Annotated in this window: 47 protein-coding genes (1 of these 47 cut by a window edge); 25 read left to right on the top strand and 22 right to left on the bottom strand. The window is 70.8% G+C overall.

Annotation, left to right across the window (positions count from 1 at the left end; genetic code table 11):
- Positions 1–1,282, top strand: a 1,282-nt coding sequence (locus tag AC5YDA_RS06415; protein WP_496192738.1) for an IS1634 family transposase, incomplete at its 5' end; no start/stop codon positions are given.
- Between the two features lie 277 nt (positions 1,283–1,559).
- On the opposite strand, the gene AC5YDA_RS06410 is transcribed toward AC5YDA_RS06415, so the two are convergent.
- Positions 1,560–2,822: an alpha/beta fold hydrolase gene (locus tag AC5YDA_RS06410; protein WP_496190224.1), complete on the bottom strand. Its 1,263-nt coding sequence runs from the start codon at positions 2,820–2,822 to the stop codon at positions 1,560–1,562.
- 12 nt (positions 2,823–2,834) lie between these two features.
- A complete protein-coding gene (locus AC5YDA_RS06405; protein WP_496190223.1) occupies positions 2,835–3,413 on the bottom strand; it encodes an adenylate kinase in 579 nt (192 codons plus the stop codon).
- A gap of 192 nt (positions 3,414–3,605) precedes the next feature.
- Between AC5YDA_RS06405 and AC5YDA_RS06400 the strand changes: the two genes are divergently transcribed.
- Both AC5YDA_RS06400 and AC5YDA_RS06395 read left to right on the top strand, forming a co-directional pair.
- Entirely contained in the window at positions 3,606–4,064 is a 459-nt protein-coding gene (locus AC5YDA_RS06400; RefSeq protein ID WP_496190222.1) for an SRPBCC family protein, read from the top strand.
- Position 4,065: 1 nt separating this feature from the next.
- On the top strand, positions 4,066–4,977 hold the full coding sequence (locus tag AC5YDA_RS06395) for an NAD(P)-dependent oxidoreductase (RefSeq protein WP_496190221.1): 912 nt from the start codon (positions 4,066–4,068) through the stop codon (positions 4,975–4,977).
- A gap of 189 nt (positions 4,978–5,166) precedes the next feature.
- On the opposite strand, the gene AC5YDA_RS06390 is transcribed toward AC5YDA_RS06395, so the two are convergent.
- Genes AC5YDA_RS06390 through AC5YDA_RS06380 form a run of 3 tightly spaced genes read right to left on the bottom strand, consistent with a single transcriptional unit; the run spans position 5,167 to position 7,485 of the window.
- Positions 5,167–6,195: an NAD(P)H-dependent flavin oxidoreductase gene (locus AC5YDA_RS06390; RefSeq protein ID WP_496190220.1), complete on the bottom strand. Its 1,029-nt coding sequence runs from the start codon at positions 6,193–6,195 to the stop codon at positions 5,167–5,169.
- Position 6,196: 1 nt separating this feature from the next.
- A complete protein-coding gene (gene ald / locus AC5YDA_RS06385) occupies positions 6,197–7,294 on the bottom strand; it encodes an alanine dehydrogenase (protein ID WP_496190219.1) in 1,098 nt (365 codons plus the stop codon).
- Positions 7,295–7,299: 5 nt separating this feature from the next.
- A complete protein-coding gene (locus tag AC5YDA_RS06380) occupies positions 7,300–7,485 on the bottom strand; it encodes a DUF5302 domain-containing protein (RefSeq protein WP_496190218.1) in 186 nt (61 codons plus the stop codon).
- 150 nt (positions 7,486–7,635) lie between these two features.
- On the opposite strand from AC5YDA_RS06380, the gene AC5YDA_RS06375 reads away from it, so the two are divergent.
- From AC5YDA_RS06375 to AC5YDA_RS06360, 4 genes are all read left to right on the top strand, one after another.
- Positions 7,636–8,100, top strand: coding sequence for an NUDIX hydrolase (locus AC5YDA_RS06375; RefSeq protein ID WP_496190217.1), 465 nt, complete (start codon positions 7,636–7,638; stop codon positions 8,098–8,100).
- 127 nt (positions 8,101–8,227) lie between these two features.
- Positions 8,228–10,000 carry a DEAD/DEAH box helicase gene (locus AC5YDA_RS06370; protein WP_496190216.1) on the top strand — a complete coding sequence of 591 codons (1,773 nt, stop codon included), beginning with the start codon at positions 8,228–8,230 and terminating at the stop codon, positions 9,998–10,000.
- Positions 10,001–10,130: 130 nt separating this feature from the next.
- Positions 10,131–10,553, top strand: a complete 423-nt coding sequence (locus AC5YDA_RS06365; protein WP_496190215.1) for an SRPBCC domain-containing protein — start codon at positions 10,131–10,133, stop codon at positions 10,551–10,553.
- 96 nt (positions 10,554–10,649) lie between these two features.
- Positions 10,650–11,255, top strand: coding sequence for a hypothetical protein (locus AC5YDA_RS06360; protein WP_496190214.1), 606 nt, complete (start codon positions 10,650–10,652; stop codon positions 11,253–11,255).
- Between the two features lie 42 nt (positions 11,256–11,297).
- Here the strand turns inward: AC5YDA_RS06360 and AC5YDA_RS06355 are convergent, their stop codons facing one another.
- A complete protein-coding gene (locus AC5YDA_RS06355; protein ID WP_496190225.1) occupies positions 11,298–12,581 on the bottom strand; it encodes an MFS transporter in 1,284 nt (427 codons plus the stop codon).
- 5 nt (positions 12,582–12,586) lie between these two features.
- The gene (locus AC5YDA_RS06350; protein ID WP_496190213.1) at positions 12,587–13,015 is read right to left on the bottom strand and encodes a MarR family winged helix-turn-helix transcriptional regulator; all 429 of its coding nucleotides are present in this window, start codon (positions 13,013–13,015) and stop codon (positions 12,587–12,589) included.
- A gap of 105 nt (positions 13,016–13,120) precedes the next feature.
- On the opposite strand from AC5YDA_RS06350, the gene AC5YDA_RS06345 reads away from it, so the two are divergent.
- From AC5YDA_RS06345 to AC5YDA_RS06335, 3 genes are all read left to right on the top strand, one after another.
- On the top strand, positions 13,121–14,530 hold the full coding sequence (locus AC5YDA_RS06345; protein ID WP_496190212.1) for a TIGR01777 family oxidoreductase: 1,410 nt from the start codon (positions 13,121–13,123) through the stop codon (positions 14,528–14,530).
- 8 nt (positions 14,531–14,538) lie between these two features.
- Positions 14,539–15,324 (top strand): IclR family transcriptional regulator, encoded by a 786-nt coding sequence (locus AC5YDA_RS06340; protein ID WP_496190211.1) that lies wholly within the window; start codon positions 14,539–14,541, stop codon positions 15,322–15,324.
- 118 nt (positions 15,325–15,442) lie between these two features.
- Positions 15,443–16,399, top strand: a complete 957-nt coding sequence (locus AC5YDA_RS06335) for a type IV toxin-antitoxin system AbiEi family antitoxin domain-containing protein (RefSeq protein ID WP_496190210.1) — start codon at positions 15,443–15,445, stop codon at positions 16,397–16,399.
- A 24-nt stretch (positions 16,400–16,423) separates the two neighbouring features.
- Here the strand turns inward: AC5YDA_RS06335 and hutH are convergent, their stop codons facing one another.
- Entirely contained in the window at positions 16,424–17,965 is a 1,542-nt protein-coding gene (hutH, locus tag AC5YDA_RS06330; protein WP_496190209.1) for a histidine ammonia-lyase, read from the bottom strand.
- Between the two features lie 120 nt (positions 17,966–18,085).
- Here hutH and hutU point away from each other — a divergent pair, with 120 nt between their 5' ends.
- Genes hutU through hutG form a run of 3 tightly spaced genes read left to right on the top strand, consistent with a single transcriptional unit; the run spans position 18,086 to position 21,829 of the window.
- Positions 18,086–19,744 carry a urocanate hydratase gene (hutU, locus tag AC5YDA_RS06325; RefSeq protein WP_496190208.1) on the top strand — a complete coding sequence of 553 codons (1,659 nt, stop codon included), beginning with the start codon at positions 18,086–18,088 and terminating at the stop codon, positions 19,742–19,744.
- A 17-nt stretch (positions 19,745–19,761) separates the two neighbouring features.
- Complete coding sequence (gene hutI, locus AC5YDA_RS06320) at positions 19,762–20,913, top strand: imidazolonepropionase (protein WP_496190207.1); 1,152 nt, start codon at positions 19,762–19,764, stop codon at positions 20,911–20,913.
- The gene (gene hutG, locus AC5YDA_RS06315) at positions 20,906–21,829 is read left to right on the top strand and encodes a formimidoylglutamase (protein WP_496190206.1); all 924 of its coding nucleotides are present in this window, start codon (positions 20,906–20,908) and stop codon (positions 21,827–21,829) included. Before hutI ends, hutG begins: the two co-directional genes overlap by 8 nt.
- Positions 21,830–21,842: 13 nt before the next feature.
- On the opposite strand, the gene ctlX is transcribed toward hutG, so the two are convergent.
- Entirely contained in the window at positions 21,843–22,766 is a 924-nt protein-coding gene (gene ctlX, locus AC5YDA_RS06310) for a citrulline utilization hydrolase CtlX (RefSeq protein ID WP_496190205.1), read from the bottom strand.
- A 210-nt stretch (positions 22,767–22,976) separates the two neighbouring features.
- Between ctlX and AC5YDA_RS06305 the strand changes: the two genes are divergently transcribed.
- The gene (locus AC5YDA_RS06305; protein WP_496190204.1) at positions 22,977–23,432 is read left to right on the top strand and encodes a cupin domain-containing protein; all 456 of its coding nucleotides are present in this window, start codon (positions 22,977–22,979) and stop codon (positions 23,430–23,432) included.
- Positions 23,429–23,785 carry a hypothetical protein gene (locus tag AC5YDA_RS06300; protein WP_496190203.1) on the top strand — a complete coding sequence of 119 codons (357 nt, stop codon included), beginning with the start codon at positions 23,429–23,431 and terminating at the stop codon, positions 23,783–23,785. The genes AC5YDA_RS06305 and AC5YDA_RS06300 overlap by 4 nt, the downstream gene beginning before the upstream one ends.
- Before the next feature lie 6 nt (positions 23,786–23,791).
- Here the strand turns inward: AC5YDA_RS06300 and AC5YDA_RS06295 are convergent, their stop codons facing one another.
- The 3 genes from AC5YDA_RS06295 to pcaD are packed head-to-tail and all read right to left on the bottom strand — an operon-like array spanning position 23,792 to position 25,681.
- Complete coding sequence (locus AC5YDA_RS06295) at positions 23,792–24,577, bottom strand: IclR family transcriptional regulator domain-containing protein (protein ID WP_496190202.1); 786 nt, start codon at positions 24,575–24,577, stop codon at positions 23,792–23,794.
- Positions 24,574–24,852 (bottom strand): muconolactone Delta-isomerase, encoded by a 279-nt coding sequence (gene catC, locus AC5YDA_RS06290; RefSeq protein WP_496190201.1) that lies wholly within the window; start codon positions 24,850–24,852, stop codon positions 24,574–24,576. The genes AC5YDA_RS06295 and catC overlap by 4 nt, the downstream gene beginning before the upstream one ends.
- Positions 24,853–24,901: 49 nt before the next feature.
- Positions 24,902–25,681: a 3-oxoadipate enol-lactonase gene (pcaD, locus tag AC5YDA_RS06285; RefSeq protein WP_496190200.1), complete on the bottom strand. Its 780-nt coding sequence runs from the start codon at positions 25,679–25,681 to the stop codon at positions 24,902–24,904.
- Positions 25,682–25,817: 136 nt separating this feature from the next.
- Between pcaD and AC5YDA_RS06280 the strand changes: the two genes are divergently transcribed.
- Complete coding sequence (locus tag AC5YDA_RS06280; RefSeq protein WP_496190199.1) at positions 25,818–26,474, top strand: cation efflux transmembrane domain-containing protein; 657 nt, start codon at positions 25,818–25,820, stop codon at positions 26,472–26,474.
- 161 nt (positions 26,475–26,635) lie between these two features.
- Here AC5YDA_RS06280 and AC5YDA_RS06275 read toward each other — a convergent pair whose 3' ends face one another.
- Positions 26,636–27,403 carry a pyrroline-5-carboxylate reductase family protein gene (locus tag AC5YDA_RS06275; RefSeq protein WP_496190198.1) on the bottom strand — a complete coding sequence of 256 codons (768 nt, stop codon included), beginning with the start codon at positions 27,401–27,403 and terminating at the stop codon, positions 26,636–26,638.
- Between the two features lie 197 nt (positions 27,404–27,600).
- On the opposite strand from AC5YDA_RS06275, the gene AC5YDA_RS06270 reads away from it, so the two are divergent.
- The 4 genes from AC5YDA_RS06270 to AC5YDA_RS06255 all read left to right on the top strand — a co-directional run bounded on the left by AC5YDA_RS06270 (position 27,601) and on the right by AC5YDA_RS06255 (position 32,975).
- A complete protein-coding gene (locus AC5YDA_RS06270; protein ID WP_496192905.1) occupies positions 27,601–29,541 on the top strand; it encodes a beta-glucoside-specific PTS transporter subunit IIABC in 1,941 nt (646 codons plus the stop codon).
- 23 nt (positions 29,542–29,564) lie between these two features.
- Positions 29,565–30,974 (top strand): glycoside hydrolase family 1 protein, encoded by a 1,410-nt coding sequence (locus AC5YDA_RS06265; RefSeq protein WP_496190196.1) that lies wholly within the window; start codon positions 29,565–29,567, stop codon positions 30,972–30,974.
- Positions 30,975–31,043: 69 nt separating this feature from the next.
- On the top strand, positions 31,044–31,901 hold the full coding sequence (locus tag AC5YDA_RS06260) for a PRD domain-containing protein (RefSeq protein ID WP_496190195.1): 858 nt from the start codon (positions 31,044–31,046) through the stop codon (positions 31,899–31,901).
- 66 nt (positions 31,902–31,967) lie between these two features.
- Entirely contained in the window at positions 31,968–32,975 is a 1,008-nt protein-coding gene (locus AC5YDA_RS06255) for an aldo/keto reductase (protein WP_496190194.1), read from the top strand.
- A 24-nt stretch (positions 32,976–32,999) separates the two neighbouring features.
- Here the strand turns inward: AC5YDA_RS06255 and AC5YDA_RS06250 are convergent, their stop codons facing one another.
- Positions 33,000–33,509, bottom strand: a complete 510-nt coding sequence (locus AC5YDA_RS06250) for a GNAT family N-acetyltransferase (RefSeq protein WP_496190193.1) — start codon at positions 33,507–33,509, stop codon at positions 33,000–33,002.
- Positions 33,510–33,607: 98 nt separating this feature from the next.
- On the opposite strand from AC5YDA_RS06250, the gene AC5YDA_RS06245 reads away from it, so the two are divergent.
- Positions 33,608–34,138: a hypothetical protein gene (locus tag AC5YDA_RS06245; protein ID WP_496190192.1), complete on the top strand. Its 531-nt coding sequence runs from the start codon at positions 33,608–33,610 to the stop codon at positions 34,136–34,138.
- A gap of 36 nt (positions 34,139–34,174) precedes the next feature.
- Here the strand turns inward: AC5YDA_RS06245 and AC5YDA_RS06240 are convergent, their stop codons facing one another.
- The 3 genes from AC5YDA_RS06240 to AC5YDA_RS06230 form a co-directional block, all read right to left on the bottom strand.
- Positions 34,175–35,353, bottom strand: coding sequence for an aminotransferase-like domain-containing protein (locus AC5YDA_RS06240; protein WP_496190191.1), 1,179 nt, complete (start codon positions 35,351–35,353; stop codon positions 34,175–34,177).
- 80 nt (positions 35,354–35,433) lie between these two features.
- The gene (locus AC5YDA_RS06235) at positions 35,434–36,225 is read right to left on the bottom strand and encodes a sugar phosphate isomerase/epimerase family protein (protein WP_496190190.1); all 792 of its coding nucleotides are present in this window, start codon (positions 36,223–36,225) and stop codon (positions 35,434–35,436) included.
- A 24-nt stretch (positions 36,226–36,249) separates the two neighbouring features.
- Positions 36,250–36,510 (bottom strand): hypothetical protein, encoded by a 261-nt coding sequence (locus AC5YDA_RS06230; RefSeq protein ID WP_496190189.1) that lies wholly within the window; start codon positions 36,508–36,510, stop codon positions 36,250–36,252.
- Between the two features lie 46 nt (positions 36,511–36,556).
- Between AC5YDA_RS06230 and AC5YDA_RS06225 the strand changes: the two genes are divergently transcribed.
- Entirely contained in the window at positions 36,557–36,991 is a 435-nt protein-coding gene (locus AC5YDA_RS06225) for a winged helix DNA-binding protein (RefSeq protein ID WP_496190188.1), read from the top strand.
- On the opposite strand, the gene AC5YDA_RS06220 is transcribed toward AC5YDA_RS06225, so the two are convergent.
- Entirely contained in the window at positions 36,974–38,752 is a 1,779-nt protein-coding gene (locus tag AC5YDA_RS06220) for a DUF1737 domain-containing protein (RefSeq protein ID WP_496190187.1), read from the bottom strand. The two genes, AC5YDA_RS06225 and AC5YDA_RS06220, sit on opposite strands and share 18 nt — an antisense overlap.
- A gap of 68 nt (positions 38,753–38,820) precedes the next feature.
- Here AC5YDA_RS06220 and AC5YDA_RS06215 point away from each other — a divergent pair, with 68 nt between their 5' ends.
- Positions 38,821–39,288: an aminoacyl-tRNA deacylase gene (locus AC5YDA_RS06215; RefSeq protein WP_496190186.1), complete on the top strand. Its 468-nt coding sequence runs from the start codon at positions 38,821–38,823 to the stop codon at positions 39,286–39,288.
- Between the two features lie 79 nt (positions 39,289–39,367).
- Here the strand turns inward: AC5YDA_RS06215 and AC5YDA_RS06210 are convergent, their stop codons facing one another.
- The 3 genes from AC5YDA_RS06210 to AC5YDA_RS06200 form a co-directional block, all read right to left on the bottom strand.
- A complete protein-coding gene (locus AC5YDA_RS06210) occupies positions 39,368–40,549 on the bottom strand; it encodes an MFS transporter (RefSeq protein WP_496190185.1) in 1,182 nt (393 codons plus the stop codon).
- Positions 40,550–40,644: 95 nt separating this feature from the next.
- Positions 40,645–42,324 (bottom strand): glutamine--tRNA ligase/YqeY domain fusion protein, encoded by a 1,680-nt coding sequence (locus AC5YDA_RS06205; protein WP_496190184.1) that lies wholly within the window; start codon positions 42,322–42,324, stop codon positions 40,645–40,647.
- A gap of 66 nt (positions 42,325–42,390) precedes the next feature.
- Positions 42,391–43,113 (bottom strand): cytochrome b5 domain-containing protein, encoded by a 723-nt coding sequence (locus AC5YDA_RS06200; protein ID WP_496190183.1) that lies wholly within the window; start codon positions 43,111–43,113, stop codon positions 42,391–42,393.
- A 131-nt stretch (positions 43,114–43,244) separates the two neighbouring features.
- On the opposite strand from AC5YDA_RS06200, the gene AC5YDA_RS06195 reads away from it, so the two are divergent.
- Both AC5YDA_RS06195 and AC5YDA_RS06190 read left to right on the top strand, forming a co-directional pair.
- A complete protein-coding gene (locus AC5YDA_RS06195; RefSeq protein WP_496190182.1) occupies positions 43,245–43,619 on the top strand; it encodes a CidA/LrgA family protein in 375 nt (124 codons plus the stop codon).
- Positions 43,616–44,320: an LrgB family protein gene (locus tag AC5YDA_RS06190; protein WP_496190181.1), complete on the top strand. Its 705-nt coding sequence runs from the start codon at positions 43,616–43,618 to the stop codon at positions 44,318–44,320. Before AC5YDA_RS06195 ends, AC5YDA_RS06190 begins: the two co-directional genes overlap by 4 nt.
- Positions 44,321–44,397: 77 nt before the next feature.
- On the opposite strand, the gene AC5YDA_RS06185 is transcribed toward AC5YDA_RS06190, so the two are convergent.
- Positions 44,398–44,648, bottom strand: partial view of an ankyrin repeat domain-containing protein gene (locus AC5YDA_RS06185; RefSeq protein ID WP_496190180.1) — the 3' portion only. It continues 130 nt past the right edge of the window; the window shows 251 of its 381 coding nt (coding positions 131–381); the start codon falls outside the window, past its right edge; it ends in the stop codon at positions 44,398–44,400.

The following is a 44,648-nucleotide window of genomic DNA, read 5'->3' as shown; positions in this document are numbered from 1 at the left end:
GTGGGAACGGCTCGGGTTCGACACCATCGACGATGAGGCGTTCTTCCAACTCGTGCTCGCCCGCTTGGTGGAACCCACCTCGAAGCTGGACAGCGTCCGGGTGATCGAGGAGCTCGGGCTGGTTGCCGCGCACCGCAACACGTTCACCAAGGCGCTGCGACGATGCGCTGACAAGGACTACCGCGACCAGATCGCGCAGGCGTGCTTCCAACACGTGTGGGCCGAGCGGGGTGGTGACGTGTCGCTGCTGTTGTACGACGTGACGACGTTGTACTTCGAGACCGACACCGAGGACGACCTCCGCAAGGTCGGATTCAGCAAGGAACGTCGGGTCGACCCCCAGATTGTGGTCGGCCTGCTCGTGGACCGGTCGGGCCACCCGTTGGAGATCGCCTGCTTCGAAGGGAACAAGCCCGAGACCCACACGCTCATCCCGGTCATCAAAGCCTTCCAACAGCGCCACCAGGTGGCGGACATGGTGGTGGTCGCTGATGCGGGCATGTTGTCGGCGAGCAACCTGAAGACGATCGACGAGGCTGGCCTGCGGTTCATCGTCGGCTCCAGGATGACCAAGGCTCCCCATGATCTGGCCAAGCACTTCCGCTGGCACGGCACCGCGTTCACCGATGGCCAGGTCATCGACACGATCACGATGCGGTCCACCGCCCCCGACCCCGACCGGGTGAAGACGCGCGCCGAACCCGTGTGGGATCCCGTGGCGCATCCCACGGCGTGGCGGGCCGTGTGGCAGTACTCAGCCAAGCGGGCAGCCCGGGACACCCGCACCCTGACCCTGCAACGCGACCGTGCCCAAGCGGTCGTCGACGGTGACAAGCCGGCCAAGAAGGTCCGGTTCGTGAAAACCACCGGCCAGCAGGCGAGCCTCGATGAGTCGTCCCTCGCCCGCGCCCAAGCGCTGGTCGGCTTGAAGGGCTACGTCACCAACATCACCAGCAGCGTCATGCCCGCCACCGAAATCATTGCCAGCTACCACGACCTGTGGCACGTCGAGCAGTCGTTCCGGATGTCCAAGAGCGACCTGGCCGCGCGTCCCATCTACCACTACTTGAAGGATTCGATCGAGGCCCACCTCACCATCGTGTTCACCGCACTCGCGATCGCCCGCGACCTGCAAGCCCGCAGCGGCTGGTCGCTGAAGAAGATCGTCCGCGGACTACGCCCGTTGCAGCAGGTCACCATCCAACTCGGAGGTCAACAACTCCAAGCCGAACCCCGAATCCCCGACGACATCGCCCAAGTGCTCGCCCGTTTGGGTCACTAAACGTGTGCAAGTCAGGGCTGACGCTGAGGGCCAGCTAGCAGTTGGGACTGCACCGGAGACCGAGGGCCTCGGAGCCAGCGACCACCTCCTTTCGCGGAGGCGGGCATCCCGGTCGGCGGCCCCTACACGGGCGCGAGCGAGGACAAGCAGCTGACCCCTCTCGCCACCCCAGTCTGTGGCCGCGTGGAAGCGGTCGACTTGGCCACCCTCGAACTGATGGCGGACGTCGCGCTCACCCTCGCGATGGCTCCAGAGGCGCTCCGGTAGAGCCGACCGACTACAACCAACGGCGTCCGGCCAACAGCCCCAGCAAATGATCCAGGACAGCCGGATCCATGCGCAGGCCGTTGTGCTCGTACTCGCTGGTCACCCAGGTCCGGCAGTCCGGGAGCATGGTCGCGGTCTCGAGTGAGTACACCAGCGGCACGAAGACGTCGTGGGCGTACACGGCCGCGGCGACGGGGACGTCGGCCTGGGCCAACTTCTCCGGGAAGTACAACTGCGGCCACTCATGCTCAGCGAGGAGGTCGGCGACCGCGGCGTACGGGCTGAGCTCGGAGCTCTGCTCGAACAGCGTCCGGTGCAGGTGCTCGCCACCGAGCAGCGTCGGGTCCTCGCGGACGTGGTCCGGCATCGTCCGGTCGGCCGACCACCGCGTGGCGACGCCGTCGGCGTAGCTCGATTCGTGCAGGACCGCATAGATCGGGTTGCGGCCGCGGAAGGGGAGCGCCGCGGCGAGGTCGTGGGCGAACGCCGGCGAAGCGTGGTCCAGCTCCAGCAGGTAGTGGATCTGCTCGAACCCGCCCTGCATGCCCAGGCGGCTCCCGATGGTGCGGAACCAGTCCGGGCCGACCCGGTCGCCGTTGGGCAGGTGAATCTCCCCGTCCGAAGCCCGGCCCACCAGCTCGCGCACCCGGTCGCGGTCGGCCGGGAATTGCCGGTAGTACTCCTCGGACTTGCCCACCATCAGCTTCCACGTCGCCGCATAGACGTCGTCGATGGGGTGCTGCACGGCGCTCAGGCCGCCCGTGATGACGGCGCCGGCGAGGCTCTCGGGGTGGGCAGACAGGTAGTGCAGCGCGGTGAACCCGCCGAACGACTGCCCGAGCACCGTCCACCGCTCGGCCCCCAGCGCCTCACGAACCAGCTCGCAGTCGTTGACGATCTCATCGGCCCGGAAGTGCGTCAGGTACTCGGCCGCCGCCGCCGGCTGATCCAACCCGCCCGGGCCCAGGGCGTCCGGCCCGACGGGGGTCGACCGTCCGGTGCCGCGCTGGTCGAGCATGACGACCTGGTGGTCCTCCAGCGCACGGGGCAGCCAGGCGGGGTTCGTGGGGAGGGACAACGTCGGACGCGGCGCCTCGTTGCCGGGGCCGCCCTGCAGGAAGACCAGGTACGGCTTCCCCTCACCGCCCTCGGCGGTGACCACACGGGCGAAAACCTCGATGGTCCCGCGGCTGGGGTCGTCGTGGACGAGCGGTGCCTCGAGGGTGAGGTTCGTGCACGTGAGTCCGGGAAGGTGGTCGACCGTGGTCCGCATTGACGCAGGCTACTACCGCGCGGCGAGGCGTTCGTCGAGGGACGTGTTGATCCGGTCGCGGACCTCCTCGACGCTGCCGACGGCGTCCACCTCGACCAGCAACCCCCGCTCACGGTAGATGGCGATCACCCGTTCGGTCTCAGCGTGGTACACGGCGATGCGGTGGCGGATCGAGTTGGCGTTGTCGTCGTCCCGGCCTTCGAGTTCGGCTCGCTTCAGCATCCGGGCGACCAGGACGTCAGGATCGGCGGTGAGCGCCACGACCCCGTTCAACGTGGTGCCCGTCTCGGCCAGCGCGATGTCGAGGGCCTCCACCTGGGGAATCGTGCGCGGGTATCCATCGAGCAGCCACCCGCGCCAGCAGTCAGGGTCGGAGATCCGCTGGAACACCAGCGACGTGGTGATCACGTCCGGGATCAAGCCGCCGCGCCCGATGATCTCGACCACCCGCTCACCGAGCGGCGTGTGGCGCTTGATGTTGTCCCGGAAGATGTCACCGCTGGAGATCGCCGGGATGGAGTAGCGCGCGGCGAGGGAGGACGCCTGCGTCCCCTTGCCCGCGCCCGGCGGTCCCATGATCAACAGCCTCATGGCAGAAGTCCCCTCGTCACTGGAACAGTCTGGCACCGGCAACCTGCGCGGGGAGGGCATTCGCCACGAAGGTGTCCCCTGCGCCTTCGGCCCTGCCCCGGTGGGGGAGGAGCCCTCCCGTTCTGGACGCGGTTTGCCAGCGCTGCCGCATTCGTGACCACAATGGACTTGGTCACAGGGGGGAGTCGTCACATGGGTGTCCACAGCCGAAGCATCACCGCAGCGGTTGATCCGAAGGAGGTCTGGCGCCGCTGGACCGACGTCGAGAACTGGCCTGCCGGTGATCCCCGCGTCATCAAGGCCAGGCTCAACGGGCCGCTCACCAAGGGCGCGATCGGGTGGATCCAGCCCAAGTACGGGCTCAAGACCCCGTTCAAGCTCGTCGAGGTCGACCGCCAGAAGATGCGCTTCACCCTCGAGACCAAGCTGCCGCTCGCCGTCCTGGATCTCGCGCACAGCCTCGATCGCCCCGAGCACCGCGAAAACGAGCACGAGCCCCTCGCCGTCCTCGACCCGGACGCCTGGGTCCTCACCCACACCCTCACCATCACCGGCCCCCTCGCCCGTCTCTGGGACCGCATCCTCGGACGTTCCTTCGCCAAGGGCCTCCCCACGGTGCTGGACACCATCGTCCGGGCCGCAGCTGTCTGACATGACCCGCGTCGTCGTGACCGGCCGCGACATCGACCGGGGGCTCGGCGACCGCCTGCGCGCGGCGGGCCTCGACGTGCGTGAGGTCACGCGGGCCACGGACGCCGACCTCGCCTGGGCCGACTGCCTCACCGGGTTCCGCTGGCCCGAGGGTGCCACGCAGCGCGTCGGCTGGATCCACGTCACCGGGCTCGGCCTCGACGGGATGTCGGACGCACCGCGTCCGGACCTGATGACCCGCACGGTCGGCACCATGCCCCTCCAGATGGGCCGCTACGTCGCCGCGGCGGTGGCGTCCTTCGCCGAGCGGCACGACGAACTCGCCCGCGCCCAAGGGGCGGGGGATTGGCTGGACCTCGGCGTCCGGGAGTGGCCCACCTCCGCCCTCGTCCTCGGGACCGGTCTGGCCGCGCAGGGGGTGGCCCGGTCCCTGCGGGGGCTGGGCCTGTCGGTGGTGGGCGTGAACCGCTCCGGACGCCCTGCGCCCGACTTCGACCGGTGCGTGGCGTGGGGTGACCTCGACGACGCGGCCGCGTCGAACCCCGGCGTGGTGGTGAACCTGCTCCCCCTGACGGACGCCACCCGTGACTCGGTGGGATCGTCGTTGTTCGAGCACCTGGCCGGCGCACTGTTCGTCAATCCCGGACGCGGTGCGACCGTGGACGAGGTTGCGTTGCAAGCGGCTCTGGCTTTGGGGAACGTCCGTGCGGCGTGGTTGGACGTCCACCGTGTCGAACCACTCCCGCGCGACCACTGGGCTTGGGCCCACCCGCGCGTCCGCGTGACGCCCCATCTGGCCGCCATCACCCGGGCCGAGGACGCCGCGGCGGACCTGCTCGCCGCCTTGGCCGCCCTCGAGCGAGGCGAGACCCCGCCGACGGCGGTGGATCCGAGCGAGTATCGCTTGACGTAGCGCCGTTTGGACCACATCACGGCGATGTTCCCCCGCAGGTGAATCGCTCTGGCAAGGGATGATTCCAAGAGGCCTTGGCCAGAAGAGTGTCGGATGTGGTCACAATGGCGCTACGTCGACCAGACCTGGCGCCGACTTCTTGCCGCACTCGGCAGGCCCACCACCAGCGGTGGTCGGGGAAGTCCGCCCTCAGGAGCCGGACAACCGCCGCACCACGTCCACGGCCGGCTCAGCGCGTGCCTGACGCCAACCGGTGCCCGCCCAGAGGTGGGCCCGTTGGGTGTCACCGGCCGCCAGGGCAGCAGCACGCAGCGGCGCCGTCACCTGGTGGACCGCCGGGTAGAAGGCCGGCGCTTCCGGGAACTCGGCCGTCCAACGGTTGGCCAGACTGCGCGCGGGGCGTCCGGTGAAGGAGCGGGTGACGACGGTCTCGGTGAACGCCGGGTCGTCATAGGCCGCCCGAACGGCGGCCGACGTCCCGGCCTCCGGGGTCAGCATGAACGCGGTCCCGCACTGGACCGCCGACGCCCCGGACAGGAAGGCGTCGTCGACGTCCGAGGCCTCCATGATCCCGCCGGCGGCGACGATCGGCACCTCCAGGACCCACCGCACCGCGGCGACCAGGGCCACCGTGCCGTGGTCGTTCGGCATGTCGATGCTCTGGGACGTGGCCCGGTGGCCGCCGGCGTCCCTGCTCTGGACCACCAGGGCGTCCGTGCCCCGTGAGGCCGCGACCACGGCCTCCGAGACCGAGGTGACGGACGCCCACACGGCCGTCCCCACCCTGCGCAGGCGCTCGACCACCTTGGCCGACGGGATCCCGAACGTGAACGACACCACGGCCACGGGATGGGCCTCGAGGTACTCCAGCTTCGCGTCCCACGCGTCGTCATCGGGTTGGGGGAGCGGCAACTCCACGCCGAACTCGGCGGCCCACGACGACAACGACTCCCGGAACGCCTCCACCCGGGAGATCTCCGTGCGGCTGACGTCGTCCTCGCGCAACTCGGGCACGAACAGGTTCACGCCGAAGGCTCCCGGTGTGAGGGCCCGGGTCTGCTCGACCTGCACGGCCAGTTCGTCCGCGGACACGCCGCCGGCGGCCAGGAAGCCGAGGCCGCCGGCGTCCGTCACCGCCGCAGCCAGCGCGGGGGTCGAAGGGCCGCCCGCCATGGGGGCCGCCACGACCGGGCTGGTCAGGTCGGTGAGCCGGAACATGTCAGCCGCCCACTGCTGGGAGGTCCGGGAACGCCGCGATGACGCCGGGGTGTGCGAGGCGCCCGCCGATGACGTTCAACCCCTGGGCCAGGGCGGGATCCGCCGCCGCGGCGGCCTCCCATCCGTGCTTCGCGATGGCCCGTGCGTACGGCAGGGTCGCGTTGGTCAGGGCGAACGTGGAGGTGTTCGGCACCGCGCCGGGCATGTTCGCCACGCAGTAGAAGACCGAGTTGTGGACGCGGAACGTGGGGTCGTCGTGCGTGGTCGGGCGGGAGTCCTCGAAGCAGCCGCCCTGGTCGATGGCGACGTCGACGAGCACCGACCCCGGCTTCATCTCGGCGACCATGTCGTTGGTGACCAGCTTCGGTGCCCGCGCACCCGGGATCAACACGGTCCCGATGACCAGGTCGGCGGTCCGCACGTGCTCCCGGATCGCCAGTGTCGAGCTGGCCAACTGCTGGACCTGGTTGTCGAAGCGCCAGAAGATCTCGCGCAGCTTGCCGAGGTCGGTGTCGAAGATCGTCACGTGGGCCCCCATGCCGAGGGCGATGTTCGCCGCATTCTGGCCGGCCACGCCGCCGCCCAGCACCACGACCTTCGCCGAGGCGACCCCACCCACGCCGCCCATCAGGACGCCGCGGCCGCCTTGGGCCTTCATCAACGCGTGCGCGCCGACCTGGGGCGCCAGACAGCCGGCGACCTCGGACATCGGGTAGAGCAGCGGCAACTGCCCGTTCGGCAGCCGCACGGTCTCGTAGGCGACGGCGGTCGTGCCGGCCTTGAGGAGGGCCTCGGTGAGGGGACGGTCAGGGGCCAGGTGCAGGTAGGTGAACAGCACCATGTCGCTGCGGAGGTACCCGAACTCGGGTTCGATCGGCTCCTTGACCTTGAGGACCAGCTCGCCCGACCACGCCGTGGCCGTGTCGACGATCTGCGCCCCGACGGCGGCGTAGTCCTCGTCGGAGATCGACGAGCCGACGCTCGCGCCGGACTCGACCAGCACGTCGTGTCCCGCGGCGACCAGGTCGTGGACGCCCACGGGCGTGATCGCGACCCGGTACTCCTGGACCTTCGTCTCCTTGGGGATCGAGACGCGCATGTTCGTCAGCCCCCGGCCTTCCTCCGGAAGGTTCGCTTGCCTCCCTGTTGTCCGTGTGGTCCTCCCGCAGCCTTCGGTCCGCCCTGCGTGCCCGCGGCACTCCCGTGGGAGGCGTTCCTCTTGGCCTCGAGGGCGGCCCGCATCTGCTCCTTCGGGTCCACGACCTTGTCGGCATCCATGGGTTCACTCATGCGCCTACCTTTCCACCCCGGTGGTTTCGGCGTCCATCGATCTGGAGTTTCTTCGGCACGAAGGGACGCACGCGGCGTCCGACACGCTGCCCCAGCGGGGCCGGACCGAGGGTCGTGGACCTTCCTTGTCCGGGGCGGCACCATGGGGCCATGCCCCTGTACAGCGCCGGACTGCTGCCATACACCCGAGTGGATGGCACGTTGAAGGTGTTCATCGTGCACATGGGCGGCCCGTTCTGGGGTCATCGCGACTCCGGTGGATGGTCCTTGGCGAAGGGAATGTACATCCCCGGGGAGGAGAGTCCGCAGGACGCGGCCCGCCGGGAGTTCCTCGAGGAGGTGGGTGTCGAAGCACCCGTCGGGGAGCTCATCGACCTGGGGGAGGTCCGCCTGAGTTCGGGCAAGCGGGTCCGTGGGTTCGGCGTCGAGGCGTCCCCCGACCTGCAGTTCGTGGAGAGCAACTTCTTCGAGGTCGAATGGCCACGCAAGTCGGGGCGGTTCCAGCTGTACCCCGAGGTCGACCGCGCCGACTGGTTCACCGTCCCGGAAGCCCGCACGCGGCTGACCATCGGCCAGGTCCCGCTGCTGGAGGAACTGCAGAACCTGGTCGGGTGATCGCCCCCCGACACGCCCGACACCCTGGCCGGGCTGTTTGACCACTCAACGGTGCCGGGGGCTAAGGTCGAGGCCCTATGCGCTTCCCCGCCCCCCTGCCCCGCCGCGCCCCGGGTGAGGTGCAGGCATGAGCCAATCCGCGTTCGACCGGCTGGGCCCGGCGTTCCCGCAGCGCGCGCCGTGGGGGACGGCGACGAAGCTGCGCGCCTGGCAGCAGGAGGCGCTCGACCTCTACCTCGAACGCTCGCCCAAGGACTTCCTCGCCGTCGCGACCCCGGGCGCCGGCAAGACGACCTTCGCGCTCCGCATCGCCGTGGAACTGCTGCACGCCCGGGTCGTGCGCCGCGTGATCGTGGTCGCCCCGACGGAGCACCTCAAGGTGCAGTGGGCGGACGCCGCGGCCAAGGTCGGCATCCAACTCGACCCGGGGACGGGTGGGCGCAAGCGCGGGCGGTCCCGGCAGTACGACGGCGTCGCGGTGACGTACGCCGGCGTCGCGGCCGCCATGCTGCACCACCAGACCATGACCGCGAACATGGACACCCTCGTGATCCTGGACGAGGTGCACCACGCGGGTGACGCGCTGGCGTGGGGCGAGTCGGTGCGCGAGGCGTTCCAGTACGCGACGCGGCGGCTCGCGCTGACCGGTACGCCCTTCCGGTCGGACGACAACCCCATCCCGTTCGTCTCCTACGTGCCGGCGGGGGCCGGTGAGGAGGCCGGCGCGATGGTCTCGAAGGCCGACTACACGTACGGCTACGCCGAGGCCCTGCGCGACCACGTCGTCCGCCCGGTCGTGTTCATGAACTACGGCGGGCCCATGCGCTGGCGGACGAAGTCCGGCGACGAGATGGCCGTCAACCTCGGCGAGGTCACGACGAAGGACATCACCTCCCAGGCGTGGCGCACGGCGCTCGACCCGAAGGGCGAGTGGATCCAGGCCGTCCTCCGCGCCGCGGACAAGCGCCTCACCGAGGTGCGCCGCCACGTCCCGGATGCCGGTGGCCTCGTCATCGCCACGAACCAGACCAACGCCCGCGCCTACGCGCGCGTGCTCGAGTCGGTCACCGGTACCAAGCCGACGGTGGTGCTGTCGGACGATGCCGGCGCCTCCTCCCGCATCGAGGAGTTCGCGAACTCGGGGGACCGCTGGATGGTGGCCGTCCGCATGGTGTCCGAGGGCGTGGACGTCCCGCGCCTCGCCGTCGGCGTCTACGCGACCGCCACCCAGACGCCCCTGTTCTTCGCCCAGGCCGTCGGCCGCTTCGTGCGGACCCGGCGTCGCGGCGAGGTCGCGACGGTGTTCCTGCCGACGGTGCCGATCATCCTCGCCCACGCGTCCTCGCTGGAGCGCCAGCGCGACCACGTGCTGGGCCGGAAGAAGGCGTCCGAGGAGGTCGACGTCTGGGCCGAGGCCGAGGCGATCCTCGAGCGGGCCAACCGCGCGGAGTCGGCGTCCGACGACCTCCTGGGCTCGTTCGAGGCGATCGACTCGGCGGCGACCTTCGACCACGTGCTGTTCGAGTCGCAGCAGTTCGGCATGCACGCCGTCCCGACGTCGGACGACGAGGCCGAGTACCTGGGCCTGCCCGGCCTGCTCGAGCCCGAGCAGATCACCCACCTGCTGCGCGAGCGGCAGCAGCGGCAGGTCAACCGCCACGCCCGCCAGGAGCGCCGCGAGAAGGTCGGGCCCGAGGTGTCGCTGCACCGGGCCCTGGCGACCCGCCGCAAGGAGCTCAACATGCTCGTGTCGCAGTACGCGCGGGTGAAGGGGGTCCCGCACTCCCACGTCCACGCGGAGTTGCGCCGCCAGTGCGGCGGCCCGCCCCTGGCGGCGGCGACGTCGGACCAGGTCGAGGCGCGCATCACGATGATCCGGGCTTGGCGCGGGCGCCTGTGATGCATTTCCGGGTGGAAGAACCCCAAGAATTCTTGGGGTTCTTCCACCCGGAAATGCATCACAGGCCTCGACAGGGGCCTGAGTTCGGAGTCCCCCTGTCGGGCGCGGTGAATCCGAGCCATGATGAGGTATGGACATTCACGACGACGTGCACGAGTTCGACGTGCCCTGCGCGGCTCAGCCCGCGTTCGAGGCCTTCACGCTGCGGACCGCCGAGTGGTGGTCCCCCGAGGCGGTCGGGAGCCCCGACGTCTTCAGCCATGTCTTCTTCGAGCCGGTCGCCGGCGGCCGGGTCCAGGAGGTCGCGTCCGACGGAACCCAGACCTATCGCGGCGAGATCAAGGAGTGGCAGCCGGGCAAGCGCCTGGTGTTCACCTTCAGCAAGGCCGAGGACGCCGCCAACCCCTCGACGGTCTCCGTCGACTTCATCCACACCGGTGACGACGCCGCGACGGTGCGCATCCACCACCTCACCGGCGACGAGGACCGCTTCAACAACTGGGACGGCTTCATCAGACCGTACGCCGAACTGCTGGGCGTCTACACGCACTGAGCGACTCCTGGCCCCCGGGGACAATCCCTCGGGGGCGCCGGGCCGTATCCCGAGTGTCGGGCCAGCCGGGCCCGGTCACTCACCAGGAGGCCCATCATGCGGAGAACCACCACCGTCACGCTCACGTCCTTGGCTGCGCTCGTCGCCGCGGCCGCACCCTCGATGGCGATGGACGCCGTGCCGTCCGCGCAGGTCGAGAGCCACTCCCACGCCCTGGGGCCGGTGCAGGCCGCGGCGGTGCCGGGCAGCCGGGCTCGAGGTTCAGCACGCGTGATGGCGCTGCCCAGCGGCAAGCTCCAGGTCACCGTCGTCGCGGACGGCCTGACCCCCGGCGTCCACCACATGATGCACCTGCACACCTTCCCCACGGCCCCCGACCAGGGCTGCCCCGGCCCGGTGGCCGATGCCGACGGGGACGGGCTGGTGAGCGTCACCGAGGGTGTCCCGTGGTACGGCCCCGTCATGGTCTCGCTGACGACGTCCGGAGCCACGACCGGCACTGTCGACATGATGGCCTTCCCCTTGGCGGACGCCACGGGGCACCTCGAGTACCAGCGCACATTCGCGGCGTCCGAGGCGAACCTCGAACTGGCGAGGCGGGTCCAGGTCGTCGTCCACGGCTTGGACCTCGACGCGAGCGGCACGCTCGCGGGGGGCATGGAGACGACGATCCCGGTCCTGTGCGGGGGTGTCGCCGACTGAGTCCGGTGCGTTGACGGGTGTGCGGCGCGGGCGCGCGGCGCCTCAGACCTCTTCGGGGTCCAACTGGGCCGGGTCGGGGTAGCCGCGCAGCTCGCGCCACGACGGCAGGCGCCATCCGTTGTTGCGCAGCGCGTACAGCATGCCGATCACGAAGGCGACCCCCGTGGCGATGGCCCCGATGAGGAGCGTCCAGCGGGCGCCCCAGGCGTCGCCGATCCAGCCGATGATGGGGCTGCCCAGCGGCGTGCCCCCCAGGAAGATCGTCATGTAGAGAGCCATCACGCGCCCGCGGACGGCCGGCTCCGTCGTGAGCTGGACCGACGCGTTCGCCGTGGTCATCACGGTGAGCGCCGTCAGGCCCACGGGGACCAGCATGATCGCGAACGTGAGGTAGGTCGGGGCGAGCGCCAGCAAGGTGGTCGACACGGCGAACCCGCCGAGCGCGCCGAGCATGATGCTCAGCCGCGGTCGCGGACGCCGAGCGGCCATGAGGGCCGCGGTCAGCGACCCGATCGCCATGATCGAGCCCAGGACGCCGTACGCGTCCGCCCCCACGCGATAGACCTCGGTGGCCATCAGCGCGTTGGTGATCTGGAAGTTCATGCCGAAGGTCCCGAGCATGAACACGATGAACAGGACCAGCTGGATGTCGGGGCGTCCGGCCACGTACCGCAGCCCCTCGCGGATCGCACCGCGTCCGCGTCGCAGGGGGGCGGGCATGAGCTCGTCGGGGTTCATCGCGCGCAGCGCGACGATGACGGGCAGGAAGCTGAGCGCGTTGACCAGCAGGGCCGGACCGACGCCCCACAGGGCGATCAGGATGCCGGCGACTGCGGGTCCCACGAGGCGCGCCGCGTTGAAGGACGAGCTGTTGAGACCGACGGCGTTCGGGAGCAGTTCGGGCCCGACCATCTCTGAGGCGAACGCCTGCCGTGTCGGGTTGTCGACCGCCGAGATCGCGCCGAGCATGAGCGCGAGTGCGTAGACCTGCCACAGCTCGACCGTGTCGGTGAGGACGAGCGCGGCGAGCAGGCCGCCGTTGATGGAGAGGAGCACCTGCGTCCAGATGAGGATCGTCCGCTTGGGGAACCGGTCGGCGACGGCGCCGCCCCACGGGCCGAGCACCGCCATGGGCAGGAACTGGAGCGCGGCGAGGTAGCCGACGGCGGTCGCCGAGTTGTTCGTGAGGATCGTCAGCACGAGCCACGTCTGGGCGACGCGGCCCATCCACGTCCCGGTGTTGGAGAGCAGGCCGCCCCAGAAGAAGAGGTTGTAGTTGCGGACGCCGAGGCTCGCGAACAACGGGGTCCGCGCGGGGGCGGTCATGGTGCTCACGCCTGGATCACTTTCTGCAGGATGTCGGTCGCCGCGCGGAGAGTCTTCAGCTCGGCGGGGGAGAGGTTCTGGAGCCGGCGGACCATCCAGTCGTCCCGCGAGGCCCTGGTGCGCTCGACCATCGCCGCGCCCTCGGGGGTGAGGGCCAACAGGTGGCGCCGGCCGTCGTCGGGGTCGGTGGTGCGTGCGACGAGGCCCGCCTCGACGAGGCCGTTGACCGTGCGGGTCATGCTCGGGGCGCTGACCTCTTCGATGCGGGCCAACTCGCCGGGGGTGCGGGCCACGCCCACCGCCAGCTTCGCCAGCACGCTGAACTGGTGCGGCGGGATCTCGTGGCAGTTGTCGTACCGGACCCGGCGGCTCACGTGCTGGCAGGCGATGCGCACATCGCTGGCGAGGCTGAGGAGGGGGTCACGTTCGGGCACTTTGCTTAGTCTAGCTCATTAGCTGCGCTAAACGAATTCCGGTGGCGAGGGCGAGGGTTCCCTTGCCGGGGGCCGCTGCCCCGCGGCGGGGCCTAGGCTGGTCGCATGCCCGTATTCGAGCGTGTCAGTCGGTATCCGCACCCGCGCGCGACGGTGTTCGCGTGGCACACCCGTCCGGGGGCGTTCGCGCGGCTGTCGCCCCCCGGGATGGCCACCGCCGTCAGCCCGCACACCCACGGGATCGAGGCCGGCTCCGAGGTCGAACTGATCATCAGCCATCCGCTGGTCGCGGGCCTGCTCCCCGACGTCCCGCACCGGCACGGCAAGGGCCCCCTCGGCCTCCGCTGGAAGGTTCGCCACGTCGAGCTCGTCCCCGGCGAGCGGTTCGTCGACGAACAGGTCTCCGGACCGTTCAAGCGCTGGTACCACGAGCACGAGTTCGCCGACGGGCCCGGTGGGTCGACGATCATCACCGACCGCGTCACCTGGGACCTGCCCGTCACCATCCCCGGCGGCATCGACCAGGCCCTGGTCGAGATGCAGCTGGACGGGCTGTTCGCGTTCCGCGAGCGCCAACTCCGCGACGACCTCGACCTGCACACGCGCTTGGCGGCCTCGCCTCGCCGCATCGTCGTGGCCGGGGCGTCCGGCCTGATCGGGAGCCAGTTGGTCGCCGCCCTCACCTCGGGCGGGCACAGCGTCGTCCGGCTCGTCCGCCGCCCCGCCACGCGCCCGGACGAGGTGCGCTGGGATCCGGGGCATCATCGCCCGGACCCGTGCACCCTCGCGGGTGCGGACGCCGTCGTCAACCTCGCCGGGCACTCCATCGGGGGGCGGTTCTCCCGGCGCAACAAGGCGCAGATCCTGGCCTCGCGCCTCGACGCCACGACGACCCTCGCCGAGGCGGCCCGGGCCGTGGGGCTGCCGACGCTGGTCCAGGCGTCGGCGATCGGCTACTACGGAGCCCGGCGCCCGGGGGAGCTGTTGACCGAACGCTCCGAACCGGGAGAGGACTTCCTCGCCGGCGTCGTCCGCGCCTGGGAGGCCGCCGCGCGGCCGGTCGTGGACGCCGGCGTCCGGGTCGCGCAGTTGCGGACCGGCATCGTCCTGAGTGAGGGCGGGGGGGCGCTGGCCCCTCAGGTCCCCCTGTACTCGATCGGGTTGGGCGGACGCCTCGCCGCCCCGGACGCGTGGATGAGCTGGATCAGTCTCGACGACACCGTCCGCGCCTACGTCCACGCGCTGTTCACCGACACGGTCGAGGGGCCGATCAACCTGGTGGCTCCGCGTCCGGTCACGAACCGGGAGTTCGCGACCACGCTGGGCCGCGTGCTGCACCGGCCCAGTGTGGTGCCGACGCCTGCGATCGGACCCACGTTGCTGCTCGGCAGGGAGGGTCACGACCAGCTCATCGACACCGACCAGCGGGTGACATCGCAGAAGCTCTCCGAGTCCGGGTTCTGGTTCGCGCAGGGCACGTTGTCGGATGCGCTGCGCCACGTCCTGATGCGCTGACCGACGCCATGGCGCGTGCCTCGAGCACCTCGCCCGCCGTGGGGCGGGCGCTGGACATCCTGACGCATCTCGGTCGCCAGACGGGCCCGGTGGGTGCTGCCGCGATCGCCCGCGACCTCGGTCTGCCGCGGTCGTCGACCTACCACATCCTGACGGTGCTGGCCGGGCGCGGGTTCGCGCTGCACGTGCCGGAATCGCGCGGCTGGGCGCTGGGGGGTGCCGCGTATGGCCTGACCAGCGCGTACTCGGTGCACGAGGGGCTCGAACGGTTGTCCCGGCCGGTGGTGAAGGCGCTGGCGGACGAGCAGGGCGTGACCGTCCACCTGGGGATCCTGCGGGGACCGCTCACCCTCTATCTTCTGAAGGAGGCGCCGGCGTCGGCGTCCGGGGACGAGCCGAGCTTGGTGACCGCGGTCGGCGTCCTGCTGCCGGCACATCTCACGGCGAACGGACGTGCGATCCTCGCGCAGCTGCCGGAGGCGACCGTGCGGGCGCTGTACACGCGGCCCGGTGACTTCGTGTCGCGGACGGGGCGCGGTCCGCGTGGGCTCTCGGACCTGCTGGGGGAGCTCGCGCCCGAGCGTGAGCGGGGCTGGTCGGAGGAGGTCGAGCTCGTCACGCCGGGGTTCCGGTCGGTGGGTGCGGCGATCCTGGACGTCCACGGCATGCCCATCGCGTCGTTGAGCTGCACGTGGCGTGCGCGGGTCCCGGTGCGGGAGGTCCACCCCATCGTTGCGGCGGTCCGTGCCGCGGCCGCCGAGGTGTCGCGGCGGTTGGGTGGGCCCGCGGGGTAACGATTCAAGACAGGGTGAACTTGTCCCCCGACTGGGGGCAAGGGGTTCACTTTGTCTGTGCGGAGCGCAGCCGAGCCGGCTCGAATCCGGGGTGGCGGATGCCGCCTACTGTCCTCGCGTGCACGCGACGCAATCTCCAGGGGAGGCAGTCCAGCGGTTGCTCGAGGCCCAAGCGGGGACCATCTCCCGTCAGCAGGCGCTGGGCTGCGGGGTGAGCCCCAAGGCGATCGAGCGCTTCCTGCGCGACGAGCGATGGTCGCGCAGTGGGCGCGGGATCTTCATCCGGGGAGTGGCGGAGCCCACCTTCGCCCAGAACGTGTGGACCGGAATCCTGCTGGCGGGAGAGCCATCGGCCGTGGGTGGGCGGGCGGCGCTCCACCTGCTCGGGGTGGGGGAGCTTCCGGAGACGATCACCATCGTGGTGCCCTCATCGGTACAGCGCCGGTTGCCCCTGGCGTTCGAGGTGTTGCGCGACGGAGAGGGCCGGCTGGGGCAGGTCAAGGGGGATCCGCCGGCCATCCGGGCCGTGGATGCCCTCCTCGACGCGACGCGTGGTGGCACCTTGGCCGATTTCGTCGCGACCTGCACGGAGCTGGTCCGCCTGAAGCGCACGACGACGAAGGAGGTCGAGACGGCCCTGCGGCTCCGTGGTCGGCATCCGCGCCGAGCGGAACTCCTCGAGGTGTTGGCCGACCTGCAAGGCATCGAGAGCAACCTGGAGTACGTGTTCCGCGCGGACGTCCTCCGCGCGCACGGGCTGCCCGAGGGGAAGCGTCAGGCGTGGACGAAGAAGGGGCGGCGGATCGACGTCGAGTACAAGGAGTACGGGGTCCTGATCGAGCTCGACGGGCGTCGCGGCCACCTGGTGGGGCGGTTCCGTGACTACGCCCGCGACAACGAACACACGGCCCAGCTTCAGCTGACCTTTCGCTACGGCAGCGAGGACGTGCGGGACTCGGCCTGCCTGGTCGCCCAGCAGCTGGGCTCGGCCCTCATGGGGCGCGGCTGGGCAGGCCGCCCGGCGCGGTGCCTGCAGTGCCCGCCGGAACGTGGAGTGAACTTGTTCCCCGACTGAGGGGAACGAGTTCACGCTGATCCACTACCCGCCCAGCGGGCCGCCGACCGACTCCGCCGCGCTCACAAGCGCGCCCGACTTGACCAGCCGGACCGCCGCCTCGATCTCCGGCGCCAGGTGGCGATCGGGGCCCGGGCCGTCGACGACCTCGCGGATCGCCGCCACCACCGCGGCCGTCGCGGGGGCGGACCCGATGCCCCGGAGGTCCAGCGCCCGCGCAGCGGTCAGGGCCTCGCCGGCCAGCACCCGCGCCAGGCCGTCGAGCGACCGACGCAGCTTGCGGGCTGCGTGCCAGCCGAGGGAGACGTGGTCCTCCTGCATCGCCGAACTCGGGATCGAGTCCACCGACGCCGGTGCGGCCAGGCGCTTCAGTTCGGCCACCACCCCGGCCTGCATGTACTGCAGGATCATGTGGCCCGAGTCCACGCCCGGGTCGTGCGCCAGGAACGGCGGCAGCCCGTGGTTGCGGTTCACGTCGAGGAACCGGTCGGTCCGCCGCTCCGACATCGACGCGACGTCCGCCACGGCGATGGCCAGGAAGTCCAGCACGTACGCCACCGGGGCCCCGTGGAAGTTCCCGTTGCTCTCCACGCGCCCGTCGGGAGTCACGACCGGGTTGTCGATCACCGACGCCAACTCGCGCCCGGCCACCAGTCGCGCGTGGGCGAGCGTGTCCCGGGCCGCGCCGGTCACCTGCGGCGCGCACCGCACGGAGTAGGCGTCCTGGACGATCGGGCAGTCCGGGTCGTCGCGGTGCCGCGCGACGATCGGCGAGGACTCCAACAGGGCCCGCATGTTCGCCGCGGACTCACCCTGGCCGGGGTGCGGGCGCATGGCGTGGAGATCCTGGGCGAACACGCGGTCCGTGCCCATCAGGCCCTCCACCGACATGGCGGCGACCACGTCCACCGTTGTCAGCAGCGACGCCAGGTCGTGGCACGCGAGCACCAGTTGCCCGAGCATGCCGTCGGTCCCGTTGATGAGGGCCAGCCCCTCCTTCTCGGCGAGCACGAGGGGCTCGATCCCGGCGGCGGACAGCGCCTCGGCCGCCGGTCGGCGGACTCCCGCGGCGTCCGTCACCTCACCCTCGCCCATGGCGGCGAGCGCGCAGTGGGCCAGCGGGGCGAGGTCGCCCGAGCACCCCAGCGACCCGTACTCGTGGACCACCGGCGTGAGTCGCGCGTTGAGCAGCGCTGCGTACGTGTCGACCACCACCGGCCGGACGCCCGTGCGCCCGCTCGCCATCGTCGAGAGCCGCAGCAGCATCATCGCGCGGACGACCTCGCGCTCCACGGCCTCGCCCGACCCCGCCGCGTGCGACCGGATCAGTGACAGCTGCAGCTGCGCGCGCTTCTCCTGGGGGATGTGCTTTGTCGCCAGCGCCCCGAACCCCGTCGAGACCCCGTAGACCGGACGATCCTGCGCCGCCAGCGCCTCGATGCTGTGGCGCGTCGCCGCGACCTCGGCCAGCGCCTCGTCGGTCACCACCACGCGCGCGTCCTGCCGGGCCACCGCCACGACGTCCTCGAAGGAGACCGGTCCGATCCCCACCCTCACCTCACGCATGGGGTCGAGTCTCACGCACGGACGCCGCGGGCGCGGCCCACCGACCCACGTCTGTCTGAGATCCGAGACACACGCCGGTCGTCCCGGGTCGGACGCCGGCGCCGGGGCGATGCTGGGCCCATGGCTGACGTGATCCGCGCCCCCCGGGGCCGCGACCTGAACGCCCGCAGTTGGCAGACCGAGGGCGCCCTGCGGATGCTGATGAACAACCTCGACCCCGAGGTCGCCGAGCACCCCGAGCAACTCGTCGTGTACGGCGGGTCCGGCAAGGCGGCCCGCGACTGGCCGAGCTTCCACGCCATCGTCCGGACACTGAAGGACCTCGCCGACGACGAGACGCTCCTGGTCCAGTCGGGCAAGCCCGTCGGGGTGTTCCGCACCCACGCGTGGGCCCCGCGCGTGTTGATCGCCAACTCCAACCTCGTCGGCGACTGGGCGACCTGGGAGCACTTCCGCGAACTCGAGAGGGCCGGACTCATGATGTACGGCCAGATGACCGCCGGATCCTGGATCTACATCGGCACCCAAGGCATCCTGCAGGGCACGTACGAGACGTTCGGGGCCGTGGCGCGCAAGCGCTTCGGCGGCTCCCTCGCCGGCACCATCACCCTCACCGCCGGCCTCGGCGGCATGGGCGGCGCACAGCCCCTCGCGGTGACCATGAACGAGGGGGTGGCGATCTGCGTCGAGTGCGACCCCAGCCGCATCGCGCGACGCGTCGAACACCGCTACCTGGACGTCGTCGCCGACCACCTCGGCCACGCCATCGCGCTGGCGAACCGGGCGAAGCAGGAACGGCGCCCCCTCGGGATCGGCCTGTTGGGCAACGCCGCGGAGGTCGTCCCCGCCCTGCTCGAACGCCACCGCGTCGGCGACATCACCATCGACGTCGTCACCGACCAGACGTCCGCCCACGACCCCCTGCAGTACCTGCCCCTCGGTGTCCCGTTCGACGAGATGAAGGACCGTGCCGCCCGGGACCCGGCCGGCTTCACCGAGGCATCGCAGGCGTCCATGGCCCAGCACGTCGAGGCGATGGTCGGCTTCCAGGACGCCGGCGCCGAGGTCTTCGACTACGGCAACTCGATCCGCGACGAGGCTCGCAAGGGCGGGTTCGCCCGGGCGTTCGAGTTCCCGGGGTTCGTGCCGGCTTACATCCGTCCGCTGTTCGAGGAGGGCAAGGGACCCTTCCGCTGGGCCGCCCTCTCCGGTGACCCGGCCGACATCGTCAGGACCGACGCCGCGATCCTCGACCTCTTCCCCGAGGACGAGCACCTCCGCCGCTGGATCACCCTGGCCGGCGAGCGCGTCCACTTCCAGGGCCTGCCGGCCCGCATCTGCTGGCTGGGCTACGGGGAGCGCGCGCGGGCCGGTGTCCGCTTCAACGAGATGGTGGCCGCCGGCGAGATCGGCCCCCTCGCGATCGGACGCGACCACCTCGACTCCGGCTCTGTGGCGTCGCCCTACCGCGAGACGGAGGCGATGGCCGACGGTTCGGACGCCGTGGCCGACTGGCCGCTGCTGAACGCCCTGCTGAACACGGCATCCGGCGCGTCCTGGGTGAGCATCCACCACGGTGGGGGCGTGGGCATCGGACGCTCCCTCCACGCGGGACAGGTCTGCATCGCCGACGGCACCGACCTCGCCGCCCAGAAGCTCGAGCGGGTGCTCACCAACGACCCCGGCACCGGCGTCATGCGCCACGTCGACGCCGGATACCCGCATGCCCGCGACGTCGCCCGCGAGCGTGGCGTCCGGATCCCCATGATGGAGGCCTGAGACGAGAGGCTGACGCCATGTCCCTGCTGATCGACCACATCGGCGAACTGGTCACCCACGATCCCGAGCTCGGCACCCTCCGCGAGGCCGCGGTCGTCGTCGAGGACGGCCGCGTCGCGTGGGTCGGGCCGTCCGCGCGGGCCGATCGCGGCACCGACGACGTGCTGGACGCCGCGGGCGCGGCCGTGGTGCCGGGGTTCGTCGAGTCGCACAGCCACCTGGTGTTCGCGGGGGACCGGTCCGAGGAGTTCGCCGCCCGCATGGCCGGGCTGCCGTACGCCGCCGGCGGCATCCGGACGACGCTGGCCGCCACCCGCGCCGCGTCCGACCCGGAACTCGCGGCCAACCTGCGCCGGCTGGCCGCCGAGTACCGCCGCCAGGGCACGACGACGCTGGAGGTGAAGTCGGGCTATGGCCAGACGGTCCCGGACGAGGTGCGTTCGGTGCGCCTCGCCGCCGCCCACGCGGACGAGGCGACCCTGCTCGCGGCGCACGTCCCGCCGCCCGAGTTCGCCGGACGCGTCGACGACTACGTCCGGCTCGTCGTCGACGAGATGATCCCGGCGGCCGCTCCACACGCCCGGTGGATCGACGTGTTCTGCGAGGAGGGCGCGTTCGACGTGGAGCAGTCCCGGGCAGTGCTGGAGGCCGGCCTCGCGGCGGGGCTCGGCGTGCGTGTGCACGCCAACCAGCTGACCGCGGGCGGGGGCGTCCGGCTGGGGGTGGAGCTGGGTGCGGCCTCGGTGGACCACTGCGTCCACCTGACCGACGCGGACGTGGACGCCCTCGCCGGCTCCGACACGGTCGCGACCCTGCTCCCCGGCGCGGACTTCTGCACGCGCGGGCCCTACCCCGATGCGCGCAGACTCCTGGACGCCGGCGTCACCCTCGCGCTCGGGGCCGATTGCAACCCGGGCACCTCGTACACGACGTCGATGCCGCTGATGGTGGCGCTGGCGGTCCGGGAGCTGGGGATGACCCCGGCCGAGGCGCTCTGGGCAGCCACCGCCGGCGGGGCCCGGGCGCTGCGCCGCACCGACGTCGGCCACCTCGGCCCCGGCGCCCGGGCCGACCTGGTCGTGCTGGACGCCCCGTCGTCGATCCACCTCGCCTACCGTCCCGGGGTCCCGCTCGTGCGGCACGTGCTGAAGGAGGGGCGCCGTGGCTGACCGAGCCTCCCAGCCCTGGGCCGGACGCGACGACGGGCCCGGGCCCGAGCATGCCCGCTGGCACACGGTGGTGACTTGTACCCCGCAGTCGGGGTACAAGTTCACTCCATCTTCGGCGGTGATCCTCGGGTTCGCCTCAGACGAGGGGGTCCGCCGCAACGGAGGGCGTGTCGGGGCCGCCGAGGGCCCGCTCGCCCTGCGCGAGGCACTCGCGAACCTCAGCGACCCGGGGCGTCCGGTGTTCGACGCCGGGGACGTCGTGGTCGACGGCGGCGACCTCGAGGCCGGCCAGGAGCGACTCGGGGCGGTGGCTGCGTCGGTGCTGGAGGCCGGCGCCCTCCCGGTCGTCCTCGGCGGCGGGCACGAGGTGGCCCACGGCTCCTACCTGGGGTGGGCTCCGCGCGCCGCGGCTGAGAGGTGGGGGGTCCTGAACGTCGACGCCCACTTCGACCTGCGCTCGGCGGACCGCGCCACCTCCGGGACCCCGTTCGCCGAGATCGCCGCCGCCGAGGCAGCAGCGGGGCGCCGGTTCGCCTACGCGGTCGCCGGCATCAGCCGGGCGAACAACACCCGTGCCCTGTTCGAGGCCGCCGAGAGCCTCGGCGCGCGCGTCCTGCTCGATGAGGACTGCGCGATCGGGGCCGCCACCGCCTTCGTCGAGCGCTTCGCCAGCGGGCTGGACCGGGTGCACCTGAGCATCGACCTCGACGTGCTGCCGGCGTCCGTCGCGCCCGGTGTGAGCGCGCCGGCGGGCTTCGGGATCGGGCTGGATGTCGTGCGGGTGATCGTCGACGCCGTGCTGGCATCCGGCAAGCTCGGACTCCTCGAGATCGCCGAACTCAACCCGCGCTTCGACGTCGACGGGCGCACCGCCCGGACGGCGGCACGTCTGGTCGACAGAGCGGTGCGTCGCTGATCGGGTCGTCGCCTCAGCGGCGGGAGAGGTGGATCCCCGCCAGCATGCAGCGCACCGAGCCGCCGGCGAGTTCGATCGTGGGCACGTCGATCGCCACGATCGGCGCGGACGCCTCGATCCGGGCCCGCTGCTCGTCCGTGTAGGACGCCGCGGCGCGCGCCGAGCAGGCGTAGAGCCGTCCCGACGAGCCGGTCAACTCCATGCCGTTCCCGGCGAACTCGGTGACCTGCTGCCAGGAGAGGTCGATGACGTCGCGTCCGGACGCCGTGAGGCGCTCCACGATCTCGTCGCGGCGGCGGGCGTCCGTCATCACCTCGGTGCACAGCAGGGCGAAGTCGGTGCCGATGCTCATGATCACATTGGTGTGGTAGATCGCCTCGCCGGCGGGGTCGCGGTTCTCGAAGACCATCGGTTCGTAGCCGACGTGCGTGCAGAAGCGCTCCAGGATGACCTGGTTCGCGCGCTGCGACGCGCCCACGTACGCCACCCGCTCGACGTGGTCGAGGATCATCGCGCCCGTCCCCTCGAGGAACAGCCCGTCGGGTTCGAGCCCCGAGTAGTCGATGACCTCCTGGACGCGGTAGTCGCGCTTGAGCATCTCGATCACGTCCACACGCCGCTCGCCGCGCCGGCTCGGGGCCGCCATCGGGTAGAGGACCACGCGGCCCCCATGGTGCGTGGAGAACCAGTTGTTCGGGAACACCGAGTCGGGTGTCTCGCGCCCTCGGTCATCGAACACGTGCACCGTGACACCGTGCTCCATGAGGGTGCGCGCCACGGCGTCCGCCTCGCGGAGCGCCCGGGCCTCGAACGTCTCGGCGTTGATCTCGGGACGTGGCAGCTGGAACACGTTGTCGGCCGCGGTTTCGGGATTCGGGGTGAAGTGGTGCGGTCGCACCATCACGACCGCCGAGGGAGCCTGGATCTGGTTGCGCACGCGCCCATCGTCGTCCATGGGAACCCTGCAGGGCCAGCAGCCACTCGTCCGCATGTGCCAACCCTGACGGCCGCGCCTTCCGGGTCGGGGGGCTGCTCGCCGGATTCGTGCCCGGGGCCGCGCGCCGAGGCGCTGATCTTGGCGCGCGCCCGGTGAATGTCGGGGGCCTCGGCTAGGTTGGAGAGGTATCCACGACGAAGGGAGCGACACGTGAAGATCGAGGACGTCGGGCCGAAGCCCAACTCGTTCGACCTCGAGAAGGCGACCGTCGAGAACGACGTCTATCGCCAAGTCGCCTGGACGGGGAAGTACCTTCAGGTGACCCTCATGTCCATCGAACCGGGCCAGTCGATCGGCCTCGAGGTGCACCCCGAGACCGACCAGTTCCTGCGGCTGGACGCCGGGCAGGGGCACGTCCGGATGGGACCGGACGCCGACGAGATCACCTTCACCGAGGAGGTCTCCGACGGCTGGTGCATCGTCGTGCCCGCCGGCATGTGGCACGACGTGATCAACACCGGTGATGAGCCCATGCGTCTCTACGCGATCTACGCCCCGGTCCACCACGCGGCGGGCAAGGTTCACAAGACGTTCGCCGACTCCGAGGCTGACGAGGAGTCCGGCAACGACGAGCCGCCGTCCTGGGCTGTGCAGCCCTCCGCATGAGACCCCGTCTGCTGGTCGCCCTGGCGGCGTCGGTCCTGCTCGTGGGGTGTGGCGCTTCATCCACCCCGGCCGGCGACAGCACGGCGGACGCCGGCGGCGAGGCGGCGCGCTACCGTGCCGCAGCGCCGCAGAACAGCGACGTCATCACGGCGGTGAACCAGATCGGTCCGCGGCGGTACGCGGTGCGAACGTCGCTGCCCGACCGGTCTGTCGACCGGGCGATGGCCCTGTGCCAGGAACTGGCCACCAACCTGAAGCCCCTGCCCGACACGTTCGTGGTGCGCGACGGGGGCGGCAACATCATCGTGACGTTCAACCACCCGCGTCATCCGGGGCAGTGCGCCGGCGTCTGACGGGGATCAGGGCGTCAGCGCCGCGCGGTTCCGCACTTCGTTGCTGATCGCCCTGGCGCAGGCCAGGACGCTCGGGGTGACCGCATCGAGGCGCTCGCGGGCGCCGGAGCCGCTGGCCATGGACACGTTGATGGCGGCGACCACCGCACCGTCCGCCGCGACGATGGGGGCGGCCACGGAGCAGACCCCGGGCTCCAACTCGTCCACGATCACGGCGATGCCGGTCCGACGCACCTCGTGGAGGGCCCGGCGCAGCTCGTCCGGTTGAGTCCTGGTGTTCGGCGTCAGGCGCGGACGGTCGGTGCGGGCCAGGTAGTCGTCGAGGTCGGCGTCCGACATCCCGGCGAGCAGGACGCGTCCCATGCTGGTGGCGTAGGCCGGGAACCGCGTGCCCACGGCGATGGGGGTGCGCATGATCCGCCGCACGGCGAAGCGGGTGGTGTAGACGATCTCGTCTGCGTCCAGCACGGCCAGGGAGGTGGACTCGTTCAGTGCCGCCGAGAGGGCGCGCAGGTGGGGGTTGGCCAGGTCGGCGAGGCCTTGGGAGGAGAGGTAGGAGTAGCCCAGCGAGAGGGTGCGCGGCGTCAGCCAGAAGAGCGTGCCGTCGGTGGCCGCGTAGCCGAGGTCCACCAAGGTGTGCAGCACGCGTCGGACGGTCGCCCGGCTGAGATCGACCTCGCGGGCGACCTCACTCAGCGTCATCCGGGGGTGTGCCGCCCCGAACGCCGTGATGACCGAGAGTCCTCGGACGAGCGACTGGATCGGCTCAGGGCGTTCGGGGCCGGGGGTCATCGGATCGAGTTCGGGTGCTTGCACAGAGCGGTGGTCTCGATGTCCATGTACGGGAACATCGGGAAGCCGGCCAAGATCTCGTGCAGGCGGTCGCTGGATTCGACCTCGAAGACCGACACGTTGGCGTAGCGCCCCACGACGCGGTAGATCGCCTCGAACTCGCCGGAGCGCTGCAGTGCCTGGGAGTACTCCTTCTCGGCGGCTTGCTTCTCGGCGATCTCCTCCTTCGACATGGACTCGGGGAACTTCACCTGCATGCGGCACAGGAACTTCATCGTCCTGGCTCCTTTCGTGTTCGGTGGTGCGGGTTGGCGGTGCGGCGTTTCAGGACAGGTGGGCCAGGACGGCCTCGGCGTACGCCTCGGGAGCCTCCTGGACGCTGAGGTGCGCGCCCGGGATCTCGACGCGGGTCGCGCCGGGGATGCCGTCGGCGATCGCGAACGTCAGGGCCGGCGGGGTCGGGACGTCCCCGGTGGTGCCGATCACCAGCGTCGGCGCACTGATCTCGCCGAGCCGGTCGTTCAGGTCGGTGTGGCCCAGCGCGATGCAGGTCGCCGCATAGCCCTCGGGGTCGTTGCCGAGGAACCACTCCTTCAGGGTAGCGAGCTGCTCGGGGTTCTCAGCTGCGTGGGAGGGGGTGAGCCACCCGGCGGTGACGGCGTCGACGATGGCCTCGAGGCCCTCGCCCCGCACCTTGGCGGCGCGGTCGGCCCAGGACTGCTCTGTCCCGATCTTCGCCCCCGTGTTGGAGACGACCAGGCGGTCGAGCCGCTCGGGGTGCTCCAGGGCGAATGTGAGGGCGGTCTGGCCGCCGACCGAGAGGCCCACGACGTGGGCACGTTCGACGGCCAGGTCGTCGAGGATCGCGGCGATGTCGCCCGCCAGTTGGGACATGGTGTAGTCACCGGCGGGAGTGGTCGAGCCGCCGTGGCCGCGGCTGTCGTAGCGGACGACGCGGAACTTCTCGGCCAGCCGGGGCACGATGGGCGCCCACAGGTCGACGTTGGTACCGATCGAGTTGGACAGGACGACGACAGGGGCGGCGTCCGGGCCGTCGATCACGTAGTGGAGCGTGAGGTCGGCCGACGTTGTTGCGTGGGGCATGGAATCTCCTTGTGGGCGAGGGCTCCGAAGAGGACGACGTCCCAGTCTGTTCGCTCTGCGAACGAGGCGTTCAGCTTACGACCACACCGTATTGCCCCGGTGCGCTGAACGCCCGCAAACGTGAGAAGTTTCTCCGGTGGTAGATGACGACGATGACCTGGAGTTGACCGCGGACGAGGTTGCCGAACGGATGCCGCGGCTGCGCCGCACGGTGCTCACCGTGGCCGGCCTGAACTTCGCCTACTTCTGGGTGGAGGTCGCCGTGGCGCTGGCCATCGGGTCGGTGTCGCTGTTCGCCGACTCGGTCGACTTCCTCGAGGACACGGCCGTCAACCTGCTGATCTTCGTCGCGCTCGGCTGGTCGCTGCGCGCCCGCGCGCGGGCCGGCAAGGTGATGGCGGGCATCATCCTGCTGCCGGCGCTGGCGGCGGCGTGGCAGGCGTTCGAGAAGTTCGGCAACCCCGAGGCGCCGGACGTCACGTCGCTCGTGGTCACCGCGGGCGGCGCGATCCTCGTGAACGCCTCCTGCGCCTGGTTGTTGTCCACCTACAGGGAGCACGGTGGTTCGATGACCACTGCTGCGTTCCTGACGGCCCGCAACGACGTCATCGTGAACGCGCTCATCATCGTGATGGGCGTCATCACCTGGTTCACCCTGTCCGGGTGGCCGGACGTCATCCTCGGCATCGCGATCATCCTGATCAACGTCCGGGCCGCCAAGGAGGTCTGGGAGGCGGCCACCGAGGAGCACCTCGCAGCGCACGCCCTGGCCGGGGAGTTCGACGAGGACTGAGGGCGGGGGAACCGACCGGCCGCCGTCCCCGGACCTCAGGACGCGTCCGGCGGCGAGCAGGAAGTCCCGAGGGTGTGTTGCATTTTGTGTCGGCAAAGCTGGTCATCATCGGGGTACTTTGCCGACACAAAATGCAACACAGGGGGTGGGGCGTGCCGACCTCAGGCGCCCCACTTGCCCATCGCCCGCAGCATCTGCTCGGCGACGCGGGGGAACTCGGCGTTGAGGACGTCCAGGCCCTTCTCGGTGGTCCCGCCCGGGTGCGCGACGCGATCCACGACCGCGCCGGCGCCGATGGCGTCCTGCTCCTGGAGCGTCAGCGTCCCGGCCGCCGTCTGGCGCACCAGGCCGCGGCAGACCTCGGGGTCGAGACCGTGACGTCCGGCCAGGGCGTCGGCCCAGATCTCGAGCGCCCGGGCGTAGAGGGCCGGTCCGCTGCTGGTCAGCGCCGCGTAGAGGCTGAGGCGCTCGGCGTCCACCTCGTGCACGACGCCGCAGGCGGCGAGGGGCGCGCGGACGGCGTCCTTGTCCGCCTCGGTGAGCCCGGGGCCCCACGTGACGAGCGTCGCGCCCTGGCCGGTGGAGAGGTTCACGTTCGGGAGCGTGGTCGCCCAACGCGGGGTGTGCCCGCCCGGATCCCAGCCGGAGGCGCAGGTGACGATCATCGGACGGTGCCGGGCGATCACCTCGCCGTGCTCGGACGCCAACGCCGCCGAGTCCGGCGGTGCCGTCCACAGGAAGACCGGGTCGCACCGCTCGAACACCTCGGCCGCCGACGCCGCCACCGCCACCCCAGGGCACTCGGACGCCAGCGCCTCGGCCTTGGCGGTGGTGCGGTTGAAGACCACCACGTCCGGGACGCCGACCCGCGCCAAGCCTCCCGCCAGGGCCGTGCCGAGTCTGCCGAGTCCGATGATGCCGATGCTCATGGGGGCAGCCTAGGACGGTGAGGATCCGCGCTCGAAGCCGAGGGTTGTGCGGGACGGTGGGTTTGTGTTTATCTATGTCCGTGAGCCCGTTGAGGGCTCCCCAGGATTGTTACTCAGCTGTTGAGGCAAGGCCTGAGACGCACAGACGTGCGCCTCGGGCCTTTTTTGCGTTCCCGCACAAGAGGAAGGACCCAACGATGGGCTCCGTGGATTACCGGACACTCGCACCACACCTCCTGGCCGCCGTCGGCGGCGAGGAGAACATCGCGACGATGGGGCACTGCGCGACGCGCCTGCGCCTTCGGCTCAAGGATGACTCCAGGGCCGACAAGGCGGCCGTCGAGAAGCTGCCCGGTGTCATCACCGTCATGCCGGCGGGCGGCCAGTTCCAGATCGTCATCGGCAACAACGTGCCGATCCTGTACGACGAGATGACCCGCATCACCAAGCTCGGTGAGGACGGCGCGTCGTCCGAGCCCGGCAAGAAGGGGAGCATCCTCAACCAGTTCATCGAGCTGATCAGCTCGATCTTCCTGCCCGCCCTGTGGCCCCTGGCCGGCGCGGGCCTGCTCAAGGCGTTCCTCAGCCTGTTCATCAACTTCAACCTGCTCGACCCCGCGTCGACGACCTACACGATCCTGAACGCCTCGGCGGACGCGATCTTCCACTTCCTGCCCATCTTCCTGGCCGTCAACGCCGCCAAGCGTTTCAAGGCGAACATCTTCACCTCGATGGCCGTCGCCGCCGCGCTGGTCTACCCCAGCATCGTGGCCCTGACCGCCGCCGAGGGGCCCGTCACCTTCCTCGGCCTGCCGGTGGTGGCCATGAACTACACCAGCTCCGTGATCCCGATCGTCATCGCGGTGTGGCTGCAGTCGTACCTGGAGAAGGGCCTCAACAAGGTCCTGCCGCACTGGCTGCGGAACTTCACCACCCCGCTGCTGGTCATGCTCATCATGGTCCCGCTCGTCCTGCTGACGGTCGGCCCGGCCACCACCTTCGCCGCCCGCGGCATCTCCGCGGCCGTCACCTCCGTCTTCATGATGGCCCCGTGGCTGGGCGGTGCGCTGATGGGTGGCTTCTGGCAGGTGTTCGTCCTGTTCGGCCTGCACTGGGGCTTCGTCCCGATCATGCTCAACGACCTCACCCTGCAGGGTTACTCCGTCCTGAGCGGCCCGCTCCTGGCGGCCGTCCTCGCCCAAGCCGCCGCCACCACCGCGGTCGCCCTCCGCACGCGCAGCGCCAAGCGTCGTGAGGTCGCCGGACCGTCCGCCGTCTCCGGCTTCGTCGCCGGCGTCACCGAGCCCGCCATCTACGGCGTCAACCTGCCGCTGAAGAAGCCCTTCTACGCCGGCATCGCCGGTGGCGCCATCGGTGGTGCCATCGCCTCCGCCGGGGGGAGCGCCGCCGCCGGGTTCGTCTTCCCGTCCCTGCTCGCCATCCCCGCCTACATGACCGTCGGCAACTTCACCCTGCAGCTCATCGGCACCGGTGTGGCCATGGCGATCGGCTTCTTCGTCACCCTCGCCCTGGTCGACCGCGAGCAGCCCGACCCCGAGCCGGCCGGCAGCGATGCCACCCCGGCCTCCGGTCCCGCCCGCGCGTCCGCGGACGCAGCGGTCCCCGTCCCGACCGACGCGACCACCACCACCGCCACCGCGGGCGGCGTCGCCCTCCTCACCAGGACCGTCGCCCTCGGCGCCCCGGTCGCCGGCACCGCCATCCCCCTGACGCAGGTCGAGGACAAGGTGTTCGCCTCCGAGGCCATGGGCCGCGGCGTGGGTGTCATCCCCACCGACGGACGGATCGTCGCCCCGGCGTCCGGCACGGTGGTGGTCGCCATGAAGTCCGGCCACGCGTTCGGCATCAGGACGGACGAGGGGGTCGAGGTCCTCGTCCACGTGGGCATCGACACCGTCCAGCTCAAGGGCCGGGGGTTCACCTCGACGGTCGCCAAGGGTGACCGCGTCGAGCGGGGACAGGTGCTGGCCGAGGTCGACTTCGGCATCGTCCAGGCAGCCGGCCACGACACCACCACCGTCCTCATCGTCACCAACACCGGACAGTTCGAGTCCGTCGAGGCCACCGCGTCCGGCACCGTCACCGCCGGCCAGGACGCCGCCCTCGTCACCGTCTGAGACCCATCAGGAGAGAACACACCATGAGCACGACGTTCCCGCAGGACTTCCTCTGGGGTGGCGCGGTCGCCGCCAACCAGTACGAGGGCGCCCACCTCGCCGGCGGCAAGGGCCTGTCAATCCAGGACGTGATGCCCCGCGGCATCATGGCCCCGCCGACCGAGGAGCCCACGCCCGACAACCTCAAGCTCGAGGGCATCGACTTCTACCACCGCTACGCCGAGGACATCGCGCTGTTCGCCGAGATGGGCTGGAAGGTGTTCCGGTTCTCGATCGCATGGTCGCGGATCTTCCCGCGTGGGGACGAGCAGACGCCGAACGAGGAGGGCCTCGCCTTCTACGACCGGGTCCTCGACGAGTGCGCGAAGCACGGCATCGAGCCGCTGGTCACGATCAGCCACTACGAGACGCCGCTGCACCTGGCCAGGACCTACGACGGCTGGGTCGACCGCCGCATGATCGGGTTCTACGAGCGCTACGCCCGGACGCTGTTCGAGCGCTACGGGGACCGCGTGAAGTACTGGCTGACGTTCAACGAGATCAACGCCGTCCTGCACGCCCCGCTGATGGCGGGCGGCATCTGGACGCCGAAGGAACAGCTGTCCGATCAGGACCTCTACCAGGCCATCCACCACGAGCTGGTGGCCTCGGCGTCGGTGACGAGGATCGCGCACGAGATCAACCCCGACCTGAAAGTCGGCTGCATGATCATCGCCATGCCGACCTACCCGCTCACGCCGGCCCCGGCCGACGTGTGGGAGGCGCTGCGGATCGAACACGACAACTACGCGTTCGGAGACGTCCACTGCCGTGGCACCTACCCGGGCTACTTCCTGCGGAAGCTGCGTGAGGCGGGCGTCGAACTGCAGATCACCGATGCCGACCGCGAGACGCTGAAGCACACGGTGGACTTCGTGTCGTTCAGCTACTACGTCAGCATCTGCGCCTCGGCGGACCCGACGATCGAGAGGGGGCCGGGCAACATCTTCGCGGGCGTGCCGAACCCGACCCTCGAGGCGTCCGAGTGGGGCTGGCAGATCGACCCGGTCGGCTTGCGCATCGTCCTCAACGACTACTGGGATCGGTGGCAGAAGCCGCTGTTCATCGTCGAGAACGGGCTGGGCGCCAAGGACGAGCTCGTCGTCCTCGACGGGGTCCCGACCGTCGAGGACGACTACCGCATCGCCTACCTGCGGGACCACCTGCTCCAGGTGCGCGAGGCCATCGCCGACGGCGTCGAGCTGTGGGGCTACACGTGGTGGGGCCCGATCGACCTGGTGTCGGCGTCCACGGCGCAGCTCAGCAAGCGGTACGGGTTCATCCACGTCGACCGGAACGACGACGGGACGGGCACCCTGACGCGGACCAGGAAGAAGTCGTTCGGCTACTACGCCGACGTCATCGCCAGCAACGGCGCCCACCTCGGCGCCTGAACCGGCGCGGGCGTCCGGTTCCCAACCGGACGCCCGCGTGACAATCTGACACGAAGGAAGGGGGCGGACGTGCACATCCTGCGGGTGTTCAACACCAACGTCGTCCTGGCGCGCGACCCGGGCGGCCGTGAGGTCGTCCTGACCGGACGTGGCCTGGGGTACCAGGCGCGACCCGGCCAGGAGGTCGACGCGTCGAGGATCATGCAGACGTTCGTGCCCGAGGACGGCCGCAACGCCGACAACTTCGGACAGATGCTCGCCTCGATCGCGCCCGAACTGGTGCACCTCGTCGACCGCGTGCTGGCACCGGTGTGGGCCGAACTGCGGCGGGCCCCCTCCTCGACCACCGTCCTGGCGCTGGCCGACCACCTCAGCTTCGCGATCAAGCGCATCGAGCGCGGCATGGAGGGCGTGTACCCGCTGCGCGCCGAGATCGCCCACCTCTACCCGCGCGAACTGCACTGGGCCGAGCAGGTGGTGGACGCGATCAACGCCGAGCTCGAGGTCGACCTGCCCCGCGAGGAGGCCGTCCCGATCGCACTGCACCTCGTCAACGCCGCCTTCGACTCGGGCAACCTGGCGCTGACCTACCGGATGACCGGCGTGTTCACGCAGGTCTTCGAGGTCATCGAGGGGGCGTTCGACATGAAGCTGGACCGCGAGTCGGTCAACGTCGCACGCTTCATCACGCACCTGCGGTACTTCTTCGTCCGTGTGCACAACGCCGGCCAGGTCGACGACCACCCCGTCACCTTCCGTGACGCGATCGCCACCGCCTACCCGGACGCCCACCGGTGCGCCCGGCGCGTGGCTGACATCCTCGAGATCCGGCTGGGCCAGCCGATCACCGAGGACGAGATCGCCTACCTCACGCTGCACGTCGCCCGCCTCACACACGCGTGCCGGCCGTGGCGCACCCACTCATGATCGCCCTGCTCGTCCCGGGCCGACCGTGGCCGACACATCAGAACCCGCTCGAGAGAGGACACCTCCATGGACCAACGCACCCTGGGTGACGGACTCACCGTCTCCGCCCTCGGCCTCGGCTGCATGAGCTTCACCGGTGCGTACGCCGACAGCCCGCCCGACCGGAGCGACAGCATCGCCGTGATCCGGCGGGCGGTCGAACTCGGCGTCACCCTCTTCGACACCGCTGAGGTCTACGGGCCCTTCGCCAACGAGGACGTCGTCGGCGAGGCGCTCGAGCCCGTCCGGGACCAGGTCGTGATCGCGACGAAGTTCGCGTTCGCGTTCGACGCGGACGGACGCAACCTCGGCCTGAACAGCCGTCCCGAGCACATCAAGCAGGCCGTCGAGGGTTCCTTGCGGCGCCTGCGCACCGACCACATCGACCTCTACTACCAGCACCGCGTCGACCCCACGGTCCCGATCGAGGACGTGGCCGGGGCGGTGGCCGACCTGGTCGCCGAGGGCAAGGTGCTGCACTTCGGGCTGTCGGAGGCGGCGGCGAACACGATCCGCCGTGCGCACGCCGTCCACCCCGTCGCTGCCGTCCAGAGCGAGTACTCGCTGTGGTGGCGCGAGCGCGAGCAGGACGTGATCCCCGTGCTGGACGAGCTGGGCATCGGCCTGGTGCCCTACAGCCCGCTGGGCAAGGGTTTCCTGACCGGGGCGATCTCGGCGTCGACGACGTTCGGGGAGAAGGACCTCCGCGCCAGCACCCCGCGTTTCCAAGGCGGGGCGCTCGAGGCCAACCTGGTGCTGGTCGACGTGCTGAAGCGGTTGGCGTCCGACGCCGGTACCACGCCCGCCCAGATCGCGCTGGCCTGGTTGCTCGCCCAGCGGCCGTGGATCGCCCCGATCCCGGGGACCAAGCGGATCTCCCGCCTCGAGGAGAACGTCGCCGCGGCGGACGTCGTGCTGTCGGCGGCCCAGCTGGACGAGATCACCCGCGCCGCGGACAGGATCGAGATCATCGGCGAGAGATACCCGGAGGACCAGAACCTCCGCGTGAACGTGGACGCCCCGCTGCCGCGGTGAGCGTCGTCCCGCGCGGCGGGATGGTCAGAGCGGGAGGACGAGGCCCTCGTGGCTCGCCCGGAAGCCCATCGTCGTGTAGAAGCCTTGGAGGTGGGCGCGGTTCTTGTCGGTGACCACGAGCAGCACGCGGGCGCCCTTGTCCCGGGCGTGGCCGGTCAGCCACTCGAAGACCCGCCGCGAAATGCTGATCGAGTCCGCGCCTGCCCGGACGCGTGCCCCGGTCACGATGGCCCGGACCCCTCCGCCGCGCGCCATCGTCGGCAACAGGCTCAACTGCAGGGTGCCGATGGCGCGGTCCCCGTCGTCCAGGACGACCAGCAGCGTCTGGTTGGGGTCGGAGTCGATGCGGGTGAAGGTGGCGTCGAGATCCGCCTCGACGGGACTCTCTCCCAGCAGGTCGTCACTCACGAGGTTCGTCGTGGCGACGTGCTGGGGCGAGGTGGGGTCGTCGGCGAGCAGGCGCTCGATCGCCGAAATGTGCTCGCGGGTGGCGCGTGCCACGCTGACGTCACCGAGGTCGGCCAGGATTTCCATGCCTTAGATTGGACACCCGCGTCGCGCGGGCGTCCAATCCGGTGGCAATTTCCATACCCCCTGGGGTATGCTCCAGCGCACTCGACCTGGAGGTTCCGATGGACGCCCTGATCCGTGACCCGCAGTTGCGCCTCGCCGCGCCCCCAGCGCTGGACGCCCTCGTCGAGCAACGGAACCCGAGCCCGTGGCGCACGCTCACCACGTGGCCGGCCCGCCGCTGGGTCAGCGCCGCGATCGCCGCTGTCGCCACGGTGTTCGTCATCGCGATCCCGACCGCCATGATCCCCAACCCTGTCTTCGGGCGGGAGATCGCGACGACATGGTGGGCGTGGCCGGTCCTCGCCCTGACGGCGTTGCTCGGCGGTCTCGTGATGGCCACGTACGTCCGGGGTGGCGCGGACGCCCCCCGCGGGGGCCGGGCGGGCACGGCCGGCGGGCTGCTCGCCTACTTCGCCGTGGGCTGCCCGGTCTGCAACAAGCTGGCACTCCTGGCGCTGGGCTACACCGGCGCGCTCCAGTGGTTCGGACCGGTCCAGCCGTTCCTCGGGGTGCTGGGCATCGTGCTGCTCGCGTGGGCGCTCCGTCGTCGCCTCCAGGGCGAGGTCTCCTGCTCCATGCGCGCGGCCTGAGCGAGGGGCCGCGGAGCAGGGGGCCGCGGGCAGCGGTCAGTGGGGCAGCGCCTTCCCGAGCCGCCGCAGGCCCTCGGCGATGGTGTCGGGGGAATTGGTCGCGTAACTGAGCCGCATCGTGCTGCGATCCGGATCCGCGGCGTAGAAGCTCCAGCCGGGCACGAACGCCACGCCCTCCTCGACGGCGATCGGGAGGAGCGCCGCGGTGTCGGTGTCATCACCCAGCGTCACCCAGCAGAACATGCCACCGTCGGGGCGCGTCACCGTCGCCGTGGCCGGGAGCATCGCCAGCAGGCCGGCGTGCATGGCGTCGCGTCGCTCGCGGTAGGGGCCCACGACGGCGGCGATGTGGGCGTCCAGGTCGTGGTGGGTGAGGTAGTGGGCGATGGCCAGCTGGTTCAGCGCGGAGGACTGCAGGGTCACCGCCGACTTCGCGATGCCGAGGATCTTCTTCAGCGGACCCTGGACCCGCATCCAGCCCACCCGGAGCCCCGGTGCCATCACCTTGGACATCGTGTTCAGCAGGATCGTCCGCTCGGCCATCCCGGGCAGCGAGGCGATCGGTGACACCGGCTCGCCCGAGAAGCGGATCTGCCCGTACGGGTCGTCCTCGAGGAGCGCCACGTTGGTGCGGAGCAGGATCTCGGCGATACGTTCGCGACGGCGTCGCCCCATGGTCTTGCCGGACGGGTTGGCGAACGTCGGGATCAGGTACACGAACTTGGGGGCGTGCTCGGCGATGGCCCTGTCCAGGGCCTCGGGGAGCATGCCCTCGGCGTCCGCGGCGACCCCGACCAGGTGGGCGCTGTTCAGCATGAACGCCTGGACGGCGGCCAGGTAGGTGGGCTCCTCGACGAGCACGACGTCGCCGGGGGAGAGGAGCGCCTGGGCCGCGAGGTAGATGCCCTCCTGCGATCCCGAGGTGACGAGGATGTCGTCGGCGGTCGTGGGGAGGTGGCGCGAGACGAGTGCGGCGGCCGCGGCCCGGAGCTCGGGCTCGCCCGGCGTGGCACCGTACTGCAGCGCCCGACGTGGCTGGTGGGTCAGGACGTGGTCGAAGCTCTCCTTGATCGGCTCGACGTCGAACAGCGCGCCGTCGGGGATGCCGCCGGCGAAGCTGATGATGTCCCCGCGGCTGAGCACGGAGAAGAGGTCGCCGACCGGATCGGCGGGCTCATCGCCGAACCGGGAGCTGATCGGGAAGGAGAAGGCCACCCCGCCATCTTTCCACCGGCCCGCCGGAGGTGGTGCCATCTGGACCACATCTGGGATGGGAGTCGTGGGGAAACCCCTTGTCAGATCCCGAGCACCCCTCGCAGCGTGTTCAGGGCCCGCACCCACCGTCGTGGCGTGACGGGGCCCCCGCGTCCGCCCAGCCCGAGGTGCGGTTCCAGCGACACGAACCCGGACCACCCGGACGCCCTGAGTTCGGCCGCGAGTTCTGGCCACTCCCCATCGCCGGCCCCCACGGGAACCACGCGGCGGGTGGCGGTGCGGGCGTCCTTGGCGTGGAGGTACTCGACGTGTTCCGCCAGCAGTGGCCACGCCTGCCCGAACGGTCGGACGCCGCATTGCACGAAGTTGGCCGGATCGAAGATCAGGCGCACGCCGCAGCGGGCCAGTTCGAGGCAGCGCTGCGCGGTGTCGCCGAACACGCCCTTCTCGTTCTCGTGCAGCAGGATCACCCCCTCGGCCTCGGCGGTGCGCGCGAGCAGGGTCATCTGTCGCAGCACGCGGGGACGGTCGGCGTCCGGGGTGGTGGTGTGCCAGGAGAAGACCCGGACGTACGGCGTCCCGAACCGGTGCGCCAGGGCGGCCGCGCGCTTGACCGCTGTGACCTGCGGGGCGAAGGGGGCGTCCACGGCTGTCTTGCCGATTCCCGTCGCGATGCAGGAGGCCCGGAGCCCCTGCGCGGCCAGGGCCTCCTCGGCGGCGGCCACGGCGCGCCCGGAGGCCCTCAGGATGGGGGTGGGGCGGACACCGATGCGACGCAACTCGAGGTGGGTGAGGCCGGCGGCGGAGGCCATGCGCGTCTGCCCGGGGAAGGTGGCGAGGGCCTCGTCGGTGAATCCGGTGAGGGTGAGCACGCCCTCAGCCTAGGCGGGTTCGGGTCAGAGGCTCTCGAGCTCGGCGCACACCTCGGCCACCTCGGTGTCGCTGACGTAGCCGGCGGCCATCCTGAGCGCCTTCTGCGCGATCATCCCCTTGAACATGCCGACCATGGGCTTGCTGGTCAGGCCGGGGTAGCGGCGCTCGATGACGGCGACGGCGGCCGGGTCATCCAGCAGCTGGCCGACCTTGGTGGCGGTCAGGTCGTAACGGCCCATGATGTGCGGTGCTCCTCGATCGGTGACGGTGGGACGTCTGTCCACTTTACATCGTTGGCGATTGATCGGCAACGATGGATAAGATGGCCCCATGAGAGCCGCCACCTTGCACCAACTCGGACGCCGTCTCTCTGGCCTGGCCGGAGACATGACGCACGCCCAGGTCGCCAAGGGCACGACACCCGGTGAGATGGCGATCCTGGACGACCTGCTGTTGAACGGGCGCAGCGCCGTCCGCGACATCACCGAACGCACCGGCTTCGCCCAGTCGCACGTGTCGGCCTCGTTGGCGAAGTTGACCGAGCGCGACCAGGTCAGGTGGGAGAAGAACCCCAAGGATGCCCGCTCGCGTTGGGCCGACCTGGCACCCAAGGAGCGGGCGCGCCTCGAGGAAGCGGCCGCCACGCGTGTCGAGGACGCGCTGGCCGAGAAACTCGGCGCCCAGGATGCCGAGAAGCTCGTGAAGTTGCTGTCCCGGGCGGCGAAGATCCTCGACGTGCGCCGGCCGTCAACCCCGCGGCGCTGACCCGTCATCCGAGGCGGGCTGCGGAGGCCCCCACGGACTCTCGCCGGGCCACACCACCGCCTGGCCCGCGATCACCCTCTGACCGTCGAAGGTCAACGCGGGCGACCCGGCGAGCTGGTAGCCGGCGTCCAATGCCTCGCTGACCCGGCGGCAGAACTCGGTGTCGTCCGGGCCGGTGAGGAGCCGGTAGCGCGGCGCCCCCTCCGGGAGCGGCGCCGCGGGAGGTGGGGTGGGGACCGGGGCGACGGCCGGTGCGGGTCGGGCGGACGCGGCGCGTGCCGCGGGGGGCTGCGCCTCCGGGCGCGTGCCGGGGTGCGGCGTGAGTTCGTCCGTGTCCAGCAGGACGACCTCGCCGTACCTCGGGACCACGGCCTCGATGCCCAGATCCGCCTTGACGCGGGCTGCGAAGGCGGCCGCAGAGTCGGGTTCCCCATGGACGCAGAACACCTGCTGCGGCTGCGGGTCCAACTCCCGCAGCCAGTCCAGCAGGTCCGAACAGTCGGCGTGCACGCTGAACTCGCGGTCGTGGTGGATCTCGGCCTTCACCGGGATGTACCGGCCGCGGATCTTGACCTGGCTCGCGCCCTCGGACAGCTGGCGCCCCCGGGTGCCCGCCGCTTGGTAGCCCGTCAGCACCACGGCGTTGCGCGGGTCGGGGAGGAGCGTCTCGAGGTGGTGCAGCACCCGGCCGCCCGTGGCCATGCCCGAACTCGAGATGATCACGGCGGGTCCATGGCCCGACGGTCCGGTGAGCTTCTTGGAGTCGTCCGCCGACTCGACCGCGGTCAGGTCGGGGATCGAGACGAAGTCCTGCGGCCGGATGTCCTCCCGGATCTCGTCGGCCAACGACTGGTAGACGCGCAGCGCCCGGACGCCCATGGGCGAGTTGACGTAGACCGGCACGTCGGGGATCCGCCCCGTCCGCTCCAGGTCCGAGATCGTCTTCAGCACCACCTCCGTGCGGTCGATCGCGAAGGCGGGGACCACCACGGACCCGCCGCGGGCGATCGTCCGCCGGATCACGTCGGCGAACCCCTCGTGGGGCAGGTTCGTCGGCTCGGGATGCTCACGATCGCCGTACGTCGACTCGATCACGACGAAGGGGGCGCTCTCCTCGGGGATCTCGCGTGGTTTGAGCACCGGATGGTCCTTGCGGCCCAGGTCGCCCGAGAACAGGATCGACGCCGACGGCGTCCACACGTTCACCGAGGCCGAGCCGAGGATGTGCCCCGCCCGGGTGAGCCGGACGGTGACGGTCTCGTGCGGGTTCGCGTCGAAGCCGGGGCGCTCGTTGCCGGTGAGCTCGAAGTCGGTGTCGTACTCGAGGGCGACGAACTGGCCGAGCATGGCCTCCACGTCGTCGGTCGTGTAGAGCGGGAGCGCGGGATCGTGCTTGGAGTAACCGCCCTCGTTCGCGTCGGAGGCCTCCTGCTCCTGCAGCTTCGCGGCGTCGCGCAGGACGATCTCGGCCAACTGCCGGGTGCCCTCGGTGCACCAGACCGGCCCGGTGAAGCCGCGGCTGGTCAGGGCCGGCAGGTAGCCGACATGATCCATGTGCGCGTGGGTGAGCACGATGTCGGAGATGGAAGCGGGGTCGACCGGGAACTCCTCCCAGTTCTTCAGCCGCCACTCCTTCTCCCCCTGGAACATGCCCGAGTCGATGAGGACTCGTCGTGAACCGACCGTGAGCAGGTACTTCGAGCCGGTGACCGTGCCGGCCGCGCCGAGGAACGTGAGGGTCGTGCGGAGTGCCTTCGCCATGGCAACACTCTGGCACCCGCACGGACAGTTTTGAAGGCGGCGATGGGGCCGGCGGGTAGGTTGCACCCATGAACGACCACGCCACCACGCCGGCGATCGACGCCGTCATCGCGCTCGGGCTGGAGCACACCGTCACCCGCCATGGCCGGGTGAACTCGCTGGAGGAGGCCGCGGCCGCCCGCGGCATCGAGCCGCGCGACCTGGTCAAGACGATCGTCGTGCGGCGTGGTGAGGACGACTACGTGTTCGTGCTCGTCCCCGGTGATCGGGAGTTCTCCTGGCCGAAGCTGCGCGCGCTGCTCGGCGTCAACCGCCTCTCGATGCCGGACGCCACCACCGCCCGTGACGTGACGGGGTACGAGCGCGGGACGATCACGCCGTTCGGCTCCACGAAGCCCTGGCCGGTCATCGCGGACGCCGCGGTCCTGGGCCGGCGCATCTCCATGGGCGGCGGCGCCCATGGCGTCGGCATCACGGTGGACGCCGACGCGGCACTCGCCGCGCTGGGCGCGCAGGTCGCGGACGTCACGGAGTAGCGCCTCCGATGCATTTCCGGGTGGCAATACCCCAAGGATCCTTGGGGTATTGCCACCCGGAAATGCATCAGGGGGAGAGTCAGCCCTCGTGATCCACGGGGCGCAGCACCTTCGCCAGGTACGTCACCGCGAGCCCGCCCAGCACCAGTAGGAACAGGCCGACGCGCAGGCTGGTGAGGTCTGCGATCGAGCCGATGATGGGGGACGTCGCGAGGAAGCCGACCCGCATCAGCCAACTCACGTACGTGATGCCCGCGCCCTCCGGCAGGCCGCGGAGGCGTCCGGCCGCGGCGTAGGCCGCAGGGACGATGGTGGCGCACCCGTACCCGGCGAGCGCGTAGCCGATCAGCACCGTCGGAAGCAGGGGGAAGAACACGATCAGGACGCCCCCGACCGCGATCATCGCACCGCCGACGCGGGCGACGTTGACGCGGCCCCACCGGTCGGTGGCAGGGTCGCCCAGCAACCGACCGACGAACTGGGCCGCCAGCATGACCGCGTAGCCGAGGCCGCCGACGCCGACGGTGACGCCCACGACCTGCACGAGGTAGAGGGCCGACCAGTTCGCGGCGATGTCCTCCGTGAGGACGCCGGCGATCGCCAGGAACACCAGCGGCAGGATGAGGGCCCACGCGCCCTTGGGCAGCGTGGTCGGCGGGACGTCCGCGTGCTCGTCCTCGACGACGGGGCGTCCGCCGTTGGGGAGGTGCCCGAGCCTCGTGGCCAGGGCCGCGAGCAGCACGAGCCCGAGCGCGACCCCGCTCAGGTGGATCGACAGCGGAATGCGCTGCGAGGCCGCCCACGCGCCGATGAGACCGCCCGTCGTGGCGCCGAGGCTCCACAGGGCGTGGAGGGAGTTGATGATCGTCTTGCCGTAGGCATCCTCGACGCGGACGCCGTGGACGTTCTGCGCGGCGTCGACGATGGCATCGGAGAACCCGGCCAGGGCGAGAGCGAACGCGAAGACGAGGAAGTGCGGCGCGAAGCCGGCCAGGATCATGGCGAGCGCCATGGCGACCGTCCACATCAACGCGGTGCGGGTCGCGCCGAAGCGGCGGATCAGGGGTGCGGGAAGGGAGGACGCCAGCATGGACGCCAGCGGTCCGATCGCGACCATGAACCCGAAGGCGGTGTTCGACAACTCGAACATGGCCTTCACCTCGGGATACCGGGGCAGGATGCCCGCCATCATCGCGCCGTTGGTGAAGAAGAACAGCGAAATGCCGATCCGTGCGCGCACCGGGTTGAAGGTCTGACTCACAAGGGACCACGGTAGGGCTTCACGGCCCGGTCCGCGACCTGTTATTTCCGTGAGTCAAGAAACTCGGGCGCGGCGAGCGCCGGCCCGTCGTCGAGTCAGGCGCGCTTCTGGATCGACGCCCACTCGTCGCGCAGGCCCACGGTCCGGTGGAAGAGCAGGGGCGTCCGGGGATCGGCGGCGAAGTAGCCGAGGCGCTCGAACTGCACGACATCGCCGGGTGCGGTGTCGGCCAGCGCGGCCTCGACCTTGGCGTCCAGCATGTCGCGGCTGTCCGGGTTGACGTCGTCCAGCGCCTCGCCCGTCGCGGCCCCCGGCACCTCGGTGGTGAACAGGCGCTCGTAGAGCGCGACCCGGGCGTCCACGGCGTGCGGCGCCGAGACCCAGTGCATCGTCGACTTCACCTTGCGCCCGTCCGGGGCGTTCCCGCCGCGGGAGTCCAGGTCGGCGACCGCGTTCACCTGCACGACCTCACCCGCCTCGTCCTTCACCACGTCGGTGGCGGTGACCAGGTAGGCGCCGCGCAGGCGGACCTCGCGCCCCGGCGAGAGGCGGAAGAACTTGGGCGGCGGCACCTCCGCGAAGTCGTCCGACTCGATCCACAGCTCACCGCTGAACGCGACCGACCGGACGCCGTCCTGCGGGTTCTCCGGGTTGTTGACGACCTCGAAGTGCTCCACGACCGGCTCGCCCGCGGCGTCGGTGGGCCAGTTCGTGAGGACCAGCTTGAGCGGGCGCAGGACGGCCATGCGGCGCTGGGCGGTGGCGTTCAGGTCGCGGCGGACGAAGGACTCGAGCTCCTCGATCGCCTTGCGCGTGTTGGTGCGGGTGATGCCGACCGCCTCGCAGAACGCCCGGATCGCCGACGCCGGGTAACCGCGCCGACGCAGGCCGGACAGGGTCGGCATGCGGGGATCGTCCCAGCCGTCCACGACACCCTGCTCCACGAGCGTGCGCAGGCGACGCTTGGACGTGACGGTGTGGGTCAGTTCCAGCCGCGCGAACTCGCGCTGCTTCGGCGCGGCCCGGTCCAACGGGAGGTTCGCCAGGAACCAGTCGTACAGCGGGCGGTGCGACTCGAACTCCAGCGAACACAGCGAGTGCGTCACGCCCTCGATCGCGTCACTCTGGCCGTGCGCCCAGTCGTAGGTCGGATAGATGACCCACTCGTCGCCGGTGTTGTGGTGTTCCACGTGGCGGATCCGGTACATGACCGGGTCGCGCAGCCACATCTCGTCGCTGGCCATGTCGATCTTCGCCCGCAGCACGCGCTCGCCGTCCGCGAATTCGCCGGCGCGCATCCGGCGCAGCAGGTCGAGGTTCTCCTCCGGCGTCCGTTCGCGGTACGGCGAGTCGGTGCCCGGCCGGCCGAAGCCCCCCTTCTGGGCGGAGATGGTCTCGGCGTCCTGGTCGTCGACGTAGGCCTTTCCCTCGCCGACGAGGTACTCCGCCCAGGCGTAGAGCTGCTCGAAGTAGTCGGACGCGTGCACCGTCACGCCCGGCGTGTAGCCCAGCCAGGCGATGTCGGCCTTGATCTCCTCGACGTACTCGGTGTCCTCGGCCTCGGGGTTGGTGTCGTCCAGTCGCAGGTTGCAGACGCCGTCGAAGTCCTCGGCGATGCCGAAGTCGGTGACGATGGCCTTCGCGTGGCCGATGTGCAGGTAGCCGTTCGGCTCCGGGGGGAACCGCGTCTGGACGCGCCCGCCGTAAGTCCCTGCCTCGTTGTCGCGACGGATCTGGTCGCGGATGAAGTCGGATCCCACAGGCGCTTCGGTCATGGGGGAGAGCCTATCGACCCCGCGCGGGGCTTCGCTCCTGCGGCGCCGCCGGTGGTTCGGGCCTCCTCACCTGCTCAGGTCGCCGATCCTCAACGCGGACAACTGGGCGTTCGGTCGCGCCGCGTCGCGGTGCTGAATCCGGAACTGCTCGGTGGCGTCGGTGCCGCACAACGCGCGGATGCGCTCACGACCGCCGGGGTGGTGATCCGCCCACCGCGTCAGGTCGTAGACGCCGCCGTCGACGATCGCCCAGCAGGAGGCGGGTGTGTTGTGGGCCGCGACCTCGGCCACCGTGAACGTCGCGGGCGCGGACGCCGTGGGCGCGGCCCCGGCCGCTGCGGTCATCCGGCTGGACCACGTGGCCTGGGCGCCCGCATGGCCGGTGAGGATCGTCAGCACGGCGAGGGCCAGCCCCGCCGTGGTGAGCAACCCGCCGAGCATCATGGCCGCGAGGCCGGCCGTTCCCGCGGGCGCCTTCGCCTGCCGCCGCTCCAGGAACCACCACAACCAACCGAGCGTGGCAGTGCCCCCTGCGGTGAGCAGGGTGGCGTTGCCCAACGTCGCGTGGAGTTCGGGTGGGGTGAGCACCTCGGCGAGCGCCTCGCCGCTGATCTTGGCGAGCACGGCTCCCAGGGCTCCCACGGTGAGCGTCCCGAGCGACAGCAGCGCCCAGCGCACCCGGAAGGCGGGGGAGACGACCGATGCCACGGTGGCCAGCGCGCCGATGGGGAGGGCCACCACCGCGAGGTGGACGACGAGGGGGTGCAGCGGGAGGCCCAGGATGTCCATGCCCCCAGCCTAGGAGGGCCTCAGTCGTCGATGTCGACTGCTGTGGCTCCACCCCACTCCGGTGCGGCCCACCCACGTCCGCGGGCGGACGCGGGGAGCGTCCACGACGGCTCCGGTGCGAGACTGCCCCCATGCTTGGTGGACTCGCGATCATCCTCGCTTGCCAGCTGGTCGGCGAGGTGTTGGTACGGCTGACGGGGGTGCCCGTGCCGGGACCCGTCGTCGGCATGGTGGTCTTCCTGGGGTGGCTGGCGTGGCGGCGCCCGAAGGAGGGCAGCTCGACGGTGCGGGCCGCCGACCGTCTGGTGCACTACCTGCCGATCATGTTCCTGCCGAGCACGGTCGGTTTCATCGTCGTCGCGCCGCTGATCGCCGCCCAGTGGATTCCCGCCGTCGTCGGCTCCGTGGTGTCGTGGGTCGCCACCTTCCTGCTCGTCGGGTGGCTGGCGACGCTGCTGCGCCCCCGGCGCGCCCGGCACGCGTCCTCCGAGGGGGCGGCGGCATGAGGCTCGCCGAGACCTGGGCCTGGTTGTCGACCTCCCCGTTGTTCGCGCTCACCTTCACCGTCGGCGTCTACTGGGCTGCCGACAAGCTGTGGGAGCGATCCGGACGCAACCCCCTGCTGACCCCGCTGCTCGTCGCCGCGGCCGTCATCGGGACGGTGCTGGTGGTGCTGGGCATCGACTACGAGTCGTACGCGGAGGGGGCCGGCGTCCTCACGTTCCTGCTCGGGCCGGCCACGGTGGCGCTCGCGATGCCGCTCTACCGGCAGGCGTGGCACGTGAAGGAAGCGGCCCTCATGGTGCTCGGGGCCGTGGTGTTCGGGGCCGTGTTCTCGATCCTGAGCGGCTACTGGCTGACCAGGTGGCTGGGCGGCTCGGAAGCGCTGGCCCTGTCGATGGCACCGAAGTCGTCCACGACCCCCATCGCGATGGCGCTCTCCGAATCGCTGGGGGGCTGGCCCGCGATCACCGTGCTGTTCGTGATGGTGGCCGGGTTGGGCGGAGCCGTGTTCGGGCCATGGCTGTTGACGGTCGCCAGGGTGACCGATCCGCGCGCGCGGGGGCTCGCCCTGGGGGTGGCCTCGCACGGCATCGGCACCTCGCGTGCGTTCCAGGAGGGTCAGACCCAGGGCGCCTTCTCCGGCCTGGCCATGGGCCTGGCCGGCCTGACCATCTCGCTGGTCATCCCGTTGCTGGTGCCGTGAGCGCGGCCGAGTCCCGCCTGGTCCGCCAGGGCGCTGGTCGCATCCCGGGGGACCGAGACCCACGAGCCTCCCGGGCGTCAGCCGAAGAGGTCCGGGCGCCCGAACATCTGCGCGGTCGCGCGCGCCGAGGGTGAGCCGGCGTCCGGGTCGGCGCCGGCCTCGAGCAGGGCCGAGAGCACGGCGTCCGCCTGCTTGAAGACCGCACCCGACAGCGGGGACTGGCCACGATGGTTGAGCGCGTCGACGTCCGCGCCGCGGGCGATCAGCGCGCGGACGGTGTCGGCCTGCTCGTGGTAGGCGGCGAGCATCAGCAGCGTGTTGCCACTGG

The organism is Propioniciclava sp. LT294 (genome assembly GCF_059516005.1).
This window is presented reverse-complemented; position numbering and strand designations above follow the sequence as displayed.

Excerpts from the sequence above, each read along its gene's own strand:
- AC5YDA_RS06370 (WP_496190216.1), top strand. The coding sequence starts at position 8,228 with ATGAGCCAATCCGCGTTCGACCGGCTGGGCCCGGCGTTCCCGCAGCGC.
- AC5YDA_RS06410 (WP_496190224.1), bottom strand. The coding sequence starts at position 2,822 with ATGCGGACCACGGTCGACCACCTTCCCGGACTCACGTGCACGAACCTC.
- catC (WP_496190201.1), bottom strand. The coding sequence starts at position 24,852 with ATGAAGTTCCTGTGCCGCATGCAGGTGAAGTTCCCCGAGTCCATGTCG.
- pcaD (WP_496190200.1), bottom strand. The coding sequence starts at position 25,681 with ATGCCCCACGCAACAACGTCGGCCGACCTCACGCTCCACTACGTGATC.
- AC5YDA_RS06190 (WP_496190181.1), top strand. The coding sequence starts at position 43,616 with ATGAGGCTCGCCGAGACCTGGGCCTGGTTGTCGACCTCCCCGTTGTTC.
- AC5YDA_RS06375 (WP_496190217.1), top strand. The coding sequence starts at position 7,636 with ATGCCCCTGTACAGCGCCGGACTGCTGCCATACACCCGAGTGGATGGC.
- AC5YDA_RS06395 (WP_496190221.1), top strand. The coding sequence starts at position 4,066 with ATGACCCGCGTCGTCGTGACCGGCCGCGACATCGACCGGGGGCTCGGC.
- AC5YDA_RS06345 (WP_496190212.1), top strand. The coding sequence starts at position 13,121 with ATGCCCGTATTCGAGCGTGTCAGTCGGTATCCGCACCCGCGCGCGACG.
- AC5YDA_RS06390 (WP_496190220.1), bottom strand. The coding sequence starts at position 6,195 with ATGTTCCGGCTCACCGACCTGACCAGCCCGGTCGTGGCGGCCCCCATG.
- AC5YDA_RS06255 (WP_496190194.1), top strand. The coding sequence starts at position 31,968 with ATGGACCAACGCACCCTGGGTGACGGACTCACCGTCTCCGCCCTCGGC.
- AC5YDA_RS06265 (WP_496190196.1), top strand. The coding sequence starts at position 29,565 with ATGAGCACGACGTTCCCGCAGGACTTCCTCTGGGGTGGCGCGGTCGCC.
- hutI (WP_496190207.1), top strand. The coding sequence starts at position 19,762 with ATGTCCCTGCTGATCGACCACATCGGCGAACTGGTCACCCACGATCCC.
- AC5YDA_RS06270 (WP_496192905.1), top strand. The coding sequence starts at position 27,601 with ATGGGCTCCGTGGATTACCGGACACTCGCACCACACCTCCTGGCCGCC.
- hutU (WP_496190208.1), top strand. The coding sequence starts at position 18,086 with ATGGCTGACGTGATCCGCGCCCCCCGGGGCCGCGACCTGAACGCCCGC.
- AC5YDA_RS06365 (WP_496190215.1), top strand. The coding sequence starts at position 10,131 with ATGGACATTCACGACGACGTGCACGAGTTCGACGTGCCCTGCGCGGCT.
- AC5YDA_RS06340 (WP_496190211.1), top strand. The coding sequence starts at position 14,539 with ATGGCGCGTGCCTCGAGCACCTCGCCCGCCGTGGGGCGGGCGCTGGAC.
- AC5YDA_RS06400 (WP_496190222.1), top strand. The coding sequence starts at position 3,606 with ATGGGTGTCCACAGCCGAAGCATCACCGCAGCGGTTGATCCGAAGGAG.
- AC5YDA_RS06245 (WP_496190192.1), top strand. The coding sequence starts at position 33,608 with ATGGACGCCCTGATCCGTGACCCGCAGTTGCGCCTCGCCGCGCCCCCA.
- AC5YDA_RS06215 (WP_496190186.1), top strand. The coding sequence starts at position 38,821 with ATGAACGACCACGCCACCACGCCGGCGATCGACGCCGTCATCGCGCTC.
- ald (WP_496190219.1), bottom strand. The coding sequence starts at position 7,294 with ATGCGCGTCTCGATCCCCAAGGAGACGAAGGTCCAGGAGTACCGGGTC.
- AC5YDA_RS06220 (WP_496190187.1), bottom strand. The coding sequence starts at position 38,752 with ATGGCGAAGGCACTCCGCACGACCCTCACGTTCCTCGGCGCGGCCGGC.
- AC5YDA_RS06355 (WP_496190225.1), bottom strand. The coding sequence starts at position 12,581 with ATGACCGCCCCCGCGCGGACCCCGTTGTTCGCGAGCCTCGGCGTCCGC.
- AC5YDA_RS06275 (WP_496190198.1), bottom strand. The coding sequence starts at position 27,403 with ATGAGCATCGGCATCATCGGACTCGGCAGACTCGGCACGGCCCTGGCG.
- AC5YDA_RS06200 (WP_496190183.1), bottom strand. The coding sequence starts at position 43,113 with ATGGACATCCTGGGCCTCCCGCTGCACCCCCTCGTCGTCCACCTCGCG.
- AC5YDA_RS06250 (WP_496190193.1), bottom strand. The coding sequence starts at position 33,509 with ATGGAAATCCTGGCCGACCTCGGTGACGTCAGCGTGGCACGCGCCACC.
- hutH (WP_496190209.1), bottom strand. The coding sequence starts at position 17,965 with ATGCGTGAGGTGAGGGTGGGGATCGGACCGGTCTCCTTCGAGGACGTC.
- AC5YDA_RS06380 (WP_496190218.1), bottom strand. The coding sequence starts at position 7,485 with ATGAGTGAACCCATGGATGCCGACAAGGTCGTGGACCCGAAGGAGCAG.
- AC5YDA_RS06225 (WP_496190188.1), top strand. The coding sequence starts at position 36,557 with ATGAGAGCCGCCACCTTGCACCAACTCGGACGCCGTCTCTCTGGCCTG.
- AC5YDA_RS06195 (WP_496190182.1), top strand. The coding sequence starts at position 43,245 with ATGCTTGGTGGACTCGCGATCATCCTCGCTTGCCAGCTGGTCGGCGAG.
- AC5YDA_RS06405 (WP_496190223.1), bottom strand. The coding sequence starts at position 3,413 with ATGAGGCTGTTGATCATGGGACCGCCGGGCGCGGGCAAGGGGACGCAG.
- AC5YDA_RS06205 (WP_496190184.1), bottom strand. The coding sequence starts at position 42,324 with ATGACCGAAGCGCCTGTGGGATCCGACTTCATCCGCGACCAGATCCGT.
- AC5YDA_RS06360 (WP_496190214.1), top strand. The coding sequence starts at position 10,650 with ATGCGGAGAACCACCACCGTCACGCTCACGTCCTTGGCTGCGCTCGTC.
- AC5YDA_RS06300 (WP_496190203.1), top strand. The coding sequence starts at position 23,429 with ATGAGACCCCGTCTGCTGGTCGCCCTGGCGGCGTCGGTCCTGCTCGTG.
- AC5YDA_RS06295 (WP_496190202.1), bottom strand. The coding sequence starts at position 24,577 with ATGACCCCCGGCCCCGAACGCCCTGAGCCGATCCAGTCGCTCGTCCGA.